This is a genomic window from Symbiopectobacterium sp. (assembly GCF_047692315.1).
Classification (GTDB): Bacteria; Pseudomonadota; Gammaproteobacteria; order Enterobacterales; family Enterobacteriaceae; genus Symbiopectobacterium.
Genome location: NZ_JBLLJS010000027.1, coordinates 1 through 57,671, shown reverse-complemented (window position 1 = coordinate 57,671; position 57,671 = coordinate 1). Strand labels below are relative to the sequence as shown.

At 53.2% G+C, this 57,671-nt stretch carries 35 protein-coding genes, 2 tRNA genes and 25 pseudogenes (1 of these 62 running past the window's edge); 41 read left to right on the top strand and 21 right to left on the bottom strand.

From position 1 onward, the window contains the following. The 12 genes and pseudogenes from orn to ACMZI0_RS16515 all read left to right on the top strand — a co-directional run. On the top strand, positions 1 to 216 hold the 3' portion of the coding sequence (orn, locus tag ACMZI0_RS16570) for an oligoribonuclease (RefSeq protein ID WP_415673776.1). 345 nt of this gene lie to the left of the window's left edge; only the last 216 of its 561 coding nucleotides appear in the window; the start codon falls outside the window, past its left edge; its stop codon occupies positions 214 to 216. Positions 217 to 379: 163 nt separating this feature from the next. Then, positions 380 to 455: transfer RNA gene (locus ACMZI0_RS16565), tRNA-Gly, on the top strand. A gap of 157 nt (positions 456 to 612) precedes the next feature. Next, positions 613 to 738, top strand: a pseudogene (locus ACMZI0_RS16560) (AAA family ATPase); the annotation flags it as partial. 32 nt (positions 739 to 770) lie between these two features. Next, positions 771 to 1,839 (top strand): annotated as a pseudogene (locus tag ACMZI0_RS16555) (amidohydrolase); the annotation flags it as partial. Between the two features lies 1 nt (position 1,840). Beyond that, positions 1,841 to 3,293, top strand: a pseudogene (locus tag ACMZI0_RS16550) (M20 family metallopeptidase). A gap of 152 nt (positions 3,294 to 3,445) precedes the next feature. Continuing rightward, positions 3,446 to 4,972, top strand: a complete 1,527-nt coding sequence (gene abgT / locus ACMZI0_RS16545; protein ID WP_415673775.1) for a p-aminobenzoyl-glutamate transporter — start codon at positions 3,446 to 3,448, stop codon at positions 4,970 to 4,972. 212 nt (positions 4,973 to 5,184) lie between these two features. Further along, a complete protein-coding gene (locus ACMZI0_RS16540) occupies positions 5,185 to 5,634 on the top strand; it encodes a DUF535 family protein (RefSeq protein ID WP_415673774.1) in 450 nt (149 codons plus the stop codon). Continuing rightward, the gene (locus ACMZI0_RS16535) at positions 5,631 to 5,993 is read left to right on the top strand and encodes a DUF535 family protein (RefSeq protein ID WP_415673773.1); all 363 of its coding nucleotides are present in this window, start codon (positions 5,631 to 5,633) and stop codon (positions 5,991 to 5,993) included. Before ACMZI0_RS16540 ends, ACMZI0_RS16535 begins: the two co-directional genes overlap by 4 nt. 190 nt (positions 5,994 to 6,183) lie before the next feature. After that, positions 6,184 to 7,220, top strand: a pseudogene (locus ACMZI0_RS16530) (cation diffusion facilitator family transporter). 11 nt (positions 7,221 to 7,231) lie between these two features. After that, positions 7,232 to 7,531, top strand: coding sequence for an ArsR/SmtB family transcription factor (locus tag ACMZI0_RS16525; protein WP_415673788.1), 300 nt, complete (start codon positions 7,232 to 7,234; stop codon positions 7,529 to 7,531). Between the two features lie 111 nt (positions 7,532 to 7,642). Next, the gene (locus ACMZI0_RS16520) at positions 7,643 to 8,569 is read left to right on the top strand and encodes a D-2-hydroxyacid dehydrogenase (protein WP_415673772.1); all 927 of its coding nucleotides are present in this window, start codon (positions 7,643 to 7,645) and stop codon (positions 8,567 to 8,569) included. Between the two features lie 171 nt (positions 8,570 to 8,740). Further along, positions 8,741 to 8,816: transfer RNA gene (locus ACMZI0_RS16515), tRNA-Gly, on the top strand. A gap of 388 nt (positions 8,817 to 9,204) precedes the next feature. Here ACMZI0_RS16515 and ACMZI0_RS16510 read toward each other — a convergent pair. From ACMZI0_RS16510 to ACMZI0_RS16495, 4 genes and pseudogenes are all read right to left on the bottom strand, one after another. After that, positions 9,205 to 10,095, bottom strand: a pseudogene (locus ACMZI0_RS16510) (oxidoreductase). A 20-nt stretch (positions 10,096 to 10,115) separates the two neighbouring features. Further along, a complete protein-coding gene (locus tag ACMZI0_RS16505) occupies positions 10,116 to 10,943 on the bottom strand; it encodes a DMT family transporter (protein ID WP_415673771.1) in 828 nt (275 codons plus the stop codon). Between the two features lie 111 nt (positions 10,944 to 11,054). Beyond that, on the bottom strand, positions 11,055 to 11,924 hold the full coding sequence (locus tag ACMZI0_RS16500) for a LysR substrate-binding domain-containing protein (RefSeq protein ID WP_415673787.1): 870 nt from the start codon (positions 11,922 to 11,924) through the stop codon (positions 11,055 to 11,057). A 199-nt stretch (positions 11,925 to 12,123) separates the two neighbouring features. After that, a pseudogene (locus tag ACMZI0_RS16495) lies at positions 12,124 to 12,288 on the bottom strand (glutathione S-transferase); the annotation flags it as partial. 695 nt (positions 12,289 to 12,983) lie between these two features. On the opposite strand from ACMZI0_RS16495, the gene ACMZI0_RS16490 reads away from it, so the two are divergent. The 3 genes and pseudogenes from ACMZI0_RS16490 to ACMZI0_RS16480 all read left to right on the top strand — a co-directional run bounded on the left by ACMZI0_RS16490 (position 12,984) and on the right by ACMZI0_RS16480 (position 16,339). After that, positions 12,984 to 13,415 (top strand): outer membrane protein, encoded by a 432-nt coding sequence (locus ACMZI0_RS16490; protein ID WP_415673770.1) that lies wholly within the window; start codon positions 12,984 to 12,986, stop codon positions 13,413 to 13,415. Positions 13,416 to 13,555: 140 nt separating this feature from the next. Continuing rightward, positions 13,556 to 14,196: pseudogene (locus tag ACMZI0_RS16485) on the top strand (CatA-like O-acetyltransferase, family 1). 644 nt (positions 14,197 to 14,840) lie between these two features. Beyond that, positions 14,841 to 16,339, top strand: a pseudogene (locus tag ACMZI0_RS16480) (ISNCY family transposase). 254 nt (positions 16,340 to 16,593) lie between these two features. On the opposite strand, the gene ACMZI0_RS16475 reads toward ACMZI0_RS16480, so the two are convergent. Then, positions 16,594 to 16,866, bottom strand: a complete 273-nt coding sequence (locus tag ACMZI0_RS16475; RefSeq protein ID WP_415673786.1) for a helix-turn-helix domain-containing protein — start codon at positions 16,864 to 16,866, stop codon at positions 16,594 to 16,596. A gap of 107 nt (positions 16,867 to 16,973) precedes the next feature. Between ACMZI0_RS16475 and ACMZI0_RS16470 the strand changes: the two are divergent. The 7 genes and pseudogenes from ACMZI0_RS16470 to nhaA all read left to right on the top strand — a co-directional run bounded on the left by ACMZI0_RS16470 (position 16,974) and on the right by nhaA (position 22,772). Continuing rightward, a pseudogene (locus ACMZI0_RS16470) lies at positions 16,974 to 17,184 on the top strand (helix-turn-helix domain-containing protein). Positions 17,185 to 17,296: 112 nt separating this feature from the next. Beyond that, the gene (locus ACMZI0_RS16465; protein WP_415673769.1) at positions 17,297 to 17,590 is read left to right on the top strand and encodes a YciI family protein; all 294 of its coding nucleotides are present in this window, start codon (positions 17,297 to 17,299) and stop codon (positions 17,588 to 17,590) included. Positions 17,591 to 17,787: 197 nt separating this feature from the next. After that, a pseudogene (gene kdpA, locus ACMZI0_RS16460) lies at positions 17,788 to 19,086 on the top strand (potassium-transporting ATPase subunit KdpA); the annotation flags it as partial. 15 nt (positions 19,087 to 19,101) lie between these two features. Continuing rightward, positions 19,102 to 20,034, top strand: a pseudogene (locus tag ACMZI0_RS16455) (HAD-IC family P-type ATPase); the annotation flags it as partial. Beyond that, positions 20,023 to 20,328 carry a potassium-transporting ATPase subunit C gene (locus tag ACMZI0_RS16450; RefSeq protein ID WP_415673785.1) on the top strand — a complete coding sequence of 102 codons (306 nt, stop codon included), beginning with the start codon at positions 20,023 to 20,025 and terminating at the stop codon, positions 20,326 to 20,328. The pseudogene ACMZI0_RS16455 and the gene ACMZI0_RS16450, both read left to right, overlap by 12 nt. Continuing rightward, positions 20,270 to 21,268, top strand: a pseudogene (locus ACMZI0_RS16445) (ATP-binding protein); the annotation flags it as partial. The gene ACMZI0_RS16450 and the pseudogene ACMZI0_RS16445, both read left to right, overlap by 59 nt. A gap of 136 nt (positions 21,269 to 21,404) precedes the next feature. After that, entirely contained in the window at positions 21,405 to 22,772 is a 1,368-nt protein-coding gene (gene nhaA, locus ACMZI0_RS16440; RefSeq protein WP_415673768.1) for a Na+/H+ antiporter NhaA, read from the top strand. On the opposite strand, the pseudogene ACMZI0_RS16435 reads toward nhaA, so the two are convergent. The 5 genes and pseudogenes from ACMZI0_RS16435 to ACMZI0_RS16415 all read right to left on the bottom strand — a co-directional run bounded on the left by ACMZI0_RS16435 (position 22,769) and on the right by ACMZI0_RS16415 (position 26,019). Continuing rightward, positions 22,769 to 23,945, bottom strand: a pseudogene (locus ACMZI0_RS16435) (nucleotide sugar dehydrogenase). The gene nhaA and the pseudogene ACMZI0_RS16435 overlap by 4 nt on opposite strands. Positions 23,946 to 24,192: 247 nt before the next feature. After that, positions 24,193 to 24,714: a 1,2-dihydroxy-3-keto-5-methylthiopentene dioxygenase gene (locus tag ACMZI0_RS16430; protein WP_415673767.1), complete on the bottom strand. Its 522-nt coding sequence runs from the start codon at positions 24,712 to 24,714 to the stop codon at positions 24,193 to 24,195. A 276-nt stretch (positions 24,715 to 24,990) separates the two neighbouring features. Next, complete coding sequence (locus ACMZI0_RS16425; RefSeq protein WP_415673766.1) at positions 24,991 to 25,368, bottom strand: hypothetical protein; 378 nt, start codon at positions 25,366 to 25,368, stop codon at positions 24,991 to 24,993. Then, complete coding sequence (locus tag ACMZI0_RS16420) at positions 25,368 to 25,532, bottom strand: hypothetical protein (RefSeq protein ID WP_415673765.1); 165 nt, start codon at positions 25,530 to 25,532, stop codon at positions 25,368 to 25,370. The genes ACMZI0_RS16425 and ACMZI0_RS16420 overlap by 1 nt, the downstream gene beginning before the upstream one ends. Positions 25,533 to 25,689: 157 nt before the next feature. Further along, positions 25,690 to 26,019, bottom strand: a complete 330-nt coding sequence (locus ACMZI0_RS16415) for an MFS transporter (RefSeq protein ID WP_415673764.1) — start codon at positions 26,017 to 26,019, stop codon at positions 25,690 to 25,692. 140 nt (positions 26,020 to 26,159) lie between these two features. Between ACMZI0_RS16415 and ACMZI0_RS16410 the strand changes: the two genes are divergently transcribed. The 5 genes and pseudogenes from ACMZI0_RS16410 to ACMZI0_RS16390 all read left to right on the top strand — a co-directional run. Further along, entirely contained in the window at positions 26,160 to 26,699 is a 540-nt protein-coding gene (locus tag ACMZI0_RS16410; protein WP_415673763.1) for a TetR/AcrR family transcriptional regulator, read from the top strand. 368 nt (positions 26,700 to 27,067) lie between these two features. Beyond that, positions 27,068 to 28,087: pseudogene (locus ACMZI0_RS16405) on the top strand (isopenicillin N synthase family dioxygenase). A 73-nt stretch (positions 28,088 to 28,160) separates the two neighbouring features. Continuing rightward, positions 28,161 to 28,973, top strand: a pseudogene (locus tag ACMZI0_RS16400) (MetQ/NlpA family ABC transporter substrate-binding protein). Further along, positions 28,970 to 29,812, top strand: a pseudogene (locus ACMZI0_RS16395) (methionine ABC transporter ATP-binding protein). The pseudogenes ACMZI0_RS16400 and ACMZI0_RS16395 overlap by 4 nt, the downstream one beginning before the upstream one ends. Further along, a pseudogene (locus tag ACMZI0_RS16390) lies at positions 29,797 to 30,057 on the top strand (metal ABC transporter permease); the annotation flags it as partial. The pseudogenes ACMZI0_RS16395 and ACMZI0_RS16390, both read left to right, overlap by 16 nt. A gap of 237 nt (positions 30,058 to 30,294) precedes the next feature. Here the strand turns inward: ACMZI0_RS16390 and queG are convergent. Then, a pseudogene (queG, locus tag ACMZI0_RS16385) lies at positions 30,295 to 31,433 on the bottom strand (tRNA epoxyqueuosine(34) reductase QueG). Positions 31,434 to 31,637: 204 nt separating this feature from the next. Here queG and nnr point away from each other — a divergent pair. The 11 genes and pseudogenes from nnr (at position 31,638) to ACMZI0_RS16330 (ending at position 44,023) form a co-directional block, all read left to right on the top strand. Next, positions 31,638 to 33,147: pseudogene (nnr, locus tag ACMZI0_RS16380) on the top strand (bifunctional ADP-dependent NAD(P)H-hydrate dehydratase/NAD(P)H-hydrate epimerase). Next, complete coding sequence (gene tsaE, locus ACMZI0_RS16375; RefSeq protein ID WP_415673762.1) at positions 33,144 to 33,629, top strand: tRNA (adenosine(37)-N6)-threonylcarbamoyltransferase complex ATPase subunit type 1 TsaE; 486 nt, start codon at positions 33,144 to 33,146, stop codon at positions 33,627 to 33,629. Before nnr ends, tsaE begins: the two are co-directional and overlap by 4 nt. Beyond that, positions 33,626 to 35,314: an N-acetylmuramoyl-L-alanine amidase AmiB gene (gene amiB, locus ACMZI0_RS16370; protein WP_415673761.1), complete on the top strand. Its 1,689-nt coding sequence runs from the start codon at positions 33,626 to 33,628 to the stop codon at positions 35,312 to 35,314. Before tsaE ends, amiB begins: the two co-directional genes overlap by 4 nt. Before the next feature lie 42 nt (positions 35,315 to 35,356). Then, on the top strand, positions 35,357 to 37,270 hold the full coding sequence (gene mutL / locus ACMZI0_RS16365) for a DNA mismatch repair endonuclease MutL (RefSeq protein ID WP_415673760.1): 1,914 nt from the start codon (positions 35,357 to 35,359) through the stop codon (positions 37,268 to 37,270). After that, complete coding sequence (gene miaA, locus ACMZI0_RS16360; protein ID WP_415673759.1) at positions 37,267 to 38,211, top strand: tRNA (adenosine(37)-N6)-dimethylallyltransferase MiaA; 945 nt, start codon at positions 37,267 to 37,269, stop codon at positions 38,209 to 38,211. Before mutL ends, miaA begins: the two co-directional genes overlap by 4 nt. A 149-nt stretch (positions 38,212 to 38,360) precedes the next feature. Beyond that, positions 38,361 to 38,642, top strand: coding sequence for an RNA chaperone Hfq (hfq, locus tag ACMZI0_RS16355; protein WP_415673758.1), 282 nt, complete (start codon positions 38,361 to 38,363; stop codon positions 38,640 to 38,642). Between the two features lie 92 nt (positions 38,643 to 38,734). Beyond that, positions 38,735 to 40,015, top strand: a complete 1,281-nt coding sequence (gene hflX / locus ACMZI0_RS16350) for a ribosome rescue GTPase HflX (protein WP_415673757.1) — start codon at positions 38,735 to 38,737, stop codon at positions 40,013 to 40,015. A 91-nt stretch (positions 40,016 to 40,106) separates the two neighbouring features. Then, positions 40,107 to 41,354, top strand: coding sequence for an FtsH protease activity modulator HflK (gene hflK, locus ACMZI0_RS16345; protein ID WP_415673756.1), 1,248 nt, complete (start codon positions 40,107 to 40,109; stop codon positions 41,352 to 41,354). A 2-nt stretch (positions 41,355 to 41,356) separates the two neighbouring features. Next, on the top strand, positions 41,357 to 42,346 hold the full coding sequence (gene hflC / locus ACMZI0_RS16340; protein ID WP_415673755.1) for a protease modulator HflC: 990 nt from the start codon (positions 41,357 to 41,359) through the stop codon (positions 42,344 to 42,346). A 79-nt stretch (positions 42,347 to 42,425) separates the two neighbouring features. Then, positions 42,426 to 42,626: pseudogene (locus ACMZI0_RS16335) on the top strand (DUF2065 domain-containing protein). Positions 42,627 to 42,724: 98 nt separating this feature from the next. Continuing rightward, positions 42,725 to 44,023, top strand: coding sequence for an adenylosuccinate synthase (locus tag ACMZI0_RS16330; protein WP_415673754.1), 1,299 nt, complete (start codon positions 42,725 to 42,727; stop codon positions 44,021 to 44,023). Between the two features lie 88 nt (positions 44,024 to 44,111). On the opposite strand, the pseudogene mpl reads toward ACMZI0_RS16330, so the two are convergent. Then, positions 44,112 to 45,481 (bottom strand): annotated as a pseudogene (mpl, locus tag ACMZI0_RS16325) (UDP-N-acetylmuramate:L-alanyl-gamma-D-glutamyl-meso-diaminopimelate ligase). A gap of 166 nt (positions 45,482 to 45,647) precedes the next feature. On the opposite strand from mpl, the gene fbp reads away from it, so the two are divergent. Continuing rightward, positions 45,648 to 46,652: a class 1 fructose-bisphosphatase gene (gene fbp, locus ACMZI0_RS16320; protein ID WP_415673753.1), complete on the top strand. Its 1,005-nt coding sequence runs from the start codon at positions 45,648 to 45,650 to the stop codon at positions 46,650 to 46,652. Between the two features lie 50 nt (positions 46,653 to 46,702). Here fbp and ruvX read toward each other — a convergent pair whose 3' ends face one another. The 7 genes and pseudogenes from ruvX to metK all read right to left on the bottom strand — a co-directional run bounded on the left by ruvX (position 46,703) and on the right by metK (position 52,209). Next, positions 46,703 to 47,131: a Holliday junction resolvase RuvX gene (ruvX, locus tag ACMZI0_RS16315; RefSeq protein WP_415673752.1), complete on the bottom strand. Its 429-nt coding sequence runs from the start codon at positions 47,129 to 47,131 to the stop codon at positions 46,703 to 46,705. After that, entirely contained in the window at positions 47,131 to 47,694 is a 564-nt protein-coding gene (locus ACMZI0_RS16310) for a YqgE/AlgH family protein (RefSeq protein WP_415673751.1), read from the bottom strand. The genes ruvX and ACMZI0_RS16310 overlap by 1 nt, the downstream gene beginning before the upstream one ends. Before the next feature lie 119 nt (positions 47,695 to 47,813). Then, positions 47,814 to 48,773, bottom strand: a complete 960-nt coding sequence (gshB, locus tag ACMZI0_RS16305) for a glutathione synthase (protein ID WP_415673750.1) — start codon at positions 48,771 to 48,773, stop codon at positions 47,814 to 47,816. A gap of 12 nt (positions 48,774 to 48,785) precedes the next feature. Beyond that, positions 48,786 to 49,522 (bottom strand): annotated as a pseudogene (rsmE, locus tag ACMZI0_RS16300) (16S rRNA (uracil(1498)-N(3))-methyltransferase). A 123-nt stretch (positions 49,523 to 49,645) separates the two neighbouring features. Further along, positions 49,646 to 50,344, bottom strand: a complete 699-nt coding sequence (gene endA, locus ACMZI0_RS16295) for a deoxyribonuclease I (protein ID WP_415673749.1) — start codon at positions 50,342 to 50,344, stop codon at positions 49,646 to 49,648. 109 nt (positions 50,345 to 50,453) lie between these two features. Continuing rightward, complete coding sequence (locus tag ACMZI0_RS16290; protein ID WP_415673748.1) at positions 50,454 to 50,960, bottom strand: SprT family zinc-dependent metalloprotease; 507 nt, start codon at positions 50,958 to 50,960, stop codon at positions 50,454 to 50,456. Between the two features lie 97 nt (positions 50,961 to 51,057). Next, positions 51,058 to 52,209, bottom strand: coding sequence for a methionine adenosyltransferase (gene metK / locus ACMZI0_RS16285; RefSeq protein WP_415673747.1), 1,152 nt, complete (start codon positions 52,207 to 52,209; stop codon positions 51,058 to 51,060). Between the two features lie 797 nt (positions 52,210 to 53,006). Between metK and ACMZI0_RS16280 the strand changes: the two are divergent. Next, positions 53,007 to 53,937 (top strand): annotated as a pseudogene (locus ACMZI0_RS16280) (arginine decarboxylase); the annotation flags it as partial. Positions 53,938 to 53,955: 18 nt separating this feature from the next. Here the strand turns inward: ACMZI0_RS16280 and ACMZI0_RS16275 are convergent. Together ACMZI0_RS16275 and ACMZI0_RS16270 are read right to left on the bottom strand one after the other, a co-directional pair. Next, positions 53,956 to 54,513, bottom strand: a pseudogene (locus ACMZI0_RS16275) (helix-turn-helix transcriptional regulator); the annotation flags it as partial. Between the two features lie 567 nt (positions 54,514 to 55,080). Beyond that, positions 55,081 to 55,821 (bottom strand): annotated as a pseudogene (locus ACMZI0_RS16270) (M48 family metalloprotease). A 370-nt stretch (positions 55,822 to 56,191) separates the two neighbouring features. Here ACMZI0_RS16270 and tkt point away from each other — a divergent pair. Further along, the coding region (tkt, locus tag ACMZI0_RS16265) for a transketolase (RefSeq protein ID WP_415673746.1) at positions 56,192 to 57,671 on the top strand (1,480 nt) is incomplete at its 3' end.

The following is a 57,671-nucleotide window of genomic DNA, read 5'->3' as shown; positions in this document are numbered from 1 at the left end:
CAGGATCGTCGCTTCCTGTTTCGCTATATGCCCGCGCTGGAAGCCTATTTCCATTACCGTTATCTGGATGTCAGCACGCTGAAAGAGTTAGCTCGACGCTGGAAGCCGGAGATTATGGCCGGGCTTAAAAAACAGGGAACGCATCAGGCGATGGACGATATTCGCGATTCTGTGGCAGAACTGGCCTACTATCGCGAGCATTTTATTCGGCTGTAGTGAGGACTGGGCGGTTTTTTGCCCGACAGATTGCGAAATTGCTGTTTTTATCGGCAGTCAGTCATTTTTTCGCGGTCAGGGGCTTGCGGTGGCAACGATTTCTCGTATAATTCGCACCCCGTACCGCAGTAGATTTGTGGTGCGAGTGAAGATGGTTATTCCTGCGGGAATAGCTCAGTTGGTAGAGCACGACCTTGCCAAGGTCGGGGTCGCGAGTTCGAGTCTCGTTTCCCGCTCCAAGTTTTTTTCTGTTGATACCTGTGATACCTGTGATACCTGTGATACCTGTCATTTTCTTTTGTTCTATATATTCGTCACAGTGTCAGCCGCTCGTGGTTAATATCCTGTTCCTCCTCATTTTTTCATCGATTTTCCATATCGCACGCGAGTCATCCTATGAACCGTTTCGTGATTATTTCCGGCTGTTCTGGCGGCGGCAAAACGACGCTACTGGCTGAGCTAAATCGGCGTGGTTATGCCGTTATTGAAGAACCCGGTCAACGCATTGTGCGTGAAGAAACGCGTTTAGGCGGTGATGCCCTGCCGTGGAAGAACAGAGCGTGTTGCCGCAATGGCTGCCTCACTTCTCCGGTGGTTTTACTGGTCTGGTTGCAACGCTGGAAACCGGGCGTCCCGGGCCGGTTATCGGTTATCGCGTGGATATGGATGTGCTGGATCTTAACGAACAACTGACAGATGACCATCGCCCTTTCCGTGAAGGCTTTGCCTCATGCAACGCCGGCATGATGCATGCCTGTGGTCATGACGGTCATACCACCATTGGCCTTGGGCTGGCTGAGGTATTGATGGAGATGCGTGAGCATCTGTGCGGCACCATCAAGATTGTGTTTCAACCCGCTGAAGAGGGGGACGCGCGGGGGAAAATCGATGGCAGAAGCGGGCGTGGTTGATGATGTCGACTATTTTACCGCAATTCATATTGGCACCGGCGTGCCTCGCGGCCATGTGGTGTGCGGCAACGATACTTTTATGGCGGCCACCAAACTGGACGTGACTTACCGTGGCATTGCTTCACACGCTGGCGGCCGACCGGAAGAAGGGCGCAATGCACTGTTGGCGGCAGCGCGGGCGACGCTTGGGCTACACTCCATTCCACGCCACAGCGCAGGCAGTTCGCGTATTAATGTGGGCGTGCTTCAGGCAGGAACCGGGCGTAACGTGGTGCCGTCTCGCGCCACCATGAAGGTGGAAACGAGTGGCTCAACCAATGACGTTAACGATTTCGTCTACCAACAGGCGCTAAAAGTGATTGAAGGCGCTGCACACATGCACGGCGTCGAGGTTGATATCGCCCTGATGGGCGCGGCACAAAGCAGTAAACCCAGCCCGGCATGGGTGAGATTTATCCATCAGCAGGCTGAACAGGTTCCGGGGCTGACCCACATCATCGATAGCCAAACTGACGCTGCGGGATCAGAAGATGCCACTTACCTGATGGAGCGGGTAAAAGCACACGGCGGTCTGGCCTCCTATGTGGTGTTTGGTACGGATATCAGCGCCGGGCATCACAACGAAAAATTTGATTTTGATGAGAGCGTGATGGCGGTGGCCGTCACGACGTTGGCGCTGCTGGCACTCAATATCCATGACTTTGGAGGCTGAGATGACGGCATCCATCGTTGATTTCATCAATCAGTTTCTCACGCCGCGTACCGCTCAATTGGCGGCGATTTCGGATGATATCTGAGATCACCCGGAAACCAGTTTCACCGAGCTCTACTCCGCAGAGCGTCTGGCGGGGGAGTTGGAGGCGCAAGGGTTTCAGGTACAGCGCAGTATTGCCAATATCTATACCGCTTTTGTCGCAAGCTTTGGCAGCGGTAAGCCGATTATCGCCCTGCTCGGTGAGTTCGACGCACTGGCTGGGCTTAGCCAACAGGTGGGATGCGCTGTTGCGTCACCGGTGACGGCGGGCGGCAACGGTCATGGCTGTGGCCACCACTTACTGGGAACGGCGGGGCTGGGCGGTGTGCTGGCCGTTAAAGCCTGGCTGGAGCAGCATCCGCAGTCGGGCACCATTCGCTTTTATGGCTGCCCGGGGGAAGAGGGCGGTTCAGGCAAAATCTTTATGGCGCGTGAAGGGGTATTCGATGATGTCGATGCCGCCCTTACCTGGCATCCGGAAACCTTCAGCGGCATATTCTGTACGCCTACTCTGGCAAATATTCAGGCGGCATTTCGTTTCAAAGGCAAGGCCGCACATGCCGCCGCGGCTCCCCACCTTGGTCGTAGCGCACTGGACGCGCTGACATTGATGAACACCGGCGCCAATTTCCTGCGGGAACACATTATTCCGGAAGCCCGGTTGCACTACGCAGTGACGGACACGGGCGGCCATGCGCCCAACGTGGTTCAGGCGGATGCCGAAGTGCTCTATCTGGTGCGTGCGCCTCAGTTGGATGATGCTCAGGCGATTTATGAGCGCGTGGTGAAAATCGCCCAAGGTGCCGCGCTGATGACAGAAACCACGCTGACGGTGCGATTTGATAAAGCCTGTTCCAATTATGCCCCTAACCGCACCCTGGAGCAGGCGATGTACGGCTTTGTGTAGGAGTTTGGCGTTCCAGAATACGATGCCCATGAGCGCGCCTACGCTACCGAAATTGCCCGCACGCTGAGCGATGAGGATATCGCCAGCAGTTTGTCGACGATAGCGCGCACGGGGGGGTGCAGCGGGCACAGCCTTTAGCCGCACGCTGCGCGATAAAGCGCTGACAGAAAGCGTCGCTCCCTATGCACCCACCGAAGCTGTACTGCCGGGCTCGACGGATGTGGGTGATGTCAGTTGGCTGGTGCCCATCGCACAATGTTTTAGCCCCTGCTACGCCATCGGTACGCCACTGCACACCTGGCAAGCGGTGGCGTAGGGGCGCACATCTCTGGCGCACAAAGGCATGGTACAGGCTGCAAAGGTGATGTCTGCCACGGCACTGGCGCTGTTCAGCGACGCCACGCTGTTGCAGGCCTGCCGTGAGGAGTGGCAGGCGGTGCGGCAGGAGAGGCCCTATCACTGTCCGATCCCTGCCCGTATCCAGCCCGCGCCATTACAGGGATAGCTCGGTTCAGATTTGCCCAGATAGTAACCGGTTGTGCTGCGTCGTTCCCGCCGCGCGCCATGCTGTATAACGCAAAAGACACAACGAAAAAGACACAACAAAAAATACCTATCTACAACATCACATAAAACATCGAGTACGGGGGAAGCACCATGAGTGTTGCAGCGCAAAGCGAGCAGATGCTGCCAGGAGGATTATTTAAGTGGGTTGAACGGATCGGCAACAAGATCCCCAATCCCTTTCTGTTGTTTGTGTATTTGATTGTCGCATTGATGGTCGCGAGCGCGTTGTTTTCCTGGCTGGGGCTGACGGCGGTGAACCCTGCCAATGGTGAAACGGTACAGGTAAAAAACCTGCTCAGTGTTGAAGCGCTGCAATGGATGTTGCCCAACGTTATCAAGAATTTTAGCGGTTTTGCCCCGCTGGGGGCGGTTCTGGCGCTGGCGCTGGGGGCTGGGCTGGCAGAGCGGGTCGGGTTGCTGCAAACGCTGATGTACAAGATAGCGACGCGTGTCAGCGCGCGATATGCCAGTTACATGGTGCTGTTCATCGCGTTCTTTAGCCATATCTCATCCGATGCGGCGCTGGTGGTGATGCCACCGCTGGGAGCGTTAATCTTTCTGGCTGTGGGCAGGCACCCGGTTGCAGGGTTGTTGGCGGCGATCGCGGGGGTTGGCTCCGGCTTTACTGCGAATATGCTGATTGTCACCACCGATGTGCTGCTTTCCGGTCTCAGCACTGAAGCGGCAAAGGCTATCAATCCGGCGATTCATGTTAGCGTGGTGGATAACTGGTTCTTTATGTCCACCTCAGTGGTGGTGTTGACGATCGTTGGCGCACTGGTCACCGACAAGTTTGTTGAGCCGCGCTTACCGCCTTATCAAGGTGAGCGTCATGAGCATCTGGCGCAGTTAACGCCGGAGCAAAACCGAGGGCTGCGTGCCGGTGGGATTGCGGCGCTGTTACTTCTGGCTTTGGTGGCCTTGCTGGTTGTGCCGGAATGGGGGCCGTTGCGCGATCCGGTGAAACACACCGTCATGCCATCGCCGTTCATTCAGGGGATTGTTCCCTTAATTATTCTGTTCTTTTTCGTCGTCTCCATTCCTTATGGCATCGTCACCGGCCAGATAAAATCGCAAAACGATCTGCCGCAACTGATGGTGGATCCGATGAAAGGGATGGCCGGTTTTATCGTGATGGTGTTTCCGCTTTCACAGTTTATTGCTTTCTTTAACTGGAGCAACATGGGGAAATTTATCGCCATCGGATTAACGGATCTGCTGGAGTCATTAGGCATGACCGGAATCCCCGCGTTCGTGGGTCTGATTTTCCTGTCCGCTTTCTTGTGCATGTTCATCGCCAGCGGCTCTGCTATCTGGTCGATACTGGCACCTATTTTTGTACCGATGTTCATGCTGCTGGGCTTTCATCCGGCTTTTGCGCAAATTGTGTTTCGCGTAGCAGACTCGTCAGTTATTCCATTGGCACCGGTATCGCCCTTTCTCCCGCTGTTTCTGGCCTTTTTACAGCGCTACGTCAAGGATGCCAAGCTGGGTACCTACTACTCATTAGTCATCCCCTATCCCATTGTGTTTTTTACCGTTTGGCTGATTTTGCTGGTCGCCTGGTATGCGTTGGGATTGCCTATCGGCCCAGGGATTTATCCGCGCTTGTCCTGACAAGGGGGAAACATCACATCGGCAGCGACAGGCCAATTTGATGTATTATCATAAACTAATAATAAACAAAATGGGGATGGGGTTGCTTCCTGAAAGATTATTGCATAACGGTTTAGCCACCGACTGAGTAGGATTTAGTGGTTTGTTTCTGAATCAAAACCATCATAATAGTCTTTATGGCACTTGCAATATTTGATGAAATATCATCCCCAATGAATCGCTGGCAGTTGCTCGGTCATCTGCTGCGCGGTGATATTCACCCCTATGAGAAGAGCGTTTGGCTAAAGCCTGCTTATCGTCTCAAATTTCTGGCACGCTCGCTCCTTCACCCGGTTTTGACGCTGAACTGGCTACACTATATTGCCAGTCATCCGCAACGGGCACAGATGCTGTATGCCCAAATGGCGCTGCCTGATAAACTTCAACGGCCATACCTCTCTAGCCACTTTTCTGCCCGCGATACCTTGGCCGCGCTCTGCTATCACTATGATGCCGTAGCCCGTTCCACCCCAACATTAAGTCGTCTGATGCTCACGCCCGGCGGTGTTCCGATTGTCAATTTTCAGGGCAAAAGCGGTGAATCTTACGCGTTGCTGTTGGGTTCCCATTCTTCATTGGACAATTGGGTTCCCATTCTTCATTGGACAAAGAGGGGGAGATGACCCTCCAAATGTGTGTCGATGGGATGCCACTGGCGCGTATGACCATGACGGTGATGCAGTTTGAAGGAAAGAGGGCGTTGTTTATTGGCGGGTTACAAGGACCAACGCGACACCTGCAACAACAGAAGACACGCATCTCACAAGTAACCCGTGATTGCCATGGGTTATTTCCCAAACACTTGGTACTTGAAGCCGCCTGCGGGCTTGGCGAGGTGTTGGGCGTGGAGTGCATAATAGCGGTAGGCAATCATACGCATGTTTACCAGAACTGGCGCTACTGGCGTAAAAAGAAAACCAGTTTTCATGCAGATTATGAAGCCTTTTGGCTCTCAGTGGGGGGGGGGACAATTGCGGCCTGACGGCGTGTGTCAATTGCCGCTGCGTGTATCGCACGCAAGACACTCGATGGATGAGGTTGCCAGTAAAAAGCGTGCGAAATATCAGCGTGCGAACGGTGTGTTGGCGGAAATCCATCAACAACTGCACGCATTGAAATGAAGCCGCCAAGGCCTGACTGGTATGAGAACGTGACGGCTAAGCAATGTGATTATTGCTGCCAGTGACCTCTCCTGCTCTCATTCTCACCCTCATCAAGAGCACGATCATGACCATGCGCCGACGGTAACGCAGTCGAATGAGCGTAACGTCCTGATCGCTTTTGTGATTACTTTTACCTTTATGTTGGTGGAGGTTGTGGGCGGTGTGCTTTCCGGTTCGTTGGCACTGCTGGCGGATGCGGGACATATGCTGACGGATGCCGCTGCGCTGGCGCTGTCCTATGCGTCCTTCCGTTTTGGCCGCCATCATGCGGACACCAAACGTACCTTTGGTTATTTGCGTTTCGAAGTTATTGCCGGCTTTATCAATGCGCTGACGCTGTTCGCTATCGTCATCTGGATAGCCTACGAAGCCTGGCTGCGCTTTCGCCAGCCGCACGACGTGCTGGCGGTGCCGATGTTGGTAGTGGCGATCGTCGGGCTGCTGGTCAATATTGTAGTGTTCTGGATTTTGACGCGCGGTGATAGCGAACACGTCAATATCAAAGGTGCTGCGCTGCATGTTATGGGCGATCTGCTTGACTCCATTGGTGCTATCGCTGCGGCTGTTGTGGTCTATTTTACCGGTTGGACGCCTATCGACCCGATTCTGTCGCTGGTGGTTTCGGTGCTGATTTTGCGCAGCGCATGGGCATTGTTAAAAAAAAATCGTTGCGCATTCTGCTGGAGGGGGCACCCGCCAATGCGATGCCGCAAGAGATTGAACGTTACCTTAAAGACAACGTAGCGGGGGTTGCAGACATCCACCATGTGCACGTATGGATGATCACCTCGGGTCGGACTCTGGCCACATTGCATGTGCGCGCCAAAGAGGAGGCTGACGTGCGTCAGGTTGTTCGGCAGGTAGAGCGCGAACTTTATGCCCGTTTTCGCGTAGAGTACGCAACGGTTGCAATTGACTGGGGAGATGAAGACGAGGCGGCCTGTACATGCAGCCTGTCACCGCTCAAGGAAACACATCAACATCATGACGATCATTCTCATCATCATGATACGGACACATCTGTTACGCGAGGGCACGTACATTGAGTCGTTATGCCATGCTTTCTCTGCATGAAACCACCATCCTGTCAGAAACGTTTTGTCTGATGGGCGATCCCACCCGCTTGCGCATTTTGCATTTCTGTCTGGCGGGGCCACATGCTGTTGGGGATATTGCGCAAAATCTGGCGCTTTCACCGTCGCTGGTCAGTCACCATTTACGTCTGCTACGCGGAGCGCGATTGGTGAAGCGAGAACGCCGGTCACGCCAGATTTTTTATACCGTGGCGGATCATCATGTCACGACCATGTTGCTGGACATGGTTAACCATATTGGCGAATCACAAGAGGAAGAGTGACGTCTGTCAGAAAACGGGCCTGCATGCTGAAAGGGTTGCCAGGGGCTTTTCGCTACGGGTAGGGTAGCTGTGGTTTTCTTACGGCTACCGTTGATAACGTGAGGGGGAGAAATGGGGGCGATTCTTTTACTGGAATCTCGGGCTGAGGAGCTGCATGCGCTATTGAGCACGAAAGCGTCGGGATTGGCCTATTGCTTTCCTGATGACGGTGAAGACGCCATCGCGCGCTGTGACATTTGGCTTGGTGAACCGGATCGGGCGGTATCGCTGTTGGCTGCCGGACACCGCCCGGCATGGCCGCAATCCACCTGGGCTGGCTTCAAGCCATTGCTTGCCGCACATCTCCCGCAAGATTACCGTTTAAGCCGCGCAGTGGGAGTGTTTGGTCAGCCGATTGCACAATACATATTGGCGCACCTGTTGGCGCATGAGCAGCGCCTGTTTGCGTTGCAGGCACAGCAGCAAAGGCAGGTATGGGATCGCCATTTGTCCGGGCTGTTGACCGGGAAAACGTTGCTGATCGTTGGTGCTGGGGATATTGGTGCCGAGGTGGCTGCCATGTTGCGCTCGTTTGGTGTGACGCTGCATGGGATCGTTAATACGCCGCGTGCGCTTCCTGGTTTTGAGCGCGTTTCTGGCATTGATGTGCTGGTGCAGGAAGTGGCACAGGCTGATTATGTCGTAAACCTATTGCCGGATACGCCCAGAACGCAGGACCTGTATAACGCAGACTTGTTCGCACGCATGAAGCCTTCTGCCGTCTTTATCAACGTTGGGCGTGGCACGTCCGTGGTGGATGACGATCTGGTGGCGGCGCTGCATGCGGGGAAACTGGCGCGTGCGGTGCTGGATGTCTTCCGCCAGGAGCCGCTGCCGCCGGAGCATCCATTCTGGTTAGCGCCCAATCTGACTCTGACACCGCATATTGCTGGACCTATGGTCCCCGCGCTGATGGCGGATCTGTTTCTGGATAACCTGCAACGCTATACTCAAGGCGTTGCATTACGTAGCGAGGTCGATTTTTCGCGCGAGTATTGAAAACATTGGCATTGAGTGCAGGCGCGCAGGGAATGACCACTTGCGCGCATTTTCACTGAAAAGGGCTTGCCAGCCCGAAATGATTGGTACATAATGCTCACCGTTAACACGATGCGCTGAATAAATGAAATATATTCAAGGTATTACGATTAACAGAAATACACTTCCTCAGCGGGAATAGCTCAGTTGGTAGAGCACGACCTTGCCAAGGTCGGGGTCGCGAGTTCGAGTCTCGTTTCCCGCTCCAAAATTTTATTTCATTTTTACCCTGCAAGCGTCGCAGTATTATTAAGCGAAAGTTGTCTTTTCGATTGATAATCGATACGCATATCCAAATTACCGCATTCCCTAATAACCGACAGGTTTATGTTTTTATGACGCCATGAGATGCACTGGGCGCACAGAATGCAGTAACGTCCTTGACATCAAAAATCAGTCTGGCCGCGCTTCATACCTCCACCGGTACCTGCGCCTGGCACTGATGGATCTCTGTCGGCTGTGAGCGAGAAGCAGGCATGCCGTCGCATTTTGCATACGGACACTCTTTTAGTCATCTCAATAGTCTGGATATATCGCTCAAACCTGTGGCAATTCAGGGTGTCATTGTCTTGCAAACACTCCTGTAGTTAACGATTTCAACCTGGTCCCTCACTCCCTGCCGCCAGCAGCGGTATCAGCACGTTGCTGATGGGCGTAGAAATACCATGCGAGTGACCATAACGCTGTATCACGCCGTTGCGGATATCCCACTCCAGTGGGCGGTTGGCCTGGCGGTCGGCGAGAATGGAGGTGCCGAGATCCGCTGGGGCATGATGAAAACCGTCAACGATCTCCTGCGGAACGTTATCGTGCAGTACTGCACCTTCCGCACGGGCTACCGTCAGACACTCACACAGGTAAGCCAGTGCCAGTTCAGTTATATCCATGCGTGAGAACATCCCGACACGACGATTGGCAAGTACCATCAGACCAGCGACCGCATTCTGCAGCAGTTTGCGCCAGGCGATAGAGATAAAATCGGTTGACAGCTCAGCCGCTCAGCGTGTGCCGCTGAGCGCAGCAGCTACCCGTCTTGCCTGCGGAACATCCGGCAGCGTCAGGCGCGGTTTGGCGCGCAGCCAGACTGAGGCATCCGACTCACGCTGTGCCGGAAACCACACTACCGAAGGCAGCACCTTTGCGCCGTTGACGTAGGGTTCCAGCTGGTTTTTCTGCTCGACGCCATTTTGCAGTGCACATACCACGGTGTTTTCATCGCACAGCGCGGCCAGCCAGTTGGCGCTGTCAGCTACCTGGGTGGTTTTCACCGCAACAAACACCAGCTCGAACGGTTGGCTGACAGTCGCCGGATTACTCAATACCGGACCTGGCACCACAACTTCACCGTCATCGTGACGCAGAATTAACTGCGGATGCGAGGTGCGCCCGCAAAGGACTGGCTTGCGCCCAACTTCATGCAGTACCGCGGCGATGGTGGTACCGATAGCACCCGGACCAACAAGAGCAATCGAAGGATGGTCAGACATCTTGTGTTCTCCTGCTTTGATCAGCCCATCATCAGTGTGCCGGTGACAATCACCGTACACGACAGCATTTTTCTCAGCGTCAACGTTTCCCCGAGAAACAGATAACCTGATACCGCGGCAAACAGCACGCTGGTTTCGCGCAGCGCTGAGACTGCTCCCATTGGTGCAGCCGTCATCGCATAAATAATGATGCCGTATGCCAGCAGCGAAACAAGGCCACCCGCTGCCGCATGGAGTAAACCGGGTCGCCAGCGCAGTAAACTTTTACTGTCACGCAGCGCGATATAGAGTACTGACATCAGCACACCCCATAATGCGCTCATCCACACGGTATAAGAGAGCGCGTTGCCGGACACGCGTACGCCCATACCATCCACCACGCTATACGCGGCGATAAAAAAACCCGTTGCCAGGGTATATTGCAGGCCCGGCATCGCCAGTTTACCCCCTTTTACGGCAAGCATCAGAATACCAGCGTAAATCAGCGTGATGCCGCCAAGGGTGCTAAATTCAATTTTTTCCCCGGCGAATATTTCCGCCGCGTAGGTCACCATCAGCGGCGAAGAACCGCGCGCAATCGGGTAGGTTTGCCCGAGATCCCCGTACTGATAACTGTGTACCAGACACAGGTTATAGCCGACATGCAGCAGCGCTGAAAGTAGTGCGTACTGCCAACTGGCACTGGCAGGTAGAGGCAGAAACAGCGCGATTACGGCGCAGGTAAGGGAGATCGTCAGACACATAATGGTCATCGACCACAACCGGTCAGCGCCGCCGCGTAATAAGGTGTTCCAGCTGGCATGCAGCAGGGCGGCGAATAATGTAAGCAAAATAATATGTCCAGGCATGTGCTGATACTAAACAGCACGTGCTTGGATTAAAAGTGAAGTGTTGTCATTCATGTATGAGTAAATACTCATGCCTCAACGGTAACTGAACTGCGCCTGTTGTGATTCTGCCTATAGCCAGCTACGGAATTTTATGATGTGCGGCTGCGTTTCGATGCCTCTCGGGCAGACGAAGTAATAGGCAGCCGGGGAAGGAAAAGGTACGTTAAAGAGCCGCACCAGACTGCCATCGCCTATCTCTTTTTCAACGTGTCCGCTACACGCTAATGCAATGCCCTGACCCAGTAGCGCTGCTTCAATCGTCATATTCGTGTCGGCGAAGCGTACGCTTTCGTGCAACACATCAGTATTTATGCCGATCAGCTTAAACCAGACGTCCCATTTTGGCACCAGATCCGCACCGTCACGTGTCAGAAGCGGATAGCGCAGCAGTTCGGCAGGTTCACTGGGTGTTCCAAAGCGCTGTAATAGTGCCGGGCTGGCAACCGGAAACAGCTGCATACGGAACATAAATTCCGTGTGCAGCGCTGGATAATTACCGTGACCAAAGCGGATCGCCACATCGGAATCTGTGCTGGCGAAGTTAATGGGGCTATCCGTGCTTCCCAGAGTCACCAGAATCTCCGGATGCAAACGCGCCAAATCTGGCAGGCGTAGTAGCAGCCACTTCAGAGTGAAAGAATATGTGGTGTTAACGCGCAATCGTGCCTGGCCATTTTGCTCACGAAGATCGGCAAGTGTTGTTTCCAGCTTGCTAAAAAATTCGCGCACGATAGGAGCCAGCGCAGCGCCTGCAGGCGTCAGGTTGAAGGTTTTACCTCGCTCAAAAAGCTGCAGATCCCAGAGTTCCTCCAGGTTTTTCAACTGATGGCTGACTGCGCTTTGCGTAATAAACAGTTCTTCTGCAGCTGAGGTAAAAGTAGTGTGGCGGGTGGCGACTTCAAATGTGCGCAGCGTGGCTGTAGGGGGAAGGTGACGCATCATTCTGTTCCTATTGATGAGCTAATGCTCATAACACGATATGCCGGATTCTCTGCAAAAGATACGGCGACAAAGAGATAAATAAAGCAACTGTTAATATTACGGATGGTCGCACAGCGTTAGCTCTCCGTGTTTGATTAATAACTGTCAGAAATATATCTGCACCAATCCCCGGGCTGATTAAATACCTGACTTCAAACACCGGTGCCATGGCCTTCGGGGTTATGGCGCGAAATATATCGGTTTCCTTCGAGGCAAGTCCGCTACCGTAATTTTCCTGAACGTAATCCTGCCCCGTTTCTTCACAGGTCCAGGGCACTTTACGCACATTTTTTGATGTTGTTTTGCCAAGTATTTTGAGCACACATCGAATGCCATTCTGTATGATTAATCTTTTAAAAACAATACATCAGCATAATATTTTCTTGCTACTGGCAGCAGATCACAGGCATTGCTGAAACGGGGCGAGAAATGCCTGGCTATGATGGCGCTTCAACAGATTGAGCACCAATGTGACGTTATCGAAAGCGATCACGGAAAGCTTAAACGGATAATCTGCATCAGGCTGGAATTTAAATCTTCAGGAACGACATACGCTACGGTTTAAGATAATTTAAGTCATGCAGATATCGCGTCAGGATCAAGCATAAATATATTGTTTCGGCATCTTTAAACAAAACTCGCACGGTGAGAAAAGTAGCTAAAATGCAAGTCTTTACCATAAGCTAAGACGCTTATTTATCCTTATGTTTGCAACGGTTACCCAACAATGCCACTGACTGATTCCACTTCAAAACAAATTGAAAACATTGCGCTTAAATAACAAAGAAACAGCGTTGTTTATAAATTGTTTAGTATTGTAATTGTAACACTCCAGCTCACAAAAATTCCTAATCACTAACAAAGACCTAACGTAATTATTTGGTAATACTATGAAATTTTTCAAAAAAGCACCACTCTCTCTTCTATCAATCCTGTCAATTAGTATGCTGGCTCACGCGAATGACGACAGTATTTATCTTGGCTATGCGGACTTAAAACCTAAAGACGAAATGCGTCTTGGCGGTCTTAATATCTCCTATGGTCACAAGATTTGATGACAAGTGGGGGGCGATGGGGTCACTTACCTTTGCTCGCTCAACTGAAAACAAAGATGACTACATAAATAAAAGCCACGAGCGTTCAAAGACTGATTACTACTCTGTAATGGTAGGGCCAACCTATTCTATTAATAAAATTTTCACTACCTATGCTTTGGTTGGTTTCACAAATATGAGTGGTAAATATGAGAGTTACAATGAGAATGAATATGAAATGCAAAAAATGAATAAACATGCAATGGGACTGGGATTGGGTGTCATAGCAAACGTTACTGACAGTTTTTCAGTGAAAGCGGGCTATGAATATAGTCGATACAAATTCAAAGACGGGGAGAGTAGCAGAAATGTTCCTGTTAATGGATTTAATATTGGTGTAGGTTATAGCTTCTAATTTTCATGTTTATTCATAATAAATAACTTATATTGCCGATTGATATCAATAGATTGGCAATATAAGTTAAACGCGTTGCCTGTAAACTTTCCCCTTACGCTTCCCTGCTCTTTTTTAATTCTCTAAACGAGCCATTTTAAATGTCTGAATTTTTCGTTATCAATAAAAATAGTTGGCATAGAAAAAACCATTTTGATTTTTATCAAGGTTTCTCTAATCCCTGTTTCAATCTTTGTGTTCCTTTAGAAGCAAATCGATTGTACGAATGAGCTAAGGATCAAAAGGTTTCATTTTTTCAACTAACGCTCTATAGTTTACTGCGTGCCGAAAATTAAGTTTCAGAGTTAAAACAAATGGTTATTGGTGATAAGGTCGTTCAGTACTCTCATATTGATATAATGACGCCTATCCTGACGAAACAAGAGGGCTTCCGACAAGTGATGGGAGAAAATTGCTCTCGCTTTACTGAATTTTCGGCGCAAATCGCTAAAAAGATCGAAAATGCTGTTAGTGATGAACCTTCCCCCTAATCCTTAAGAGCGATAATTTTATCTGCGCAAGCTGTCTTCCCTGGTTGCATTTTACGTCGATCACCCATGCTGAGCACCATTTTGGTACCTCTGTGCCAACGCTGGCGTGGGGGAAATTCAAAGATGGAATCATTCCTGTCGCAGGTAAATTCAATCATGCTCTTGTCGATGGTCTACACGCCAGTCGATTTTATGCCTGCGTACAAGAACAGTTTAATAATCCCGATTTGCTGTGGAAAGAATTGAATTAAAGACAAAAGACAGTATGTGCGGGACTTTCCTGAGACCCTCACGCTGTTGACGCAACCAAAATGCGCTGAAGAAGAACGGGATTTCCAGAAACGGCGCGATACTTTTCAAGAACGCCCGATTAAAGTATCGCTCTTTTAAGGAACGCCGCTCTACAGGGAAAATCATTGATATTTGAGTCAGTCTGGTGGCGTTAAATCGACTTGATTCACCGCCAGTTGCGTGTACCTGTTTGCTCTGTAAGTTATTAACTACGGTTGCAAGCCGAAATTAATTGCTCAATTTTCCCGGAGAATTAACTGAAATTCCATGAAAATGAGCTGATGAGTGCATAACCTTCATTATTCAGAATGCATTTAGTGAACAAATTTTATTGTCTCAGCATGGCCGGTTGTATTACTCATCTGTTCGATTTATAGACATCTTCTGGCACATCGCTGACTGTCAGAATAGGTTTCGTTCAGACCAGCAAAAGTGTCGGTCAAATATGGAGATTAGTACAAGTTATATTGTTAACACCAAGCGATTTTGTTGTACTTTAATTACCACGCGATTCTGTCGTAGTCGCTAATTACCAAGGGAAATTGACGGTTAATTGATTACCGTGTTCTTTGAGTGTTTTTTGTACATTTGAGGAACGCTAAGGATGATCACGTTGAACTCCAAAGCTCAATTGACCGTGGATGTCATTACAAAAGTGGCTGAGCGTAAAATCACCATTGTTAATGCCGCTAAGCTCCTCAATAAATCCAGACGTACCATTGAACGCTATCTCCAGCGTTATCGAGAAAAGGGGCTCCAGTTTATTGTTCATGGCAACACCGGGAGTGAACCAGCGAATAAAACGCCGGATACATTAAAGATACAGATTCAGGCGAATACTATGACCTGAATTTGCTGCATCTCGCTGAAATGCTGGAAGCCAATGAACACATCGTCGTGAAGCGTGAGACATTGAGAAAATGGGCACACGATATTCATCATGTAAGACGCGCAAAGCGCAGGCGAAACCGGGTTCACAAACGCAGGGAGCGAATGGAAGCGCCGGGGTTGATGCTGCAAATGGACGGCAGTACTCACCGTTGGTTCGGCAATAACAAATCCTGTCTGATTGCGATGATTGATGATGCCAATAGCGATATTCACGCTGAATTCTTCCCGTCAGAAACCACCGCAGGCTGCCTGAAGGTCATGCGATAAGTCATTTATAAATATTAGTTTTTAAGACATTGTGCGTTGACCAGGCAGGTATCTTTGGTGGCCCCAAACGTTGCAACTTCTCCCAGATGCAGCGGGCTTGTGAGGAATTGGGTATCGAAATCATCTTTGCCAGCTCACCACAGGGCAAAGGGCGTATTGAACGTGCCTTCGATACCTTACAAGACCGGCCTATACCGGAGCTGAGACTGCACAATATTGGGTGCCAACAGCTACCTTCAACATGTGTTTATACCGCAGTTCTGGCGCAAAAAACTGACGGTCAAAGCAAGAGCACCTGCCTCTGAATATACCCCGTTGTCCAGGCACACTAACCTTGATGATATCTGCATCACCAAGGTTTTCCGCAAGATCCGTAACGACCATACGTTCAGCTACGGCAACAAATTCTACTTCATCGAGTCACCGCTCAGGCATTCTATCGCCAATCAGAAAATCGAAATCCGAACCAGTAAATATAAGTACTTCAAAGCCTACTTCGCAGGCAGACAATTACAGGTATCAGAAGTGACAGAGCCTGTTAAAGCGTCAATGGAAGAGACTGACGTTCAGAAAAAACTCGACGTACTGGCCCTGGCCGACAAGCTGGGTAATGTCGCTGAAGCATCACGTCTAAGCGGCGTATCCCGCGATACAATTTACCGCCACAGGCGACTTCTTAAAGAAGGTGGGATCAACGCACTTAAACGGCAAGAAACGCCTAATTTGAAGCATAAAAACTGCACAGAGCTTAGCATTGAGAATACGGTTGTGCAATTCTCTATCGAGTATCCTCATCTGGGTCAACAAAAAGTCGCCCTAAAAGTGAAGGCTGAGTACGGTATGGATATCAGTCCCGGGGGCGTTCGCAGTATCTGGCTTCGCCAAAACATGAACACGACAGCTTTACGCGTCGCCAGAGCAAAATCAATACAACAAACGGCCTGATGGCCGTTTGATTGATAGAGCAATGAGGAGTTGGTAATCTGGTTGCGTCAAAATCGCCTGGTAATTATACCGTCAGTATCCCTTGGTAATCACATTAGTACAAGTTATCTCTTCTCCTTTCCAGTGGTTGAGTCGGGATTGATTACCCAGCTTTTACTGCGTTTGGCACGCCCTTGCTATCAAAAAAATTCTTGTCCTGTTGGCTAATTGCATCATGATTCCATCCCTTGTTTTGCGCGCTTCGATGCGCTGTACTATTTATTCTTTTTTTGCTGTATGACGTCGCTTTCATACAACTTCAGAATGCGTTCTGCAAAGTCATCATCGACGGTGTAAAAGTAGCTTTCAGGTACACCAAGTACGCGGGCAAAGGCGCACATCATCTCGAATGTGGGGCGATATGTGTCGCTTTCATACTGAGAGACACGCGAACGTGCGGTCGCTTCTTCGATGCCAGCGAGTACTCCCAGTTTTTCCTGAGTCAACTTGGCATGCAGGCGGGCGGATTTAAGGTGAGCAGGTAGCATCATGGCACCATCGATAATCGATATTGACTTAGTGTTTAGCATTACTTAACATCGCCGTTGTTTAGATATACTGAACATTTGGACATGATAACATCAGGGGGATGGTAATGGACGGTAAGGACTGGCATCCGGCAGATATACATTGCGGGTTTGAAAAAGCGTGGCACAACTCTGTCAGCGCTTTCCCGAGAGGCGGGATTAGCGTCATCAACACTGGCAAACGCAAACGCACTGGTGCGACGCTGGCCGAAAGGCGAACGACTGATTGCCAACGTGTTGAATAAACGTCCTGAAGAGATTTGGTCTTCGCGCTATTAGCCAGCGCCGAGGAAACCGCATACGCCTCTATTCTCCTGTCAAAAAGCGCTTCACGCCTCCCTGCTCAAGGAGTAGCGTTACGTTATTCTTTCCGCAATACATGGAATTTACAATGAGTGTAATTTATGTAGTGGTACTGACGTATGTGCGACCTCTTGAGGCGATTGATGAACAGATTCCCGCTCATGTCGAATGGCTGAAACAGGGCTATGCCGACGGCGTTTTTCTCGCCTCGGGCCGCCGGATTCCGCGTGCTGGCGGGGTCATTCTGGCAAAGAGCGACAGCCTTGAGCAGTTGCAGGCACGCCTTAGCCAGGATCCGTTCCAGAAACTGGGGCTTGCCAGCGCTAACATCATCCCGTTTGATGCCAGTATGACGGCGCTTCCCTTGCAAGGGCTGCTGTAATTCTCCCGTATTAAAACGGCCGGCTCTGCGATGCAATGCTGATTGAGCCGGTTATCACTTCTGCATTTTTATATCTTTTTTACACCCCCGTCTTAGATATTAACGACATTTTTATTCCTCACTTCTTACACTCGAGCCACATTCAATAAACGCGGGGAGATAAACCGTGAATGTGGGATTGATGATCGGCATCGTGCTGGCATTTAGCGCTGAATACGGCAATCAGTTTTGTCAGTAACACCAACTGGCAATCCTAAGCCGGGGAATCCACCCTGAGCTATTTCAGCCAGATGGTGGGTCTTGCGGTACAGAGTTTCTTATCGGCTGCCACCGGGATTGCGGTGCTGTTTGCGCTGATGCGCGGCTTTGCCCGCCAGAGCACCGACGCACTGGGCAATGTCAGGCGCGATCTGACACGCATCACGCTGTTTGTGCTGCTGCCGTTGTCGTTACTGATGGCACTGTTTCTGGTAAGTCAGGGGGTGATTCAGAATGTTAACCCGTACCTGACGCTAACCACGCTCGAAGGCGCACAGCAGACGCTGCCGATGGGTCCGGTGGCTTCGCAGGAAGCGATCAAGATGCTGGGCACCAACGGCGGTGGCTTCTTCAATGCTAACTCAGCACACCCGTTCGAAAACCCAACCGCGTTGACCAATTTTGTGCAAATGCTGGCGATTTTCCTGATTCCGGCCGCGCTGTGTTTCACCTTTGGCGAAACGGTGCGCGATCGGGCACAGGGACGAACCATTCTATGGGCCATGACGCTGATGTTTGTGGTTGCGGCTGCCTTGGTCATGGTGGCGGAAGTGAACGGCAACCCGAATTTGACGATGCTTGGTGCTGACAGCGCGATGAACTGGGAAGGGAAAGAGAGCCGCTTCGGCATTCTCAATTCCAGCTTGTTTGCCGTGATCACTACGGCGGCATCGTGCGGGGCGGTCAACGCCATGCATGACTCCTTTACTGCGTTGGGGGGCATGATTCCGCTGTGGTTGATGCTACTGGGTGAAGTGGTGTTTGGCGGTGTTGGCTCGGGGCTGTACGGCATGCTGATGAACGTGCTGTTGGCGGTGTTTATTGCCGGATTGATGATTGGTCGCACGCCGGAATATCTGGGGAAGAAAATCGGCGTGCCGGAATTTTTAACCCTGGACCGCACGGGTTTAGTGAAGTGCTCTATGCGCTTTCTTCTGCTGCCAACAACAACGGTAGCGCGTTTGCCGGGCTTTCTGCCAATACGCCGTTCTGGAACCTGCTGCTGGGCGCTGCGATGTTGATTGGACGCTTTGCCCCCTTTATCCCGCTACTGGCGATTGCCGGCTCACTGGCGGCGCGCAAGACCCAGCCTGCCAGCTCCGGCACCTTGCCGACTCACGGCGCACTGTTTGTCGCGCTGATTATCGGCACCGTGTTGCTGATTGGCGCACTGACGTTTATTCCCTGCGCTGGCGCTGGGGCCTGTTATCGAACATTTGCAGTTACTGGCTCGCTAATCGCCGGAGAATTCTATGACACATCAAATCGCATCTTCGCAACGCGGCACACTGTGGCGTGCCGCGTTGGCTGAATCATTTACAAAACTTATCCCCAGCGTGCAATACCGTAACCCGGTGATGTTTGTGGTGTATCTGGGCAGTATTCTCACCACGCTGTTGGCATTTGGCATTTGGCATTTGGCATTTGGCATGGCGCTAGGCCGGATTGAGGGACAACTGGGTTTCACTGCCGCAATCAGCCTGTGGTTATGGTTCACCGTGTTGTTCGCCAATTTTGCCGAAGCGCTGGCGGAAGGGCGCAGTAAGGCGCAGGCCGAGAGTTTAAAAGGCATTACGCACACCAATTGGGCGAAAAAACTGTCTGGTCCCGAGCCTGAATCCGCCCAGCAAAAGGTTGCCGCAGACAGCTTACGCAAAGGGGATTATGTGCGGGTGGATGCGGGTGACATTATCCCGTGTGACGGCGAAGTGCTGGCCGGGGGCGCTTCCGTGTATGAAAGTGCCATTACCGGGGAGTCTGCGCCGGTGATTCGTGAGGCGGGTGGTGATTTTGCCTCAGCAACCGGGGGCACGCGCATTCTCTCTGACTGGCTGGTGATTCAGTGCAGCGTCAATCCCGGTGAAACTTTCTTGGATCGCATGATCGCCATAGTGGAAGGGGCCAAACGGCGCAAAACGCTGAACGAGGTGGCACTGACCATTCTGCTGATTTCACTCACGATTGTGTTTTTGCTGGCGACGGCGACGCTGTATCCGTTTTCTGCCTGGGGCGGTACGCCGGTCAGCATTACGGTGCTGGTGGCGCTGCTGGTGTGTTTGATTCCGACTACCATTGGCGCATTGCTCTCGGCGATTGGTATTGCGGGGATGAGCTGTATGCTGGGTGCCAATGTGATCGCCACCAGTGGGCGTGCGGTGGAAGCCGCTGGCGATGTGGATGTGTTACGTCCTGCAATTTCGCTTTTTATCCTGCTGACACTGATCGTTGGGGCGGGCTATCCGTTGCTGACAACGGGATTGGCGCAGTGGTGGTTTCCCGTGCAAGCTAACGGCTCGCTGGTGATGCCGGAAGGCAAGGTACGCGGTTCGGCCTTAATTGGTCAGTCTTTTACCCGTCCAGATTATTTTCAGGGACGGCCATCGGCGACAGCCGACTCACCCTATAATGCGCTGGCATCCTCTGGCAGCAACCTGGCACCCAGCAATCCGGCATTGGATCATCGTCAAATGGAGCTTTGAGAAAGGGCATGTGGCTGGCGCAGGGACGGATACGCTGCCCTGTGTGCCTTATAAAGTGCTGCCGTTAATTTCCTCCGAGGGCACGCTAGGATTGCTGATTATTGAGTCAAGCAATCTGCGCCACCTGTTGATCCCCGAGCAGCAGCGGCTGCTGGAGACGTTTGTGATGCTGATTGCCGGTGCGCTGCTGCGTCTGGCGCTGACGTGGCGTGAGCAGCAGTCTCGTCTGGTGGCGGAGCGGGAAGAGCTACGCAATTCCTTGCTGGCCACACTTTCTCACGATTTACGCACACCGTTGACGGTACTGTTTGGTCAGGTGGAGATCCTGCTACTCGATCTTTCCACGGAAGGATCGCCGCATGCGCCGCAAGACGGTGCCATTCGTCTTCAAACGCGGAGTACCATTCGTTTGGTGAACAATATGCTGGATATGGTGCGCATTGAAGAAGAAGGATTCCGCTTACACACGGACTGGGTCGCGCTGGATGAAGTCATTGGGGGTGCGCTGAAATCCCTCGAGCCGCTCCTGCCCGCACAGGCGGTGCAGTTGGATCTTCCGTCGGAAATGGTGCTGCTTCAGGCCGATGGCGCACTGCTGGAGCGCGTGTTCGCGAACTTGCTGGAAAATGCGTTGAAATATGCGGGCAGAGAGCGTGCGATAGGTATTCAGGCACGCGTGTTACCGGGGAAAATCGGGATCGACGTATGGAATGATGGCCCTGGCATTGCATCAGGCAGCGAACAGCATATTTTTGAGAAATTCACCCGTGGTAATGAGGAGTCTGCCATTCCTGGTGTCGGGATGGGATTAGCGATTTGTCGCGCGATTGTTATGCTTCACAAAGGGGAGATCGGTGCGGCTAACCGCCCAGAAGGGGGAGCCTGTTTTACCGTGCAGCTTCCTCTGTCGCCAGTGCCTGCGATGGTGGAATCTTCCTAATAAATAGCTTGTAAATCAATGTAAAATACTTGAACTCATCCAATATTGTCGGTAAAAAGGGGGTGGGTGTTAGCCACATGTTGTGGTGAGACAGGTTTGTGCGTTGGTCGGGCCGCCACGCGGAGTGATGACAACCATGAATCAACACCTGTCCCCGCAGGGCATTCCTCGTGCTCAGCGTTTGGCGGAACGTGCGTTCGCCACCCTTGAACGTTTTCTCCATATTGAAGCGGTAAGCGGCATCGTGCTGCTTGTGTCTGCTGCTGCTGCATTGATTTGGGCCAATTCACCGTGGGCGGAAAGCTACCATGCGCTGTGGCATCTGCCGCTCTCCTTCAGCATTGGCGACACGGAAATCCAGCACTCTTTGCATTTCTGGATTAACGACGCCTTTATGACGCTGTTCTTTCTCGTTGTGGGCATGGAGATCCGTCGCGAAATTCATGAAGGCGCGCTGAGCAGCCTGAGGCAAGCGGTACTGCCGATCGCAGCAGCGGTTGGCGGTGTAATTGTGCCCGCGTTGATTTATCTGAGCATGAACAGCGCGCCGTTGCAGCAACAAGGCTGGGCGGTGCCGACGGCAACGGATATCGCGTTTGCTGTGGGGGTACTGGCGCTGTTGGGTAAAGGCATCCCCGGCAATGTACGGGTTTTTTTGCTGGCGTTAGCCATTATCGATGACATTATCGCCGTCTTGATTATCGCGTTTTTCTACTCCGGTGGGCTTGAATATAACGGCTTGATCCCAGTGCTTGTGGGCGTGTTGCTGGTGTTAGGGCTACAGAAGATTGGCATCGGGTCGGCGTGGGCCTATGTCATTCCCGGCGTCCTCATGTGGTTAGGTTTTTTGCTCACCGGAGCACATCCGACGCTGGCCGGCGTGGTCTTAGGGTTGATAACACCCGTGGCCTCTGTGCGTGTGATGAAGGAGCGTCCCTTGGAGCGCCTTTCTTATCTTGTGCATGACCTGCGGCATAAACACGATACGCAAGCCGCGGAGCAGTTGGCGACACCGCTTAAACAGTTACGTCATGCTCAGCGCGAAGTGCTGCCGCCTGTCACTCGTGTGCAGATGGTATTGCATCCTTGGGTGGCTTATGGCGTGATGCCATTGTTCGCCCTGGCGAACGCTGGGGTGAGCGTTAATGGGATCGATTTATCTGGCGCGGGGCCACATGGGGTGATGCTGGGCGTTACGCTGGCGCTGGTTGCAGGTAAATTGCTGGGCGTAGTCGGTGTCAGTTGGCTGATGGTGCGTTTTGGCGGATGCCAATTGCCGCCCGATGTTTCCTGGCGCGGTGTGTTTTTGATCGGGCTATTGGCCGGTATCGGCTTTACCATGTCGATCTTCATCGCCATGCTGGCCTTCGACGATACGCAACTGCTGGGGGTGGCCAAGCTAGGCGTATTGTTGGGCTCATTAATTGCTGCCACGCTGGGCTTGCTGTGGGGCCGATATTACGCGCGCAGCCGCCGTGTGCTGCAGGCTGGCGCGCAGGCTTAATCCGAACCAAACAGGTCGCGGGTATAGACTTTATCCGCGACATCCTCCAACTCCGGCGCCATCCGGTTTGAAATGATCAAATCGGCCTTGTTCTTGAACGTGGTCGGATCGTTTATCACCGGCGAGCGGAAAAATGTGGCTTCCGTCAGCACGGGCTCATAGACCACCACGCCAATACCTTTGGCCTTGATACGTTTCATGATGCCTTGAATTGCCGAGGCGCGGTAGTTATCTGAGCCCGTTTTCATCACCAGGCGATAAATGCCAACCACGCTGGGATTATGTTTGAGAATGTCATCAGCAATGAAATCTTTGCGCGCGCGATTAGCCTCCACGATGGCGCAAATCAACCGGTTAGGCACTTTGGCATAATTGGCCAGCAGCTGCTTGGTGTCTTTGGGCAGGCAGTAGCCGCCATAACCAAATGAAGGGTTGTTATAATGCGAGCCAATACGTGGATCTAACCCGACACCCTCAATAATTTGTTTGCTATCCAGCGTGTGCATCTGCGCATAACTATCGAGTTCGTTGAAATAGGCGACGCGCATGGCGAGATAGGTATTGGCAAACAGCTTAATGGCCTCTGCTTCCGTTGCATCGGTGTAAAGCACCGGCACCATCTTCTTTATCGCTCCTTGCAGTAGTAACGCAGCAAAACGCGCCGCGCGCGGCGAGCGTTCCCCAATCACAATGCGTGAAGGGTAGAGATTGTCGTGCAGCGCTTTTCCCTCGCGCGGAAATTCGGGGGAGAAAATGGGGGAGAAAATAATGTTATCCGTGGCAAAGGTGCGCCGCAGTTGCAGGGTGTAGCCCACGGGAACGGTGGATTTTATCACGATAAGCGCATCGGGATTGATGGACAATACATCCTGCACCACGGATTCAATCAACTGGGTATCGAACGCATTGGTGATGGGATCGTAGTTGGTGGGGGTCGCGATAATCACGATATCCGCATCCTGATAGGCCAGCTGTTTGTCCGTGGTGGCCACCAGATTGAGCTTTTTCCTTGAGAAAACGGTCAATGTCTTTATCCACAATGGGCGACACGTTCTGGTTCAAGAGCGCCACTCTCTGTTCGACAACGTCGAGAGCGACCACCTGATTATGTTGGGCCAATAGCACTGCATTCGACAACCCGACGTAACCGGTGCCCGCGATAGTACATTTCATCATGTTAAATCCACCTGAAAAATCCGGGGACAGTATAGAGAGAGCGCATGCATGAATTTTAAACATTACCCAAACGACACTGTGCTCGTTACGTCATATCAGGTTCGTCGGATGGGGTTTTACTAGCAATAGGGTAAATGGCGGGTTGTGGCTATCAGGAAACGTCACCGCAATTTGTGCGATGACGTTAGGTTTTATAATCAGAAGGAAGGCATTACCTGTCAGAGAATATGCTGTCACAAGGTCATTAATAAAACGTTTCTCGCCCCGTAAAATGCCCCACCCAGCCTGTCGGATTGGTGAAAATGCGGATGGCGGTAAAGTCCGGTTGTGCGCCGCAGTCAAACCAGTGGCGGGTATTGGCCGGAACGCGCAGCAGGTCACCCGCTTCGCAGGTTAAACGAAACAACTTGTCACCCAGTGGAACGAAGGACGTGCCGCTATCCGTGACAAAAAAGCGTACTTCATCTTCGCTGTGGGTATGTTCCTGCAAAAACTTCTCTCTCAGCGCCTGTTTATCGGGGTGATCCGGCGTAATGCGGATCACATCGGCGGCGGTGTAACCCTCTTGCAACTTGAGCCGGTCGATATCCTGCTGAAAATGGCTGAGTAGCGTGTCGCTATCTGCTGTTGCGGGGAGTGAGCCAATCTCCCAACGCTCCAGTTGGATACCCGCACCTGCCAGCAGCTCGGCGATATCGTCAAAGGTGGCCAGTTGCTCAGCGGGCTGCGCCGTGTGCGGCAGATGAAATATGGATAATGTGGTCATGGGCGTTCTCCGCAAAAGAGGTAGACCATAACCATTCTCTTTACAGGGATAAATCGCAAGACGAATTCTTTATAACTTATGCTGTCAGGTTTTTTAATACTATGATTTTGTTAATTTTATTTCTCTTTGGTTAACAGGGTGATGAACGTTAACCTGATCGCCAGCGTTGCCAGAGTGAGAATCACGCCACCCGTATACATAAGTGGTGGCGATCAATCCCAGATGCTGTGTCAGATAGCCTGCGATGATGGCGGGCACGCTGTTTGCTAAATAGCTTTAGAACACGGCGGTGAGACCTGCACGCTCCTGCGGCTTTGCCAGCGGAAGTACGCTGCGTAACGCGCCGAGGAATGCCATGCCAAACCCTAGCCCAGTAATACACGCCCCCGCCAGCAGCCAGCCTGTGCTGGCGCGATGGACAGAGAGCAGCATCAGCGTCATACCGACAATCAGACAGAGTGCACCCACGCGCAGTGTGGGTGTGGCAGCGGTGCGCCGTGCCAGCAGAATCGCAACGGCACCGCTCAGCGTCAGGGCGGCGACGGATATTCCGCTTAGCCATGGGGAAACGGCAGGCGTGTTCTGCGCCAGCAACGATGGCATCAGGGAGAGGTAGAACCCGCCCACCATCCACACCGCAACGTTGCCCGGCATCACACGCTAACCTGCGGTGGTACCGCGATGCTGGGGCGCAGGCTGGCCCAGGCGCTGCTGCGGCGTATGCCGGTTTCCGGCGTGCGCGCAAGGCCGATCAACAGCAGCAGATAGCTGCTGTGTAGCGGTACGAGTTGATAAGCCAGCAGAGCGCAACTCAGCATGGCACCCGCGGCCATGCCAGTCAGGGGGCAATGCTGTTGACCAGCGATCCGCGTTCGGGATGCACATCCAGCAGAGCGGCGCACCCACAGCTGCGGTTGCCAAACCGGTAGCAAAGCCCTGCACGATGCGCGCGACGATCAGCCCATAGGGAGACGATCAGCCCATAGGGATACGATGCAAAGAGGAAACAAAGAGCATGGAGATGATATTGAGCAGCAGAGCAGCGGCAATCACCGGACGTCGACCCACGTGGTCGGAAAGACGGCCAGCGATCAGCAGGGCGCACAGTAGGGCAAAGGCATAGGCCGCGAAGATGACGGTAAGCAGCGTCGCGGAAAATCCCCAATCGTGCTGATAGAGTCGATAGATCGGCGTTGGCACGCTGGAGGCCGCCATAAAAGCGATCAGCGTGACGCTATGTAACGCGAGAGTGAATATATCGCACCGGGTTGTGGCGCGTATCACGGTATTGCTGATAACCGTCATGGCATGTCCTGTGATATAAAAGCTAAGATTGTGCGTTAACAACGCTACAGCGATTTCTTCACTAAAGCAAATATTTTGCTTTAGTGGTATCAGTAAACGTTTTTGTTGGGCCAGGGAGTATCAGATGGCGATCACACAAGGTGTGCGGCCAGGGGGGCGCAGCGCGCGGGTACAGGCGGCGATTCACTGAGCTGGAGCAGGAGATAGGGCGTCAAGCGCTCACCATTCCCGCCATCGCGACACGGGCGGGGGTGACGCCGTCTACCCTCTACCGGCGTTGGGGGGATCTCACCCAGTTGCTGGCCGATGTGGCCGTGGAGAAGCTGCGTCCGGATGCCGAGCCGCAGGACACCGGCTCTTTCATCGGCGATCTTGAGATCTGGCTGAACACTTACATCGAAGAGATGGCCTCTGAGCCGGGACGGGCGATGTTGCGCGATGTACTGGGCACGCCGGGACACGAAAGCTCAGGCAAGTGTGCGGGTTTCACCGCGCAGCAGTTGGAGGTGATTCGTGAGCGCGCACTGGCGCGACAAGAAACGCCTGCCAGCGCGCAACAGATCATCGAGCGCATTATTGCGCCGCTGATGTACCGTATTTTATTCACCTGCGAGACGCCCACACCGCAGGATATTCAGCGATTGTTGGTGGGACTGGCTACGCCGTCGGAAGAGGTGTAACTGTGCGACATCAGGTGTTGTTTCCCGACAGCGCCTGATTCCATATGGTTATCTCGTTCGCCACAGCTGCAATGTTGGTTGAGAAGAAAATCCTCTACACGGCCTTGTCAACAAGACATAGCTAAAGCGCTGCTTAGCTTTGCCACTCTTTCTATTTTACCCGTCGCTGCAATTCAGGATTAATAGCATCAGATGTCGAAAAAACATCTCTTTCTATAGCTTGTGCTGATATGGGCTTTGCGCTGGTACAGGAGAATATCTTAAATAACACCGCTTCCTGATGAGGTGAACCATGACGGGCTATCGTTGTTGTTGCGGCCCCTGCATTTATTTTCCGGTTGAGCATGGAATAATTAATGGAGTACGCAATGAGTACCATAAACAGATTACCTCTCCTTGATTTATCACACCTGCACGGTAACCCCGAGCAGCGGCGGGCTTTTTTAACCTCGCTCAATGAGGCGGCTCGCAATGTCGGTTTCTTTTATCTCACCCATCACAGTATTCCCGAGACGCTACAGCAGCAGGCACGCGCTTTCTTTGCCTTGCCCGATGATGAAAAACAGCGTGTTGCCATGATCCATTCTCCCCATTTTCGCGGCTACAACCGTGCCGGGGCGGAATTGACGCGCAACCAGCCCGACTGGCGCGAGCAGTTTGATATTGGCGCTGAGCGAGCAGCCCTGTAATTGACACCACAGGATCCGCGTTGGTAGCAATTACAAGGCCCCAATTTATGGCCGGAGGCGCAGCCCGCACTGAAAACTACGCTGCTGACCTGGCAAAAAGCGATGACCGCAATGGCCCAGCAACTGCTGCGCGCTTTTGCTGAGGCGCTGGCGTTGCCGCCACACACCTTTGATGCTCTGTACGGTGAAAAGCCCAACGAGCATATCAAACTGATTCGTTATCCGGGGCAATCGGCGCAGGGCAGCCAGCAAGGCGTGGGAGCGCACAAGGATTCAGGCTTCCTGAGCTTTCTGTTGCAGGATGAACAGGCCGGTTTACAGGTAGAGGTTTCCCCCGATCGCTGGATCGATGCGCTGCCGCTGCCGGGTTCCTTCGTCGTGAATATCGGTGAACTGCTGGAGCTGGCGACCAATGGCTATTTGCGTGCCACGGTGCACCGTGTGGTTTCACCGCCAGCGGGGCAGGAGCGTCTCTCCATTGCGTTCTTCCTCGGTGCGTAGTTGGATGCGGTGGTGCCGGTCTATCAACTGCCTCCGCAGGTGGAGCGTCTGGCACAAGGGCCTACCAGCGATCCGCACAATCCCTTGTTGCGTGATGTGGGCTGGAATTACCTGAAAGGGCGACTGCGCTCGCACCCTGATGTCACACAGCGTTATTACGCCGATGTGGTGGCGAAAGCGGAACTTGCCGCTCACTGATGTTTTTCTGTATCTGCCTTCGCGGCAGGCATAGCCCCCAATACTTATAACAAACAGATAAAAGGAAGCCTGTATGAATAAGCGTGTCGCATTTTTTGTCAGCAGTATTGCATTGGCCGCCAGCGTGAACTTCTCTGCCTCCGCGTCGCAGGCGCTGCGTGTGGCCGCCGATCCGGTGCCGCACAGTGAGATCCTGGCACAGGTGAAGAAAATTGATCCCCAAAACTCACTGAAAGTGATCGAGCTGACCAGCGGCGTAAACGCCAACGAGCTGCTGGAGCATGGCGACGTGGATACCAACTATTTCCAACATGTGCCCTATCTGCGCGATCAGGAAAAAGCGTTGGGGAAACAGTTTGTTGTCGCAGCTACCGTACATGTGGAACCGTTGGGCGTCTATTCGCGCAAGCACAAAAGTTTCAGTGAAGTGCCGGAAGGCGGCACGGTGGCCGCGCCTAACAATGTCACTAACCTCAGTCGCGCGCTGTATTTATTACAAAGCCAGGGATTGGTGAAACTGAAACCGGGTTACAGCGATCCGGCCAAGGATCAGGCGACGCCGAAAGATATCGCGGAAAATCCGAAGAAGCTGAAGATAAAAGAAGTGGAAGCGGCGCAAATCCCACGCTCGTTGGACGATGTCGATCTGGCGGTGATCAACGGCAACTATGCGCTGGAAGCGGGACTCGTTCCGGCTAAAGATGCACTGGGGTTAGAACGCGCAGAGCATAACCCTTATGCCAACGTATTGGTGACGACGCCCGCATGACAAAACGATCCGCGTATCAAAAAGCTGGCGGCCGATCTGGAGTCCTAAGCCATCGCAGATTTTATTACGCAGCGCTATAACGGCTCGGTGATCCCGGTGGCGAGCAAGCAGCTATGATCGTCATCGAACAATTGGGAAAACGTTACCCAGGGTGCGATCGTCCGGCATTGGATGATGTATCGCTGACGATTCCCGAGGGTTCTGTTTATGGCATCTTGGGGCGCAGCGGTGCGGGTAAAAGCTCGCTGCTGCGCTGTCTTAACCTGTTGGAGCGGCCCTCATCGGGCCGGATTGTGGTGGATGGGGAAGAGATTACGTCACTTTCTTCACGTGCGTTGCGTCAGCACCGGCAGCGTACCAGCATGATTTTTCAACACTTAAACACTTAAACACTTAAACACTTGAACACTTAAACACTTAAACACTTAAACCTGCTGCATGCGCGTAATGTGCAGGATAACGTCGCTGTCCCGCTTGAGATAGCCGGGGTTGCGCGCCATGAACGTGAAACGCGGGTAAGCGCGTTGCTGGAGTGGGTGGGGCTAAGTGATAAAGCGCACGCCTTTCCTTCGCAGTTATCCGGTGGGCAGCAACAGCGCGTCGGTATTGCGCGCGCGTTGGCAGCAAAACCGAAGTATTTGCTGTGTGACGAGGCGACCAGCGCGCTTGATCCAGACACCACCGCATCGGTGTTGGCGCTGCTTGCGGATATCAACCGTCAGTTAGGGGTGACGATCGTGTTGATCAATCACGAGCTGGCGGTGGTAAAAGCCATTTGCGATCACGCCGCGCTGATGGAGCAAGGCCAGATCGTGGAAAGCGGGGCGCTGTCGACGCTGCTCGCGACGCCTGATTCACAGTTGCGCAGAGCGCTGCTGCCCGATTATGCGGCCGAACAAGCATTTCTTCGCCGTCACGGCGTCGTGGAGGGGAGTATCTTATGCAAGGTCGCCTGAGCTGGGATGAATTTATCAGCCTGATGTGGCATGCCACGTTAGAGACGGGATATATGGTGGGGCTGGCATCGTTGTTTACTGTGCTGATTGGCCTGCCATTGGGGGTGGTATTGTTTATCACTCGACCTCAAGGGGTTGCGCCATTGCCCTGGCTAAACCGGGCGTTGGGCGCGGTGATCAACGTGGGACGATCGCTGCCGTTTGTGGTGTTGTTGATCGCATTGATCCCGTTTTTGCGTTTCATGTAATATAAAATCTCATAGTTTTTTAAACAGACTTATCCACAGGCTATTGCCGAAGTTCATAAAATGATCTGCCACCAGATTGTCAAAATGCTATTTCTATCTTATTGATATAAATTGATAAAAATAAATTATCAAAATGTTAAGGCAATCACTTGTACTTTCTTCACGGCTTGATTGGCAAGGAGTTTTATATTTATGCACAGGGCGGTCAGAATGAAATGACGGACTGGAAACACCTTAGGCATCGCGTGGTAATCCTTTTTCAATAGCACGAATAAGACGTTTTTTCTGCGGCAACTGTACCTCGATGGATTGAGATGCACGGCGTGCCAATTGCTGCTCAATCGCCCAATAAATATGCACATCGACCAGCGCGCTCTGCCCGAGCCGTGCGTGTAAGGCTAGCACAACATTTTCCTCATAGGGTGCATTCCCCAGCGCCACGGCAATATTGCGCAGCCAGCGTTCATAGCCGATGCGGCGGATGGCTGAACCTTCGGTGATACGTAAAAATTTTGCTTCATCCCACTGAAACAGATCCAGCAATGCAGGCGTATGCAGTGCGGCGCGTGGGCTGAAGTCATCTTCGTCGGTCAGTTGGGAAAAACGGTTCCAGGGGCAGATCAACTGGCAATCATCACAACCGTAAATACGGTTGCCCATCAACGGCCGAAATTCTTCGGGGATAACACCTTCCAACTCAATGGTCAGGTAGGAGATGCAGCGCTGGGCATCCACGGTGTAGGGGGCAACGATGGCCCCGGTGGGACAGGTTGTCATGCAGGCAACGCAGCGTCCGCACTGCTCTTCTAACGGTTGATCGACCGGTAATGGCAGATCGATAAGCAGTTCCCCGAGGAAAAACCAGGAGCCAGCTTCCCGATTAAGGAGCAGTGAGTGTTTCCCCACCCAGCCCAGCCCGGCTTTGGCCGCCAGGGGGCCGCTCCATAATCGGTGTAGAATCGACGAATGGCCGAAATTGCAGGCTGCCGCAATGTTCCTGTATCCGGTCACCCGGCTTTTTCAGCCGCTGGCGCAGCCGTTTGTGGTAATCGCGACCCAGCGCATAACGACTAACGTAACCAAGCGTCGGGTTATTCAGGGTCTTGGCAAAGGCCGCTTTGGCGGGCAGATAGTTCATGCGTACGCTGATAACGCGCAGCGTGCCGGGCAACAACTCATGGGCGCGCGCGCAGCATGCAGTGGCGCGCCATCCAATCCATTTCTCCGTGATACTGCTTATCCAGCCAATCCTGAAGTCGTGGTTCTTCGTGGGAAAGATCGGTGTCGCAGATCCCTACCTGCTGAAAGCCCAATTCACGTCCCCACTGTTTAATGTGCTGGGCGAGTTCGTTGAGATCGTAGGGATAAGTCATGAGGAACCGTATGAAAGAGGTAAACATGCCCATTTTATCACATCGTCTGCGTAACGTCTGTGCGCTGAGGTGTGTGGGTGCCATGCGGCATTTACCGTATAGGTTTCTGGCAGCCTGTTTCAGACCTTGCTAAGTTGAGACATAAAGATAACCATGCGTTATCCGTTTTTGCTACAAGCGCTTATGTTGTCCGGGAGGAGAGTCATGCCGCATACGATACCTGCGCATCAGCGAATGCTACCAGACCACGTTTACCCACCCGACTGGCTGCGTCGTGAAGAGCCTGACGCCGCGCGGCAAACAGGAACCGCACTTTATGCGCTGATGCAGCGTGCCGGAGAAGCCGCTTACCAACACGCTCGTCACCTTTACCTGCATGTGCGTCGTTGGCTGGTTATGTGTGGACATGGCAATAACGGCGGTGACGGTTACGTTGTGGCCACGCTTGCACGCGCAGCCGGGATTGAAGCGACGGTGGTCACGTGCATGGCGGCACGGTCACTGCCTGAGGAAGCGCAGTGTGCCTATGATGCATGGCAGGCGCTGGGCGATGTGGCATTGTCGCCTGAGGGGATTGATTTGATCATCGACGGCCTGCTGGGTACTGGGTTATCCTCCGCGCCGCGCGCCCCGTATGATTCGCTGATCGCACGTGCCAATGCCCATGATGCGCCGGTGCTGGCGTTGGATATTCCTTCTGGATTGAATGCGCAAACCGGAGCCTGTGCGGGGGCCGCTATTGTGGCGGCATGTACGGTGACTTTTATTGCGCTAAAACCGGGGTTGCTGACGGGCAGGGCACGAGCTTGTGTCGGAACGCTCCGGTATGCGGATTTGGGGCTGTCCACCTGGTTGCAACAGCATCCTGCGCCTATGCGACGCTTATCCCGTGAACATTTAGCGGGCTGGTTGCCCCCTCGTTCTCCTCTGGCGCACAAAGGTGAACATGGCCGTTTGCTGCTGGTGGGGGGCAATGCAGGTATGGGGGGCGATTGCGATGGCGGGAGAAGCCGCATTGCGCAGTGGTGCGGGTTTGGTGCGAGTACTCACTCACACCCAATACACGGCTGCGCTGCTGATGGCCCGCCCTGAACTGATGGTTCAAGCACTGAGTGATACCGCGATGCGTGAAGGTATCGACTGGGCCGACGTGGTGGTGATTGGACCTGGGCTGGGGCAAGATGGCTGGGCGAAAAGTGCACTACGCGCCGTGGAAAATTGTAACAAACCCATGCTGTGGGATGTCGATGCGCTAAACCTGCTGGCAATGAACCCTTTTAAACGTCAAAATCGTATTTTAACCCCACATCCGGGGGAAGCGGCACGCTTGCTGAATTGCAGAGTGGCGGAGATTGAAAGTGATCGCTTACTTGCTGCCCGGAAACTGGTACAACGCTATGGCGGCACCGTGGTGCTAAAAGGCGCCGGTACCGTCATTGCCGATGAGTCTGAGGCGATGGCGCTGGCCGATGTCGGTAATCCGGGCATGGCGAGCGGCGGCATGGGTGACGTGTTGTCCGGTATTATCGGCGCGTTGCTGGGGCAAAAATTGTCACGCTATGCGGCGGCTTGTGCCGGATGCGTGGTGCACGGTGCGGCGGCCGATGCGTTGGCCGAGCAGCGTGGCACGCGAGGGATGTTGGCGACCGATCTGATGCCAGTATTGTCCCGCTATGTTAATCCTGAGTGGATACCCTTAGAAAAGACAGAATGAAAAAAGTAGATTTTCCGCTGCCGGATGATGAGGAAGCTACCATCGCATTAGGGGCATCGTTGGCGCACGCCTGCGACAGCGCATGCAGCATTTATCTTTTTGGCGATCTGGGTGCAGGTAAAACCACGTTCAGCCGAGGTTTCCTCCAGGCGCGCGGCCACCAGGGCAATGTGAAGAGTCCCACTTATACGCTGGTGGAGCCTTACGCGCTGTCACCGTTGGCGGTGTATCATTTCGACCTTTACCGGCTGGCCGATCCCGAAGAGCTGGAGTTCATGGGTATCCGCGACTACGTGACGCAGGATGCTATCTGCCTGATTGAGTGGCCGCAGCAGGGGGCAGGCATTCTCCCCAGCGCCGATCTCGAAGTGCACCTGAACTATGAAGCGCAAGGGCGGCATGCGCAGTTAATCGCCTTATCGGCGCTGGGTGAGCGTATGCTGGCGCGGATATCTTCTCAGCCGGAGAACGAAACGCCATGATAAAACGCGTACTCGCTCTGGTTATGTGGGCCGGGTTGCTGCTGGTCAGTACGGGATGGGCTGCCAACCTCTACGATATCAAGGTAGAAAACGGCGATAATCAGGCCACAGTCAGCCTCAATTTCAGCGGACAGCCGATTTATGCCTTTTTCCCGCTCAACAACCCGGATCGGGTGGTGATCGACATCCGGCAGACCGGTGTGATTCAAGAGCTGCCGCTGGAATTCAGCGGGCAAAACATTATCAAACGCATTCGTACCAGTCAGGCGAAAGATGCGCAAAGCCTGCGTCTGGTGCTGGATTTGACCCAGCCTGCCAAAACGCGCGCCTCGACGCAGAAAGCCGGTGCGGGTTTTAACGTGGTGTTTACCGTGGCGGGCCAGCAGAAAGCGAAAGTGGCAAAAGCGCCGGCTTCGGCACCCGTTACGCGTGAGGCCCGTAATGCGGCCCCGATCGAATCGGGCCGTAATCCGTTTAACAACAAACCGACGGTGGTGGTGAACAGCAATGCGTCGGCGCGCGCATCAACGCCACGCTCAAGCGGTGCCAGCGAACCGGTCATTGTCGCTATTGATGCTGGGCACGGTGGGCAAGACCCCGGTGCCATTGGCCCTTCTGGCTTGCGTGAGAAAAACGTGACGCTGGCCATTGGTCGCAAATTGCATACCTTGCTCAATAGCGATCCTAATTTCAAAGGGGTGATGACGCGTGACGGCGATTACTTCATCTCTGTCATGGGGCGCTCCGATGTGGCGCGTAAACAAGGTGCTAACCTGCTGGTTTCCATTCACGCTGATGCGGCGCCAAACCGCGGTGCTTCCGGTGCTTCCGGTGCTTCCGTGTGGATGCTCTCGAATCGGCGTGCTAACAGTGAGATGGCAAACTGGCTGGAACAGCATGAGAAACAGTCGGAGTTGCTCGGTGGCGCAGGCGATCTGCTGGCAAACAACAGTGCTGACCCTTACCTGAGCCAGGCAGTACTGGATTTGCAGTTCGGTCACTCCCAGCGTGTCGGTTATGACGTGGCGGTCAAAGTGTTGCAGGAAATGCAGCGCGTGGGTTCATTGCACAAGCGCCGTCCGGAACACGCCAGCCTCGGTGTGCTGCGTTCGCCGGATATTCCTTCTCTGCTGGTGGAAACGGGCTTTATCAGTAACCCGACCGAAGAGCACCTGCTGGGAAGCAGCGATTATCAGGACAAAATCGCCACGGCGATCTACCGGGGGTTGCGCAGCTATTTCCAGGCGCATCCAGTACAATCCGTCCCAAAGCAGGAAAACCGACCGGTCGTACAGCCGGTCAACCGTAAGGCCTCGACGCCCACAACATCCGCGTCCAGCAGCACATCGGCAACGCGGCATACCGTGGCGCGCGGTGAGTCACTTTCTGGTATTGCGGCGCGTTACGGTGTCAGTATGGCGGCTTTGCGCAGTGAGAATAATCTGAAAAAAGATGGCGTCTGGGTTGGACAGAAATTACGTATTCCTGCGGGTGCCCGCACATCGGCTGCTCCGGCGGCAGTGACGCGTAGTGCCACCCCGGTGAAGCATAAAGTGGTAAAAGGAGATAGCCTGAGTGCCATCGCCATGCGTTATGGTGTAAGTATGAAGGAGATCCAACGTGCCAATGACATGACGTCCGGCACGGTACAACTCGGGCAGACGCTGATTATCCCATCAGCGTGATGCCATTCGCGACAATAACGCGTCGATAATAGAGGAACTCGCATGCCGATTCAGGTTCTGCCCCCCCAACTGGCTAACCAGATAGCTGCCGGAGAAGTGGTGGAACGCCCAGCCTCCGTGGTGAAGGAACTGGTGGAGAACAGCCTTGATGCCGGGGCGACCCGAATTGATATTGATATCGATCGCGGTGGGGCAAAACGCATTCGGATTCGCGACAACGGTGCCGGGATCGGCAAAGACGATCTGGCGTTGGCGTTGGCGCGTCATGCAACCAGCAAAATTGCCACTCTGGACGATCTTGAGGCGATTATCAGCCTGGGCTTTCGCGGCGAGGCGCTGGCGAGTATCAGCTCTGTCTCGCGCTTAACGCTGACTTCTCGCACTGCGGAGCAGAACGAAGCGTGGCAAGCATATGCGGAAGGTCGCGATATGGCGGTGACGGTAAAACCGGCAGCGCATCCGGTGGGGACCACACTGGAAGTGCTCGATCTGTTCTACAACACCCCCGCGCGTCGTAAATTCTTGCGCACAGAAAAAACAGAGTTTGCCCACATTGATGAAGTGGTGCGACGCATCGCGCTGGCTCGCTTCGATGTGGCTATCACCCTCAACCACAATGGTAAAATGATCCTCCAGTATCGTGCTGCGCCGGAAGCTTCGCAGCATGAGCGTCGCGTCGGCAGTATTTGTGGCCCGCTATTTTTGCAGCATGCTTTGCGTATTTCCTGGCAGCACGGCGATTTGGCGATCCACGGTTGGGTTGTCGATCCTGAGGGGGCCAAACAGCTGAGCGACATGCAGTATTGCTATGTGAATCAACGCATGATGCGCGATCGGTTGATTAACCATGCCATTCGCCAGGCTTATCAAGATAGCCTCAGCGGTGAGCAGCAACCTGCCTATCTGTTGTTTTTTGAGGTGGATCCGCATCAGGTTGATGTCAATGTGCATCCGGCCAAACACGAAGTGCGTTTCCATCAGTCGCGTCTGGTGCACGATTTTATCTACCAGGCGGTGGTGAGCGTATTGCAGCAGGCGTCTGAGCTACCGTTGGCGGCTGTTGCTTCAGACGTGGCAACGGATACCGCGTCGTGGCAGCCAGAAAATCGCACCGCCGCAGGGGAAAACCAATTTGCTCAGCCCGCGCGCACGGCTGCGCAGGCGACACCGAAAACGGCGGATATCCCGGCACGTCAGGTGAAGGAGAGTGGCGCGACCTATCAGCCGCGCGCGTCCCACACGCCAGGGCGGGGGAAAATGCCCACCACTGGCGCACCCTACCAGAAAAAACAGGGCGAGCTTTACCAGACGTTATTGAAAACCGCGCCAGCAGCGGAGGTCGTTCAAGAACCTAACGGCACCGTGGCGCCTGCTTCTGGGCCGGATCTGGATCCGGTGAGCGTCACTCAGGGATTTGGCAGGCTGTTAACCGTATTCCCGCCCAGTTTCGCGCTGGTGGAGTATCAGCACGGGTTGGCGATGGTGTCGCTGACGCACGCCGAGCGCTACCTTAAGCGCGCGCAATTGCTGCCGCCGGAACAAGGGTTACGTCCGCAGCCATTGCTGATTCCGCAGCGCTTGACGGTGGAAAAAAGTGAGCGCGAAGCGCTGCTGCGCTATCAAGCGTTACTGGCGCAGTTTGGTATCGATATTGCGCTGGAGTCCCAGCGGGCGCTGTTGCGTGCCGTACCTTTACCATTGCGCCAACAAAATTTACAAAACTTGATCTCTGAACTGTTAGGCTATCTTGCGCTGCAACCAGCGTGCACTCCCGAGCAACTGGCGACCTGGTTGTCGGAGCAACTGCACAGCGACCATGAGCGTTGGAGTCAGGCGCAGGCGATACAACTCTTGACAGAAATAGAGCGTCTTTGCCCGGAACTTCCGAAACAGCCGCCCGCGTCGCTGTTGCAGCGAGTAAGTGTTGATGATGCCATTAAGGATTTGAAAGTATGACTGAATTATCTAATGCTGCCCATCCTCCTGCGATTTTTATCATGGGTCCGACGGCGTCAGGAAAAACCGCGCTGACGATGGCGTTGCGACAATCATTGCCCGTTGAGTTGATTAGTGTGGACTCCGCCCTTATCTATAAAGGAATGGATATTGGCAGCGCCAAACCCAGTGCAGAGGAGTTGGCTCAGGCACCGCACCGTCTGATTGATATTCTTGATCCGACACAGGCCTATTCTGCTGCGGATTTCCGCCGCGATGCGTTGCGGGAGATGGCAGAGATTACCGCTGCCGGGCGTATTCCCCTGCTGGTTGGGGGAACTATGTTGTACTTCAAGGCGCTGTTGGAAGGGCTGTCACCGCTGCCTTCAGCGGATATGGCCGTGCGCCAGCGCATCGAAGCGCAGGCGAATGAGCAAGGATGGGAAGCGCTTCACCGCCAATTGTGTGAGATTGATCCCGTTGCAGCAGCTCGGATTCATCCAAATGATCCGCAGAGACTGTGCCGGGCACTGGAAGTTTTTTTCGTTTCAGGTAACACTTTAACTGAACTGACAAAAACAGCGGGTGAGGCGTTGCCTTACCGTGTACATCAGTTTGCCATCGCACCGGTCACGCGCGAGCTGTTGCACGAGCGTATTGCGTTGCGTTTTCAGCAGATGCTGGCGGCAGGATTTGAGACGGAAGTTCGTTCGCTCTTTGCCCGGGGCGATTTACATAAGGATTTGCCGTCTGTTCGTTGTGTTGGTTATCGCCAGATGTGGTCATATTTATCAGGCGAATTTGATTACGATGAGATGGTGTTCCGCGGTATCTGCGCGACACGTCAGTTGGCGAAACGTCAAATGACCTGGCTGCGCGGTTGGGACGGCATACATTGGCTGGACAGTGAAAAACCGCAGGATGCGTTTGAACGTGTGATGGCGGTGGTGCAGGCACCTTGATGTGCGGGTTTATTATGCGTGCATAGTTAGTGCATAGGGTGGCCGATTGTGTACAATTGGCGAATCTCAGCGCACAATTTTTTTACATCATTATTTTAGAGCCTTGGGGTTCTTTGTTACAAACAACAAGCAAATAAGGAAAATATAGAATGGCTAAGGGGCAATCTTTGCAAGACCCGTTCCTGAACGCGCTGCGTCGCGAACGTGTTCCGGTTTCTATTTATTTGGTGAATGGTATCAAGTTGCAGGGCCAGATCGAGTCTTTCGATCAGTTCGTTATCTTGTTGAAAAACACGGTTAGCCAGATGGTGTATAAGCATGCTATCTCCACCGTGGTGCCGTCTCGTCCGGTTTCTCATCACAGCAACTACCATGGTGGTTCGTCTGCAAATCAGCAGTCGTCGGCGCAGGAAAGTGATGACGCGGAATAACGCGTATTGCGCTTTCACCCCGGTGGGGAGTCTGTACACATCGCTAGCGCTTTCCACCAGGGTGTTTTTCGTTTGTTTGAGAGGTCGCACGTTTGTTTGACCGTTATGAAGCCGGTGAACGGGCCGTATTGGTTCATATTTATTTCTCGCAAGACAAAGATACGGACGATTTGCTGGAGTTTGAATCTCTGGTTTCCTCCGCCGGTATCGAGTCATTGCAGGTGATCACCGGTAGCCGCAAGGCACCGCACTCCAAGTATTTTGTGGGTGAAGGCAAGGCTGAAGAAATTGCGCAGGCGGTGAAAGCCACCGACGCTTTTGTTGTGTTGTTTAACCATGCGCTGACGCCTGCTCAGGAATGTAACCTTGAGCGTTTGTGCGAATGCCGTGTTATCGACAGAACCGGATTGATTCTGGATATTTTTGCCCAGCGTGTGCGTACTCACGAGGGGAAATTGCAGGTTGAACTGGCGCAGTTGCGTCACCTTGCCACGCGATTGGTGAGGGGATGGACGCACCTTGAACGTCAGAAAGGGGGGATTGGCCTGCGTGGACCGGGTGAAACCCAGCTCGAAACCGACCGTCGCTTGTTGCGTAACCGTATCAGCCAAATCCTGTCTCGTCTTGAGCGCGTGGAGAAGCAGCGTGAACAAGGTCGTCGCGCCAGAACGCGCGCGGATGTGCCTACGGTTGCTCTGGTGGGCTACACCAACGCCGGAAAATCCACCCTGTTTAACGAAATGACAGCGACAGGCGTCTATGCTGCCGATCAGCTGTTTGCTACGTTGGATCCCACGTTGCGACGTATTAACGTTGCGGACGTGGGCGATACGGTGTTGGCCGACACCGTGGGCTTTATTCGTCACTTGCCGCACGATTTGGTGGCGGCGTTTAAAGCGACATTGCAGGAAACGCGTCAGGCGTCTTTGCTGTTGCACTTAGTGGATGCTGCCGATCCTCGTATCGACGAGAATATTGCGGCGGTAAACGATGTGTTGGCAGAGATCGAAGCTGATGAGATTCCTGTTTTGCTCGTGATGAACAAAATCGACATGCTGGACGGTTTCGTTCCGCGTATCGATCGCAACGAAGAGAATGTGCCGGTCAGGGTATGGCTTTCTGCCCAGACGGGTGACGGGATTTCATTGTTATTTCAGGCATTGACGGAGCGGTTGTCAGGGGACATCGCACATTATTCCCTGAGCCTTCCTTCGCAGGCAGGACGCCTTCGTGGTCGTTTTTACCAGCTTCAGGCAATAGAAAAAGAATGGATTGAGGAAGACGGTCGCGTGGGTCTTATCGTGCGTATGCCGATGGTGGACTGGCGTCGTCTTTGCAAACAAGAGCAAGAACTCGCGGATTATGTGGTTTGACATCAGCATTGCGGTTGATACCAGAATAGTTCGGCGGACTCTGGGATATTGAACCTGAAGAACACCAATCATAAAAGAATGGAGCTAAAACATGGCGTGGAATCAGCCCGGTAATAACGGACAGGACCGCGACCCGTGGGGGAGCAGCAATAATCAAGGCGGCAACTCTGGCGGAAACAATAATAAAGGCGGCCGGGATCAAGGTCCTCCCGATCTGGATGATATCTTCCGCAAGCTGAGCAAAAAGCTGGGCGAACTGGGCGGAAGCAGAAATTCAGGCAACGGCAGCGGCACCTCTGGTGGCGGCTTGGGTGGCCGGGTCATCGGTATTGTCGCCGTGGCGGCAGTCGTGATTTGGGCTGCGAGCGGCTTTTATACCATCCGAGAAGCAGAGCGCGGCGTGGTGACACGCTTTGGTAAGTTCAGCCACCTAGTAGGTCCGGGTCTGAACTGGAAGCCAACTTTTATCGACTCTGTTCGTGCGGTAAACGTGGAATCGGTGCGTGAATTGGCGACATCGGGCGTGATGTTGACGTCGGATGAAAACGTGGTGCGTGTGGAGATGAACGTTCAGTATCGTGTGACTGAGCCGGAACGTTATCTGTTTAGCGTGACCAATGCCGATGACAGTCTGCGTCAGGCTACCGACAGCGCCCTGCGTGGTGTTATCGGTAAATACACCATGGATAAAATCCTCACTGAGGGGCGCTCCATCGTGCGTACTGACACGCAACGCGTATTGGAAGAAACCATTCGCCCTTACAACATGGGGTTGACCCTGTTGGACGTCAACTTCCAGACGGCGCGTCCGCCAGAGGAAGTGAAAGCGGCATTTGATGATGCCATTGCAGCACGTGAAAACGAGCAGCAATACATTCGTGAAGCAGAAGCTTACGCCAACGAAGTGCAGCCGCGTGCCAATGGTCAGGCACAGCGCGTACTGGAAGAAGCGCGTGCTTATCGTGCTCGCGTCACGCTTGAAGCACAGGGTGAAGTGGCTCGCTTTGCCAAGATTCTGCCGGAGTATAAAGCCGCACCAGAAATCACCCGCGAGCGTCTCTATATCGAAAGCATGGAGCGCGTACTGGGTCACACCCGAAAAGTGTTGGTTAATGACAAAGGCAATAGCCTGATGGTACTGCCGCTGGATCAACTGATGCGTGGCCAGGTGGGTAATACCAGCGGTAACACCGCCAGCAATACCACAGCGGCGTCGATGCGTTTACCAGCAGCACCAAATAATACCAGTGCCACTTCCGGACAAACCCGTACCAGCACAGGCGGGACCATCATGGACCAGCGTCGCGCAAACGCGCAGCGTGATTTTGGGAGAGAATAATAATGCGTAAGTCTATCGTTTTTATCCTCGTCCTGGTGCTGATGTCGCTTTATGCCTCAGTGTTTGTCGTGCAGGAAGGTCAGCGCGGGATCGTCATGCGCTTTGGCAAAGTATTGCGCGATGACGAGAACAAACCGGTTATCTACTCACCGGGTTTGCAGTTCAAAGTGCCGTTTATCGACACCGTGAAGATGTTGGATGCGCGTATTCAGACCATGGAAAATCAGGCCGATCGCTTCATCACCTCGGAGCAGAAAGACCTGATTGTGGATTCTTACATCAAATGGCGTATCAGCGATTTCAGCCGTTACTACCTGGCGACAGGCGGTGGGGACATCTCTCAGGCAGAAGTGTTGCTTAAACGTAAATTCAGTGACCGTTTGCGTTCTGAAATTGGCCGCTTGGACGTGCGTGGTATCGTAACGGATTCCCGTGGTCGACTGATGCTGGATGTGCGTGACGCGTTGAACACCGGTTCCGGGGAAACGACCGAAGCCGATAGCGCCATTGCCTCTGCGGCAGCGCGCGTCGAGCAGGAAACCAAAGGCGACCAGCCGCGCGTCAACCCGAACAGTATGGCTGCGTTGGGGATCGAAGTGATCGACGTGTGTATCAAGCAGATCAACCTGCCGACCGAAGTGTCGGACGCGATCTTTGCCCGTATGCGTGCAGAGCGTGAAGCGGTTGCCCGCCGTCACCGTTCTCAAGGTCAGGAGCAGGCTGAGAAACTGAAAGCCGTGGCGGATTATCTGGTTACCCGCACACTGGCTGAAGCGGAACGTGAAGCGCTGATCATGCGCGGTGAAGGGGATGCTGAAACGACTAAACTGTTTGCCAACGCGTTTAGTGAAGATCCGAACTTTTACGCCTTTATTCGTAGCCTGCGTGCGTATGAAGCCAGCTTCAACGACAATCAGGACGTGATGGCGCTTAGCCCGGATAGTGACTTCTTCCGCTATATGCGTTCGCCAGCGACTTCGCTTGCTCGCTAATCATCGTTAACGTTATCTACCACAAGCCCGTATGATTATACGGGCTTTTTTAATGGCAAAATTTTCCATCGGAGTGGGTATGAGTATCACCATTTGGCTGGCGCTGGGCCTTGTCTTGATTGTTGAAGGGCTGGGGCCACTGCTGTTTCCACGTATTTGGCGTCGTATGATTCTGGCGATGGCGTAGCAGCCAGACACTATTTTGCGCCGTTTTGGCAGCGGATTAGTGGTTGCCGGCATCGTGATTTACTACATGTTGCGTCATCGGACAGGAAGCTAAATTGCATCAAAAAATGTGCGCAAACGTATGCTAAAAGTACTGAAAGCATCCAAATGAGATGGTAGAATCCATTTTTAAGCAACCTGGTGATTCTTGAAATGGGTAAGAACGTCGTCGTACTGGGCACCCAATGGGGTGACGAAGGTAAAGGCAAGGTCGTTGACCTGCTGACTGAACGGGCTAAGTATGTTGTGCGCTACCAGGGTGGTCACAATGCTGGTCACACTCTGGTTATCAACGGTGAAAAAACCGTCCTTCACTTAATTCCCTCTGGCATTCTGCGTGAAAACGTTGTCAGCATCATCGGTAACGGTGTTGTACTGGCGCCTGATGCGCTGATGAAAGAGATGACCGCATTGGAAGCGCGCGGTGTTCCGGTACGCGAGCGTCTGCTGCTTTCTGAAGCTTGTCCGCTGATTCTTCCTTATCACGTCGCGTTAGATAACGCGCGCGAAAAAGCGCGTGGCGCGAAAGCTATCGGTACTACCGGTCTCGGTATTGGCCCGGCGTATGAAGATAAAGTGGCGCGTCGTGGTCTGCGCGTAAGCGATCTGTTCGATAAGCAGGCGTTTGCCGTTAAGCTGAAAGAGATCGTCGAGTACCACAACTTCCAACTGGTTAACTATTACAAAGTGGAAGCGGTGGACTATCAGAAAGTGCTGGATGAGGTGCTGGCGATTGCCGACATTCTGACGGCGATGGTGGTAGACGTCTCCGATCTGTTGTTCAAAGCGCATCAGCGTGGCGATCTGGTGATGTTTGAAGGCGCGCAAGGCACGCTGCTGGATATTGACCACGGTACCTACCCGTACGTAACTTCCTCTAACACTACGGCGGGTGGTGTGGCTACCGGTTCTGGTCTGGGGCCGCGTTACGTGGATTACGTGCTGGGTATCGTCAAGGCTTACTCTACCCGTGTCGGTGCTGGTCCGTTCCCCACCGAGCTGTTTGATGATGTCGGTGAACATCTGTCGCAGAAAGGCAATGAGTTTGGCGCAACGACGGGCCGTCGTCGCCGTACCGGTTGGCTGGATGCGGTGGCTGTGCGTCGCGCAGTACAGATCAACTCCTTGTCAGGTTTCTGCATGACCAAACTGGACATGCTGGACGGCCTGAAAGAAGTGAAGATCTGTGTCAGCTACCGTATGCCTAATGGTGACGAAGTGGATGTGACTCCGCTGGCGGCTGAAGGCTGGGAAGGCATTGAGCCTATCTATGAAACCCTGCCAGGCTGGACGGAAAGCACCTTCGGTGTGAAAGAGCACAGCAAACTGCCGCAGGCTGCGCTGAACTACATCAAGCGCGTGGAAGAAGTTACCGGCGTTCCGGTTGATATCATCTCCACGGGGCCTGACCGCAGCGAAACCATGATCCTACGCGATCCGTTTGATGCGTAATACTGACACTGCATTAAGCGCTTAAACGAAAAAAGGACGGGAAACCGTCCTTTTTTGTCTTTGGCATTCGCTTTACAGCGCGGTATTTTCATCCTGCGCGGATGCCGCTTTCTTCTCCAACGCGGCCCGTGTTGTGAATATTTCCGAATCCGCCGTTACTCATCACCAGAATATGATCTCCCGGTTGGGCGGTTTTGGCGATCATCTCTACCAGTGTGTCGATGTCCGCGCTCCAGTGAGCGGGCTGCACGCAGGCATCAGCCACTTCAGCGACTTGCCACGGAATGTGCTGCGGTTGGAACAGAAACACTTCATCTGCACGTCCTAACGACGGGGCCAGTTCGTTCTTGCTGACGCCCATTTTCATGGTGTTAGAGCGTGGCTCGCTCCAGCACGGCCAGAATACGTGCTGTTCTGCCTACTTTGCTGCGTAATGCGGCCAGCGTGGCAAGAATTGCCGTAGGGTGGTGAGCAAAATCGTCATAGACGCTGATGTTGTTGGCGGTACCGCGCAGTTCAAGGCGACGACGCGCATTAATAAACCCGCCTAGCGCACGGCAGGCTTCTTCCGCAGGCACACCCACATGGCGCGCCGCCGCGATGGCCATCAACGCGTTATGCATGTTGTGCTCGCCCACCAGCTTCCAGCGCACTTCACCGACCCATTCATCGTTCAGATAAACCTGAAATTCACTGGTATCGGTCGTGACTTTTTTCGCTTTCCAGGCACCATCGTCGCCAACCAGTTCCTGCTCGCTCCAACAGCCCATCCCCATCACCTGTTTAAGATGCAGGTCGTTGTCCGGCAATATGATTTTGCCCGTTCCCGGCACCAGGCGAACCAGATGGTGGAACTGTTTTTGAATGGCTTTCAGATCGTCAAAAATATCCGCATGATCGAATTCAAGGTTATTCAGGATCAGCGTGCGCGGCGCGTAGTGCACGAATTTTGAACGTTTGTCAAATAACGCACAGTCATATTCATCCGCTTCCACTACCATAAAGGTGCCGCCGCCCAATCGGGCAGAAACGGTGAAATTGCCGGGGACACCGCCGATCACGAACCCAGGTTCATAGCCGCAGGCTTTCAGAATCCAGGTCACCATACCTGCGGTAGTGGTTTTCCCGTGGGTGCCTGCAACGGCAATCACCCAGCGCTCTCGCAGTACGGCGTCGTGCAGCCACTGTGGCCCAAGACATAGGGGATATTTTTTTCTAACACGGCCTCAATGCAGGGATTGCCGCGGCTCATGGCGTTGCCAATAATAACCAGATCGGGAGCCGGATCCAGCTGCGCCGGATCGTATCCTTGAATGAGGCTGATGCCTTGTTCTTCCAGCAACGTGCTCATCGGAGGATAGACGTTGGCATCCGAACCGGTAACATCATGTCCCAGTGAGCGAGCAGTGCCAGACCGCCCATAAAGGTGCCACAGATGCCAACAATATGAATACGCATAGATTTTCCATCGATTCCTGAATGTCTTCGCGTATTCTAGCGCCTGGATTACGCATAAGAAATGGATTTGACTAGGTGCGGCTTTCTGTTTGGGCTACACTGCATGCGCAAACATGAGCGGTAAAAATTGAAACCGCTTTTCATTCGTAGATTCTGGAATAGTGTTATGAAAACGTTAGGCGAATTTATCGTCGAAAAACAGCACGATTTCTCTCACGCAACCGGTGAACTGACCGCGCTGTTGTCCGCACACAAGCTGGGCGCCAAAATTATTCATCGTGATATCAACAAAGCTGGGCTGGTTGATATTCTCGGAACCAGTGGCGTGTCGAACGTTCAGGGCGAAGTGCAGATGAAGTTGGATCTGTATGCCAATGAAAAACTGAAAGCGGCACTGAAAGCGCGTGGTGAAGTAGCAGGGATTGCCTCCGAAGAAGAAGATGAGATCGTCATTTTTGAAGGCGACCGTGGCCTGAATGCCAAATATGTGGTGTTGATGGATCCGCTGGATGGCTCTTCCAACATTGATGTTAACGTTTCTGTTGGGACCATCTTCTCCATTTATCGTCGTATTACCCCACTGGGTACGCCGGTAACGGAAGCGGATTTCCTGCAACCGGGTAACAAGCAGGTCGCGGCAGGTTATATCGTATACGGCTCCTCTACCATGCTGGTCTACACCACTGGGCACGGCGTTCATGCCTTTACCTACGATCCTTCCCTTGGCGTTTTCTGTTTGTCGCACGAGCGTGTGCATTTCCCGGAAAAAGGGAACATGTACTCGATTAACGAAGGGAACTACATCAAATTCCCTCAGAGTGTGAAGAAGTATATCAAGTACTGTCAGGAACAGGATGAAGCAACGCAGCGTCCTTACACCTCACGCTATATCGGCTCGCTGGTCGCAGATTTTCACCGTAACCTGCTAAAAGGCGGCATCTACCTGTACCCGAGCGCCGCGAGCTATCCGAAAGGTAAACTGCGTCTGCTTTACGAATGCAACCCGATGGCGTTTTTGGCGGAACAGGCAGGCGGTAAAGCGAGCGATGGCGCGCGTCGTATTCTCGACATTACGCCGGAAAAATTGCACCAGCGTTGTCCGTTCTTTGTCGGCACCGAGTCTATGGTGAACGATGTGGAACGTTTCATCGCTGAGTATCCGGACGAATAGCAACGGTTTGCGCGAACGACGAACGCCGCTGAGAGGTACAGGGTATACCTTTACTGCCCCGGCGTTTGACGACTGAACCAGCTTTCCAGAATAATGACGGCCGAGGTGGCATCTACTTGGCCTTTATCCAGCGCGCGAAACCCACCGCGTTCAAACAGATCTGCCCGTGCCTCTACGGTGCTCAGCCGTTCATCCTGTAGCTCTACCGGCTTGCCGAAACGGCCATGCAAGCGGTTGGCGAACTTGCGCGCTCTCGCGGTCAGCGGCTGCTCGGTGCCGTCCATGTTTAGCGGCAATCCCACCACGATTAAATCAGGCTGCCACTCGTTGAGCATTTTTTCTACCTTGCTCCAGTCAGGCACACCGTCCTGCGCTTTGAACGCCGTAAGCGGTCGCGCGGTGCCAGTGACCTCTTGGCCGATGGTCACGCCAATACTTTTGGTGCCAAAATCAAAGGCAATGAGGGTTCGGTTCGCCATCAGGCATGCCCCGCATCTGTCACGATATTGTGGATATCGATACCGATTCTCTTGGCCGCCATTCGCCAACGCTCTGCAATCGGCGTATGAAACAGAATATCGGCTTCAGCGGGCGTGGTAAGCCAAACGTTTTCCAGCAGTTCACTTTCCAATTGCCCTTGTTTCCAGCCTGAATAGCCCAGAGCAACCAGCGTTTCTCGTGGCTGTGTCGGCGTGCCCAGCGTTTCCAGCACATCTTTTGACGTCGTAACCATGACATCGCTGGAGATACTGATGCTGGAGCCAAAACCCGATTGCGGCGTGTGCAGAATAAAGCCGCGATCGTCCGCCAATGGGCCACCGGAAAATATCGGTTTATCCAGGCGAATATCGGTGCCGCGCGGTGTCGGCTCGATATGCAGTTTGCTCAGGATATCTTCCACCGAGAACTGATCCATCGGTTTGTTGACAATCAGCCCCATCGCGCCTTCTTCATTGTGCTCGAAAATATAGACGAGGGAGCGTTTGAAAACCGGGTCCTGAACGGCTGGCATGGCGATAAGAAAATGATGCTGTGAATTCATTGTGCGTGGTTATTCGCTCTTGTCAGGGGAAAGGATAAGCCCGTGTTACCACGGGCTGGTATCGGTGGGTATCCGTCATGCTGGGCACTGTAATACAGGATACCTTAACGCGAAGTACATTAACGCTGGCGATCTGCCAGGCGGCGCTCAATGGCATCCATCAACATACCGGTGATGGAAACGTCAGGAAAGGCGGCTTCGATTTCCCGCATGCAAGTGGGGCTGGTCACGTTGATCTCTGTCAGTCGATCACCGATGACGTCAAGGCCGACAAAAATCAGCCCTTTCTGTTTCAACGTAGGAGCCACGGCGCGAGCAATTTCCCAGTCGCTTTCCGTCAGCGGTCGCGCTTCACCACGTCCACCCGCGGCCAGATTACCGCGCGTTTCTCCGCTTTTCGGGATGCGCGCCAGGCAATAGGGCACTGGCTCGCCGTCCACCACCAGAATACGTTTGTCACCGTCTTTGATGGCGGGCAGGTAGTTTTGCGCCATGCAGTAGCGCTGGCCGTGTTCAGTCAGCGTTTCGATGATGACCGATACGTTGGCGTCATCCTGTTTCAGACGAAAAATTGATGCGCCGCCCATGCCATCCAGCGGTTTGAGGATCACATCACCATGCTGCTGGTGGAACTGACGCAGCTTGTCTGCGCGGCGCGTGACCAGTGTATCCGGCGTCAGGTGCAGGAACCAGGCGGTAAACAGCTTTTCGTTACAGTCGCGCAGGCTTTGTGGTTTGTTGACGATCAGCGTGCCTTTTTCTTCTGCCCGCTCCAGTATATAGGTGGCATAGATGAATTCGGTGTCGAACGGCGGATCCTTGCGCATCAGGACCGCATCCAGTTCGTGCAGGGCGATGTCCTGTTCGCCGTGAAAATCGTACCAGCCCTCATAGTCGTACTGTACGCTGAGGCTACGCGTAGTGGCGCGGGCTTCACCAGCATGAAGATAAAGGTCGTTCATCTCCATGTAATGCAGCTCATAACCACGGCATTGTGCTTCCAGCAGCATGGCAAAGCTAGTGTCTTTCTTGATGTTGATGGAGTCGATAGGATCCATCACGATGCCGAGCTTGATCATGGTTTTTCTCCTTTACCCCACATCGCCGAAACGCACCTGTAAGGCGGTAATGGCGGTAAGTGCGGTCGTTTCAGTACGTAAAACTTCAGTACGTAAAACGCGCGGCCCCAACAGGATGTCAGTGAAGTGGTGCTGGGCCGTCATGGCGATCTCATCGGCAGACAGTCCCCTTCGGGGCCAATGAGCAGCCGGACGCGCGTGAGCGGTGCCGGCAGCGTATTGATGCTGTGCGTTGCGCGCGGGTGCAAATTCAGTTTTTGTGCTTCTTCGTGCTCGAAGCACCAGGCCTCCAGCGTCATGGCGGGTCGGATTCCAGGAATCCGATTTCGGTCACACTGTTCACAGGCGGCGATGGCGATTTTTTTCTCCAGTCGCTCACCGTCCAATTTTACGCTGCAACGTTCAGAAAACAGCGGCGTGATGACATTAACACCGAGTTCAATGGATTTTTGCACGGTGAACTCCATCTTTTTTCCCCGCGACATCACCTGACCGAGGTGCAGATGGAGCGGTGACTCTTTGTCCTCCCAAACGCCTTGTTGCGCGCGGACGAGAACCTGTTTTTTACTGACCGACAGGATTTCGGCTGAAAAAACATGGTTGCTGCCGTCAAAAAGCTGCAACGCCTCGCCCGGATTCATGCGTAGCACGCGGCCCACATGATTGGCTGCATCCTCGCTCAATTCGATGTCACCCCCCCCCGTGAGCGGTAGTGTCTCGGGGGGGGGGGGAATACACGGTATTCGCATAGGTCTATCTTGGCCTTTTGTGGTTCACAAGCGCGTGTTTGGCGGCGATGTTTTCTACGGTGCCGCCGCGGCAAATGTCGTGGTCAGCGGCGCTGGTTGAACGCTCTATAGTAGGTAGTGGAACTAGCGCTGGCAAGCCTGCTGAACGTAAGGATTATGATTCCCCTGCTGCTCGGCAATACGCTGGTCGCGGGTGCACTCCCAAGGGGTGACGGGATAGCGCTTGTCCCACGTGGTAAACAGCTGGGTTTGCCGGCTGGAAAGCCGTAGCTGGTAGCGGTCTCGCATATAAAAATAGGTCCGGGCGATGGCACCACGCGCTTGCTCTGGCGGCTCTGCCAGTTTGTTTTTGAAATCAATCTTCATCGCGCATTGACCGTACTGGCCTTCGCCTCCGTTCCACTGACCATACATGAAGTTACCGCGATCGCCATTGACCTCGCCAATACTAGGTTGCAGATTGTGCAAATCGGTTTCCATTTCGCGATAAACCTCATCGCGGGTACAGTTCTTTCTGCCGCCTTCTTGCCAGCATTGATGTTGATGGCCGAATTGCCAGGTGGGTACTACGTGTTCCCACTCAATACGCTGCGCGCGATCGGAGTTTTTGCGCACGGTATAACCGCAGGAGGTGAGATCGGGGGTGCCTTTTTTGCCTTTCCAGGAGATACGGCATCCGCAATAGAAGGTGCCTGGTGCATCCTGATGAATGCGTGCGGCAACAGCTTTGGCCTGAGTGAAATTGTTGATGGTTTGCGCTGCGGCAAACGCCGAAAACAGTGCGCCACTCAGCGCAGAAATCACAAGAATGTTGCGAAGCATATTCCAACTCTACCCACTGGCGTAAAACGCACAGAGTAGCGAATGTTAGCGCGTCGCGCAAATGGATACTGTGCGTTTTTATCACAAGGCAAAGGGAAAACGTTTAGTGTTAAGCCGTCGCGTCAAACTCTAGCGGCTTACCGCACTTCAGGCAGCGATAGGTGGCATCGCTGCGTTGGGCGCGGTAGTGGCGGCGTACGCTCAATTGGTGTTGCTGGCAGGCGCAACGGTAAGGATAGGTTTTGCCTTGCACCGATGCAGTGGCGAAGCGGTGCGTGCGTCTGGCCGGGGTTTGCAGAATCTGCTCCATCATCCAGCGCCATTCTTTGCCGTGGGGAGCGACGCGGCCGAATCGGGCATACACCAGCAGATGAGCCAGTTCGTGGGGCACCACCTCATCGATGAAAGCGCGTCGATTTTCCAGCAGCAGTACCGGATTCAGACGGATTTCCCATTGCTGCAACCAGGCTGTCCCCGCGGTTGCGCCGCGCTGCTGATAACTGACACCGGGCTCCGGGTACTGACTGCCTAAGGCTTGATTGGCTAACAGGAGCCGCTCACGCAGACAGTGCATGACAGCTTGATGGAGCGCGGTGGGAATGCGAGGCGTGTTCATGGCTGGGAGGATAGATCGCGAAAAAATCGGATGCAACTGAAATGCTGAAGGGGGATTCCTCTCCAGCCAAAGGCCGGAGAAGAACGTCCTGTGGTGTTTACAGACCGGCTGCTGCGCGCAGCTGTGCGGCCTTGTCGATTTTTTCCCACGGGAGGTGCTCACGACCAAAGTGACCGTAAGCGGCAGTTTCCTGATAGATCGGGTGCAGCAGATCGAGCATCTGGATCAACCCGTAAGGACGCAGATCGAAGAACTCGCGTACCAGTTGAGTGAGGTGCTCTGCCGGGATTTTTTCTGTGCCAAAGGTTTCGATCATGATTGAGGTCGGTTCAGCCACGCCGATGGCGTAGGAAACCTGAATCTCACAGCGATCGGCCAAACCCGCAGCGACAATGTTCTTCGCCACGTAACGTGCAGCGTAGGCAGCTGAACGGTCAATCTTGGACGGGTCTTTACCAGAGAACGCGCCGCCGCCGTGGCGCGCTGCGCCGCCGTAGGTATCCACGATAATCTTGCGACCGGTCAAACCGCAGTCACCCATAGGGCCACCGATAACGAAACGGCCTGTCGGGTTGATAAAGAATTTGGTGGTGGCGGAGAGCCATTCAGAGGGCAGAACCGGTTTGATGATCTCTTCCATCACAGCTTCATGCAAATCGCTTTGCGCAAAATCTTCTGCGTGCTGCGTTGACAGGACGACCGCGTCAATACCGACGATCTTGCCGTCGTCATACTGGAAGGTGACCTGGCTTTTTGCATCCGGACGCAGCCACGGTAGCGTGCCATTCTTGCGTACTTCAGCCTGACGCTGCACCAAACGGTGAGCGTAGGTGATGGGGGTTGGCATCAGCACATCTGTTTCATTGGTGGCATAGCCAAACATCAGGCCCTGGTCGCCAGCGCCTTGTTCCAGCGGATCGCTGCGATCGACGCCCTGATTGATGTCAGGCGACTGTTTGCCGATGGCGCTTAACACTGCGCAGGAGTTGGCATCAAACCCCATTTCGGAGTTAACGTAACCAATCTCACGCACGGTGCGGCGTGTGATCTCCTCAATATCCACCCAGGCGCTGGTGGTGATCTCACCGCCCACTAACACCATACCGGTTTTCACGTAAGTCTCACAGGCGACACGCGCCTTGGGGTCTTGTTCCAAAATGGCGTCAAGAACCGCATCAGAGATCTGGTCTGCAATCTTGTCCGGATGCCCTTCAGAAACGGATTCCGACGTAAAAAGGTGTTTAGCCATGCGTTTTTATACCTTCAAAGCAATGCTGTAGTAGAGGTGTGTCAGTCAAATAGTATAGATGGATTAACATCTGGATGGCTATTCTAGGTCACTTGTCGGACGGATTACCAGCGGTTTTTTGTTTCAGAACTTCTATCATCGGAATTTTGTATTGCCGTTTTTTTCTGTTTAGTCGGCTGAAAAGTGATTTTCATTTTGCTTTTCCCCCCACATACCGGTATAAACGGCGAGCGGTTGCAGTGCTCCGTAAAGCGTAGCGGAATGTGTTCACGTTCCCTGTTTTGACCCATAGCCTGACCGCAATCTTTGCGGCGGCACGGAGGTGATAGGCTTAATGATCCATGGTTTGCCGAGTCCGTTGCATTCGCAACAGGTTTCTTTTGACGTATCGGCGTCAAATACTCAGCCTTTCTTTTTTTCTTCCCACTCTGCTGTTTCCCGAAGTCGCGTGTCCATGAGCTTAACGCAGGACTCCCGGGCAGGCTGATACGCCCGTGTTCTGGGTGTTTTGCCGCGTTTGCGTGCGTTGTCTTTCTATTTTTTTAGGTCTGTAACCCAACGTCGTGTGCTGTCGCTTCTGTTGCGCAGGCACGGATTGTTACGTTTTCTCTCGCGGGTGCGACGGAGTCTGATAGCGTGTTTTACTACACTAATAAAAGTCACATAACGGCGGCATACTTCATGCAGCCAGTTTTTTCACCGCTGTCGCCATCAACGCGGATGGTAGAGACGCAGCGTTTTGGGACAGGTAGTGATGTGATGAGTGGAGATGAGTGGAATGGAAGAAGAGGTTCGTTATGTCTGACGATATGATTGAAAATGGCTCGTCAGCGACGGGTAAACGTGAATATTTGCGCTCTATGCAAGAGGTGGCCATGAATGACCGCCATGCCAGCGAGATGCTACGGACGTACAACATTGCCTGGTGGGGCAACAACTATTACGACGTGAACGAGTTGGGGCATATCAGCGTTTGTCCGGATCCGGACGTGCCGGAAGCCCGTGTCGATCTGGCGCAGCTGGTGAAAGAGACGCAGCAGGACAATCAGCGTTTGCCTGCGCTGTTTTGTTTTCCGCAAATCCTGCAACACCGTTTGCGTTCCATCAACGCCGCGTTTCGCCGGGTGCGTGAGTCCTTTGGCTATGAGGGCGGCTATTTCCTGGTGTATCCCATCAAGGTTAACCAGCATCGGCGCGTGATTGAATCGCTGGTGAATTCGGGTGAGCCTTTGGGGCTGGAGGCGGGTTCAAAAGCCGAGCTGATGGCGGTGCTGGGTCATGCGGGTATGACGCGTACCGTGATCGTGTGTAACGGTTACAAGGATCGCGAGTACATCCGTCTGGCGCTGATTGGCGAAAAATTGGGGCACAAGGTGTATCTGGTCATCGAGAAGATGTCCGAGATAAAACTGGTGCTGGAAGAAGCCGAACAGCTCAATGTGATACCACGCCTCGGCGTGCGTGCCCGTCTGGCCTCACAGGGGTCGGGCAAGTGGCAATCCAGCGGCGGTGAAAAATCCAAGTTTGGGCGGCGGCCGTGCAGGTTCTGCAACTGGCGTGCGTGAGTCCGCCCGTTTCTATGTCGAACTGCACAAGCTGGGCGTCAACATTCAGTGCTTCGACGTCGGCGGTGGGTTGGGCGTGGACTATTAGGGAACCCGTTCTCAATCCGACTGCTCCGTGAACTATGGCCTGAACGAATACGCCAATAACGTGATTTGGGGCATTTGCGCTGCCTTCTCCAAGTTTGATGACTTTTCGTTTAAACAGGATAGTGGCGATCAGCAGCAGGGAATTTTTGTCGTGAACGCCATATTTGTTTAACAATCTCGCTTTGCTGTTGAGTACAGACTTTTTATTGATACCCACCCTTTCCGCTATCACCTCCGGCGAATAGCCCTCACTCCAGTACTGAAATACGGCATGTTCGGATTTGGAAAGTTTGACGGGCTGAGCAGCACTACGTTCATGGATCTCTTCTATATTCATTATGTTAGAAAAGTAACGGGTGGGTGTCGATTTAGGAATAAGCACGGTCTTTTCATCAATGCAGACCGGCTCGTGGTTTGAATTGTTGATAATGATGAAAACGGAAACAATGTCATAAAAGTGACATTTTATTGATGCGTAGTATTCCTCGAAGCCTTCACTCGCACCATCGATGATAAAAATGCATTTTTTTCTTCCCTGGGGTATCAATGTAAATCGGTTAGCGGACTTTACATGCAGCGAAGGGATACATGAAAAAATCTCACGTAAGCCGACAAGCGTAAAGTTGCATTTGCTAAAAATTCTCACATCCATGGTGTTTTGACTTTATGAGTTTATTTAAAAAAAACATATCTCAAATATTGTTGTCAATATTGTGCTCGTCGGGTTAGGTTATCCAAAATCACTGTGAAATAATTTGAAATATTCGTCTGTTTTACGAATCCACTTCCTCAAAAATAGGGCTGAAGGAATTAATTAACCTATCTCAATGATAAAATTGATAAATTTTTACAAGTTTTCATTGGTTATCATATCAAATTTAGGAAATTTTCCTATTAAAAAATGTAATGTATTTAAAATACAGTGGTTTACGCCATTGCATTAATAGGTCTCAATGCAATAATTAATCTATTTAGTTGGTTGGATTTTTATTATTAATTACTTTTATTTATTTTTATAATTTTACGGATATTGATGGAGATGACAATCCTTTATGTAACGCGTTGTCAAAGAGGATACTGTCACTATTATTAATTATCCATGTTGATTAAATGGTTTTTTTGCTAAGAAAAAATAAACAATATCAAGAGTTATCCGCAGCGGATAATTGCAGCGACGTAATAGGTGCTTTACGCCACTGGGGAATGGCTGTCTGTTGGGTTACTTGCCTGCGGCGATACGATCGCGAATGTGTTGCGCGCGTTCTTCGGCCGTAGGGTGTGAATCAAACATGCTGCTTTGTCGGCCCGCATCCAGTTTGGCCAGTTTCTCAAAGCTGTTGGCTAGCCCCTGTGGGTTGCTGCCGCGCTGTTTTAGCAGCTCGAAAGAGTAGTCGTCGGCCTGACGTTCTTGCGTTTGAGAAAATTGTGCATTGACCAGCTGTTCTCCCACATCAGCCAACTGGGATTGTGATAACGAGGTTGCCACGCCGCCCGCAGAGGCGACGGCAGTACTGGCCGCGCTGGTGGCATAGGCTACCTGCATCGCCTTACGGCTATGGCCCAAGGCCACATGCCCCATTTCATGCCCCAATACGCCTTCGACTTCATTGTCCGTCATGATATCCATTAACCCGCTATAGACGCGAATGCAGCCGTTGGCCATCACCTCTTTGGTCAGATACACCTTATAGTTGGCGGGGGTGCCATTGATATCGTGCCCGAGTGCATCGGCGATGTTGTTCAGCCGTTTTGTATAGCTGCTGTCGGCGGGCGCGATTTTGACCTCTTTATCCATTTGTGCACAAGACTGTTAGCTGAGCGTTTTTACCTGAGCATCGCTCAGTGTGGCCGCCTGAAACGCTTGCACCCAAGATTGCATCAGGGTGTTGTTATCCAGATTTTGGCAGCCGCTTAACAGACTGGCGATCATCAGGGCTAACAGTGGTGTTCTGATCCTCATACCCTTATCTTCCTCAATGGTTTTCAGGCACATACTGGTTCTGTCTACGGTAAGGCAGAAGAGGTGTCCCTTTTTATCGACCACTATGATGAAACTCGGTTTCAAAATAGAGGAAAGTGAATGGTCTTAATATCGGAAAACGGCGAATTCACTCGCACTTTTAGCAGGCTTTCTTGCATGTATGATAGTTAAAATCCTGTTTGGCGCAAAATAGCCATGAAATCCTCTTATTTCGCCAATGGTTCCATGTGCAATCGCCAGCATTTTCATGTACATTTATAGTCATCTCTCTTTGGTCTTTCTGGCTAACGTATTGATTATTAAACATATGTTTGGCAAGATATCTGTTCAATCCGATCTGGAGTAAAGCATGTCCTCTCGTAAAGAACTTGCCAACGCAATCCGCGCACTCAGCATGGATGGCGTGCAAAAAGCCAAATCCGGTCACCCGGGCGCACCCATGGGTATGGCAGATATCGCCGAAGTCCTGTGGCGCGATTACCTTAATCACAACCCGGCTAACCCGCACTGGGCCAACCGCGACCGTTTCGTGCTCTCCAACGGTCACGCCTCCATGCTCATCTACAGCCTGCTGCACCTCACCGGCTACAACCTGCCGATTGACGAGCTGAAAAACTTCCGCCAGCTGCATTCCAAAACCCCGGGTCATCCGGAGTATGGCTACACCGACGGCGTGGAAACCACCACCGGTCCGCTCGGGCAGGGCATTGCCAATGCGGTCGGCATGGCGCTGGCGGAACGCACGCTGGCCGCGCAGTTCAACCGCCCGGGCCACGATATCGTTGACCACTTCACCTACGTGTTCATGGGTGATGGCTGCATGATGGAAGGCATCTCCCACGAGGTGTGTTCGCTGGCCGGTACCCTGAAGCTGGGCAAACTGGTGGCATTCTATGATGACAACGGCATCTCCATTGACGGTCACGTGGAAGGCTGGTTTACCGATGACACCGCTGCCCGTTTCGAAGCCTACGGCTGGCACGTGGTGCGTGGGGTGGACGGCCATGACGCCGATGCCATCACCCGTGCTATCGAACAGGCGCACGCCGTCACGGACAAACCGTCGCTGCTGATGTGCAAAACCGTGATTGGTTTCGGTTCACCCAACAAGGCCGGCACCCACGATTCCCACGGCGCGCCGCTGGGTGACGCTGAAGTCGCTGCTTCGCGTGAACAGCTGGGCTGGAAATACCCGCCGTTTGAAATCCCGGCCGATATCTATGCTGCCTGGGATGCCAAAGCTACCGGGGCCAAAAAAGAGAGCGCCTGGAGCGAGACGTTTGCCGCCTATGCCAACGCCTATCCGGAACTGGCTGCCGAATTCAAACGCCGCACCGTCGGAGACCTGCCCGCCAACTGGCAGGCTGATGCCCAGAAATTCATTGAAGACCTGCAGGCTAACCCGGCGAAAATCGCCAGCCGCAAGGCCTCGCAGAATACGCTGGAAGCTTATGGCAAGCTGCTGCCGGAATTCCTCGGCGGCTCTGCCGACCTGGCACCGAGTAACCTGACCATCTGGTCCGGCTCGGTCTCGCTGGATAAAGACCCGGCGGGCAACTACATCCACTACGGGGTGCGCGAGTTCGGCATGACCGCCATCGCCAACGGTCTGGCGCTGTACGGCGGCTTCCTGCCGTACAGCGCCACCTTCCTGATGTTTGTGGAATACGCCCGTAACGCGGTGCGCATGGCGGCGCTGATGAAAATCCGCAGTATCTACGTCTACACCCATGACTCCATCGGTCTGGGCGAAGACGGCCCGACGCACCAGCCGGTAGAACAGCTGGCCAGCCTGCGCGTGACGCCGAATATGAACACCTGGCGTCCGG

Coding starts and splice junctions, on each gene's coding strand:
- amiB (WP_415673761.1), top strand. CDS start 33,626: ATGATAAAACGCGTACTCGCTCTGGTTATGTGGGCCGGGTTGCTGCTG.
- fbp (WP_415673753.1), top strand. CDS start 45,648: ATGAAAACGTTAGGCGAATTTATCGTCGAAAAACAGCACGATTTCTCT.
- nhaA (WP_415673768.1), top strand. CDS start 21,405: ATGAATCAACACCTGTCCCCGCAGGGCATTCCTCGTGCTCAGCGTTTG.
- ACMZI0_RS16520 (WP_415673772.1), top strand. CDS start 7,643: ATGGGGGCGATTCTTTTACTGGAATCTCGGGCTGAGGAGCTGCATGCG.
- miaA (WP_415673759.1), top strand. CDS start 37,267: ATGACTGAATTATCTAATGCTGCCCATCCTCCTGCGATTTTTATCATG.
- hflK (WP_415673756.1), top strand. CDS start 40,107: ATGGCGTGGAATCAGCCCGGTAATAACGGACAGGACCGCGACCCGTGG.
- metK (WP_415673747.1), bottom strand. CDS start 52,209: ATGGCTAAACACCTTTTTACGTCGGAATCCGTTTCTGAAGGGCATCCG.
- ACMZI0_RS16500 (WP_415673787.1), bottom strand. CDS start 11,924: ATGCGTCACCTTCCCCCTACAGCCACGCTGCGCACATTTGAAGTCGCC.
- ACMZI0_RS16420 (WP_415673765.1), bottom strand. CDS start 25,532: ATGCTGAGTTGCGCTCTGCTGGCTTATCAACTCGTACCGCTACACAGC.
- ACMZI0_RS16505 (WP_415673771.1), bottom strand. CDS start 10,943: ATGCCTGGACATATTATTTTGCTTACATTATTCGCCGCCCTGCTGCAT.
- abgT (WP_415673775.1), top strand. CDS start 3,446: ATGAGTGTTGCAGCGCAAAGCGAGCAGATGCTGCCAGGAGGATTATTT.
- ACMZI0_RS16465 (WP_415673769.1), top strand. CDS start 17,297: ATGAGTGTAATTTATGTAGTGGTACTGACGTATGTGCGACCTCTTGAG.
- ACMZI0_RS16425 (WP_415673766.1), bottom strand. CDS start 25,368: ATGCCGGGCAACGTTGCGGTGTGGATGGTGGGCGGGTTCTACCTCTCC.
- ACMZI0_RS16525 (WP_415673788.1), top strand. CDS start 7,232: ATGCTTTCTCTGCATGAAACCACCATCCTGTCAGAAACGTTTTGTCTG.
- ACMZI0_RS16415 (WP_415673764.1), bottom strand. CDS start 26,019: ATGACGGTTATCAGCAATACCGTGATACGCGCCACAACCCGGTGCGAT.
- ACMZI0_RS16430 (WP_415673767.1), bottom strand. CDS start 24,714: ATGACCACATTATCCATATTTCATCTGCCGCACACGGCGCAGCCCGCT.
- ACMZI0_RS16290 (WP_415673748.1), bottom strand. CDS start 50,960: ATGAACACGCCTCGCATTCCCACCGCGCTCCATCAAGCTGTCATGCAC.
- hflC (WP_415673755.1), top strand. CDS start 41,357: ATGCGTAAGTCTATCGTTTTTATCCTCGTCCTGGTGCTGATGTCGCTT.
- ACMZI0_RS16330 (WP_415673754.1), top strand. CDS start 42,725: ATGGGTAAGAACGTCGTCGTACTGGGCACCCAATGGGGTGACGAAGGT.
- ACMZI0_RS16535 (WP_415673773.1), top strand. CDS start 5,631: ATGACCCTCCAAATGTGTGTCGATGGGATGCCACTGGCGCGTATGACC.
- ACMZI0_RS16310 (WP_415673751.1), bottom strand. CDS start 47,694: ATGAATTCACAGCATCATTTTCTTATCGCCATGCCAGCCGTTCAGGAC.
- ACMZI0_RS16475 (WP_415673786.1), bottom strand. CDS start 16,866: ATGCTACCTGCTCACCTTAAATCCGCCCGCCTGCATGCCAAGTTGACT.
- ACMZI0_RS16540 (WP_415673774.1), top strand. CDS start 5,185: ATGAATCGCTGGCAGTTGCTCGGTCATCTGCTGCGCGGTGATATTCAC.
- mutL (WP_415673760.1), top strand. CDS start 35,357: ATGCCGATTCAGGTTCTGCCCCCCCAACTGGCTAACCAGATAGCTGCC.
- ruvX (WP_415673752.1), bottom strand. CDS start 47,131: ATGGCGAACCGAACCCTCATTGCCTTTGATTTTGGCACCAAAAGTATT.
- gshB (WP_415673750.1), bottom strand. CDS start 48,773: ATGATCAAGCTCGGCATCGTGATGGATCCTATCGACTCCATCAACATC.
- endA (WP_415673749.1), bottom strand. CDS start 50,344: ATGCTTCGCAACATTCTTGTGATTTCTGCGCTGAGTGGCGCACTGTTT.
- tsaE (WP_415673762.1), top strand. CDS start 33,144: ATGAAAAAAGTAGATTTTCCGCTGCCGGATGATGAGGAAGCTACCATC.
- hfq (WP_415673758.1), top strand. CDS start 38,361: ATGGCTAAGGGGCAATCTTTGCAAGACCCGTTCCTGAACGCGCTGCGT.